The organism is Shewanella xiamenensis (genome assembly GCF_024971755.1).
GTDB classification, from domain to species: Bacteria; Pseudomonadota; Gammaproteobacteria; order Enterobacterales; family Shewanellaceae; genus Shewanella; species Shewanella xiamenensis.
This window is the reverse complement of the sequence record NZ_CP079718.1, coordinates 2595217-2652887: the sequence shown is the minus strand read 5'-3', so window position 1 is coordinate 2652887 and position 57671 is coordinate 2595217. Positions and strand designations below refer to the sequence as shown.

General features: G+C 46.0%; 42 protein-coding genes, 2 pseudogenes and 1 riboswitch (2 of these 45 only partly in view). Of the genes and pseudogenes, 23 read left to right on the top strand and 21 right to left on the bottom strand.

The window, feature by feature from the left end; genetic code table 11:
* From cmoA to KXJ80_RS12880, 4 genes are all read left to right on the top strand, one after another.
* Positions 1-345 carry the 3' portion of a carboxy-S-adenosyl-L-methionine synthase CmoA gene (gene cmoA, locus KXJ80_RS12895; protein ID WP_037418836.1) on the top strand. Its footprint begins 387 nt before the window's first position, so 345 of the gene's 732 nt are visible here — the last part of the coding sequence; its start codon lies off the left edge, out of view; its stop codon occupies positions 343-345.
* The gene (cmoB, locus tag KXJ80_RS12890; RefSeq protein ID WP_037418833.1) at positions 342-1334 is read left to right on the top strand and encodes a tRNA 5-methoxyuridine(34)/uridine 5-oxyacetic acid(34) synthase CmoB; all 993 of its coding nucleotides are present in this window, start codon (positions 342-344) and stop codon (positions 1332-1334) included. Before cmoA ends, cmoB begins: the two co-directional genes overlap by 4 nt.
* A 68-nt stretch (positions 1335-1402) precedes the next feature.
* Positions 1403-3262: a gluzincin family metallopeptidase gene (locus KXJ80_RS12885; RefSeq protein ID WP_375164137.1), complete on the top strand. Its 1860-nt coding sequence runs from the start codon at positions 1403-1405 to the stop codon at positions 3260-3262.
* A 214-nt stretch (positions 3263-3476) separates the two neighbouring features.
* Positions 3477-4379 carry a LysR family transcriptional regulator gene (locus KXJ80_RS12880; protein WP_037431654.1) on the top strand — a complete coding sequence of 301 codons (903 nt, stop codon included), beginning with the start codon at positions 3477-3479 and terminating at the stop codon, positions 4377-4379.
* Positions 4380-4549: 170 nt separating this feature from the next.
* On the opposite strand, the gene KXJ80_RS12875 is transcribed toward KXJ80_RS12880, so the two are convergent.
* From KXJ80_RS12875 to KXJ80_RS12835, 9 genes are all read right to left on the bottom strand, one after another.
* The gene (locus KXJ80_RS12875; protein WP_218738507.1) at positions 4550-6727 is read right to left on the bottom strand and encodes a putative metalloprotease CJM1_0395 family protein; all 2178 of its coding nucleotides are present in this window, start codon (positions 6725-6727) and stop codon (positions 4550-4552) included.
* Positions 6728-6729: 2 nt separating this feature from the next.
* Complete coding sequence (locus KXJ80_RS12870; protein WP_037418823.1) at positions 6730-6993, bottom strand: hypothetical protein; 264 nt, start codon at positions 6991-6993, stop codon at positions 6730-6732.
* A 111-nt stretch (positions 6994-7104) separates the two neighbouring features.
* Positions 7105-8220 carry a 2-iminoacetate synthase ThiH gene (thiH, locus tag KXJ80_RS12865; protein ID WP_218738508.1) on the bottom strand — a complete coding sequence of 372 codons (1116 nt, stop codon included), beginning with the start codon at positions 8218-8220 and terminating at the stop codon, positions 7105-7107.
* A complete protein-coding gene (locus tag KXJ80_RS12860) occupies positions 8217-8981 on the bottom strand; it encodes a thiazole synthase (RefSeq protein WP_218738509.1) in 765 nt (254 codons plus the stop codon). Before KXJ80_RS12860 ends, thiH begins: the two co-directional genes overlap by 4 nt.
* 1 nt (position 8982) lies before the next feature.
* On the bottom strand, positions 8983-9186 hold the full coding sequence (gene thiS, locus KXJ80_RS12855; RefSeq protein ID WP_037418815.1) for a sulfur carrier protein ThiS: 204 nt from the start codon (positions 9184-9186) through the stop codon (positions 8983-8985).
* On the bottom strand, positions 9183-10199 hold the full coding sequence (locus KXJ80_RS12850; RefSeq protein WP_218738510.1) for a HesA/MoeB/ThiF family protein: 1017 nt from the start codon (positions 10197-10199) through the stop codon (positions 9183-9185). The genes thiS and KXJ80_RS12850 overlap by 4 nt, the downstream gene beginning before the upstream one ends.
* Positions 10196-11893, bottom strand: a complete 1698-nt coding sequence (thiE, locus tag KXJ80_RS12845; protein WP_218738511.1) for a thiamine phosphate synthase — start codon at positions 11891-11893, stop codon at positions 10196-10198. Before thiE ends, KXJ80_RS12850 begins: the two co-directional genes overlap by 4 nt.
* 2 nt (positions 11894-11895) lie before the next feature.
* Positions 11896-14076, bottom strand: coding sequence for a phosphomethylpyrimidine synthase ThiC (gene thiC, locus KXJ80_RS12840; protein WP_218738512.1), 2181 nt, complete (start codon positions 14074-14076; stop codon positions 11896-11898).
* 158 nt (positions 14077-14234) lie between these two features.
* Positions 14235-14333: riboswitch (TPP riboswitch) on the bottom strand.
* 174 nt (positions 14334-14507) lie between these two features.
* Entirely contained in the window at positions 14508-15620 is a 1113-nt protein-coding gene (locus tag KXJ80_RS12835; RefSeq protein WP_259474437.1) for a hypothetical protein, read from the bottom strand.
* On the opposite strand from KXJ80_RS12835, the gene KXJ80_RS12830 reads away from it, so the two are divergent.
* A complete protein-coding gene (locus KXJ80_RS12830; RefSeq protein WP_229777739.1) occupies positions 15613-15792 on the top strand; it encodes a hypothetical protein in 180 nt (59 codons plus the stop codon). The genes KXJ80_RS12835 and KXJ80_RS12830 overlap by 8 nt on opposite strands.
* A 250-nt stretch (positions 15793-16042) precedes the next feature.
* Positions 16043-16726, top strand: a complete 684-nt coding sequence (gene trhA, locus KXJ80_RS12825; protein ID WP_037418802.1) for a PAQR family membrane homeostasis protein TrhA — start codon at positions 16043-16045, stop codon at positions 16724-16726.
* Positions 16727-16816: 90 nt separating this feature from the next.
* Here the strand turns inward: trhA and KXJ80_RS12820 are convergent, their stop codons facing one another.
* On the bottom strand, positions 16817-17347 hold the full coding sequence (locus KXJ80_RS12820) for an NUDIX hydrolase (RefSeq protein WP_218738514.1): 531 nt from the start codon (positions 17345-17347) through the stop codon (positions 16817-16819).
* 113 nt (positions 17348-17460) lie between these two features.
* Positions 17461-18333, bottom strand: a complete 873-nt coding sequence (locus KXJ80_RS12815; protein WP_218738515.1) for a tRNA (adenine(22)-N(1))-methyltransferase — start codon at positions 18331-18333, stop codon at positions 17461-17463.
* Between the two features lie 254 nt (positions 18334-18587).
* Here KXJ80_RS12815 and KXJ80_RS12810 point away from each other — a divergent pair, with 254 nt between their 5' ends.
* Positions 18588-20699: a glycoside hydrolase family 97 protein gene (locus tag KXJ80_RS12810; RefSeq protein WP_218738516.1), complete on the top strand. Its 2112-nt coding sequence runs from the start codon at positions 18588-18590 to the stop codon at positions 20697-20699.
* Positions 20700-20991: 292 nt separating this feature from the next.
* Here KXJ80_RS12810 and KXJ80_RS12805 read toward each other — a convergent pair whose 3' ends face one another.
* From KXJ80_RS12805 to KXJ80_RS12785, 5 genes are all read right to left on the bottom strand, one after another.
* The gene (locus KXJ80_RS12805; RefSeq protein WP_259474436.1) at positions 20992-21999 is read right to left on the bottom strand and encodes a class I SAM-dependent rRNA methyltransferase; all 1008 of its coding nucleotides are present in this window, start codon (positions 21997-21999) and stop codon (positions 20992-20994) included.
* Positions 22000-22256: 257 nt separating this feature from the next.
* Positions 22257-23366: an alkene reductase gene (locus KXJ80_RS12800; protein ID WP_218738517.1), complete on the bottom strand. Its 1110-nt coding sequence runs from the start codon at positions 23364-23366 to the stop codon at positions 22257-22259.
* A gap of 8 nt (positions 23367-23374) precedes the next feature.
* A complete protein-coding gene (locus KXJ80_RS12795; RefSeq protein ID WP_218738518.1) occupies positions 23375-24472 on the bottom strand; it encodes an alkene reductase in 1098 nt (365 codons plus the stop codon).
* Between the two features lie 138 nt (positions 24473-24610).
* A complete protein-coding gene (locus tag KXJ80_RS12790) occupies positions 24611-25492 on the bottom strand; it encodes a LysR family transcriptional regulator (protein ID WP_218738519.1) in 882 nt (293 codons plus the stop codon).
* Between the two features lie 88 nt (positions 25493-25580).
* Positions 25581-25874 carry a YciI family protein gene (locus KXJ80_RS12785; protein ID WP_218738520.1) on the bottom strand — a complete coding sequence of 98 codons (294 nt, stop codon included), beginning with the start codon at positions 25872-25874 and terminating at the stop codon, positions 25581-25583.
* A gap of 610 nt (positions 25875-26484) precedes the next feature.
* On the opposite strand from KXJ80_RS12785, the gene KXJ80_RS12780 reads away from it, so the two are divergent.
* The 9 genes and pseudogenes from KXJ80_RS12780 (at position 26485) to KXJ80_RS12740 (ending at position 40679) form a co-directional block, all read left to right on the top strand.
* Complete coding sequence (locus tag KXJ80_RS12780; RefSeq protein WP_218738521.1) at positions 26485-28080, top strand: MFS transporter; 1596 nt, start codon at positions 26485-26487, stop codon at positions 28078-28080.
* Positions 28081-28209: 129 nt separating this feature from the next.
* Positions 28210-30726: a glucan 1,4-alpha-glucosidase gene (locus KXJ80_RS12775; RefSeq protein ID WP_218738522.1), complete on the top strand. Its 2517-nt coding sequence runs from the start codon at positions 28210-28212 to the stop codon at positions 30724-30726.
* Positions 30727-30973: 247 nt separating this feature from the next.
* The gene (locus KXJ80_RS12770; protein ID WP_218738523.1) at positions 30974-32116 is read left to right on the top strand and encodes a hypothetical protein; all 1143 of its coding nucleotides are present in this window, start codon (positions 30974-30976) and stop codon (positions 32114-32116) included.
* 101 nt (positions 32117-32217) lie between these two features.
* Positions 32218-32625 (top strand): translesion error-prone DNA polymerase V autoproteolytic subunit, encoded by a 408-nt coding sequence (gene umuD / locus KXJ80_RS12765; RefSeq protein ID WP_229777742.1) that lies wholly within the window; start codon positions 32218-32220, stop codon positions 32623-32625.
* An 894-nt stretch (positions 32626-33519) separates the two neighbouring features.
* Positions 33520-34569, top strand: coding sequence for a hypothetical protein (locus KXJ80_RS12760; protein WP_259474435.1), 1050 nt, complete (start codon positions 33520-33522; stop codon positions 34567-34569).
* A 402-nt stretch (positions 34570-34971) separates the two neighbouring features.
* A complete protein-coding gene (locus KXJ80_RS12755; protein ID WP_259474434.1) occupies positions 34972-38382 on the top strand; it encodes an RHS repeat domain-containing protein in 3411 nt (1136 codons plus the stop codon).
* A 41-nt stretch (positions 38383-38423) separates the two neighbouring features.
* Entirely contained in the window at positions 38424-39215 is a 792-nt protein-coding gene (locus tag KXJ80_RS12750) for an RHS repeat domain-containing protein (RefSeq protein WP_256929867.1), read from the top strand.
* On the top strand, positions 39215-39439 hold the full coding sequence (locus KXJ80_RS12745; RefSeq protein WP_218678452.1) for a hypothetical protein: 225 nt from the start codon (positions 39215-39217) through the stop codon (positions 39437-39439). Before KXJ80_RS12750 ends, KXJ80_RS12745 begins: the two co-directional genes overlap by 1 nt.
* Before the next feature lie 207 nt (positions 39440-39646).
* A pseudogene (locus KXJ80_RS12740) lies at positions 39647-40679 on the top strand (transposase).
* Positions 40680-40870: 191 nt separating this feature from the next.
* Here the strand turns inward: KXJ80_RS12740 and ltrA are convergent.
* The 5 genes from ltrA to KXJ80_RS12715 all read right to left on the bottom strand — a co-directional run bounded on the left by ltrA (position 40871) and on the right by KXJ80_RS12715 (position 48568).
* Positions 40871-42343: a group II intron reverse transcriptase/maturase gene (ltrA, locus tag KXJ80_RS12735; protein ID WP_173243081.1), complete on the bottom strand. Its 1473-nt coding sequence runs from the start codon at positions 42341-42343 to the stop codon at positions 40871-40873.
* A 656-nt stretch (positions 42344-42999) separates the two neighbouring features.
* The gene (locus tag KXJ80_RS12730; RefSeq protein WP_144374600.1) at positions 43000-43458 is read right to left on the bottom strand and encodes a hypothetical protein; all 459 of its coding nucleotides are present in this window, start codon (positions 43456-43458) and stop codon (positions 43000-43002) included.
* On the bottom strand, positions 43451-45508 hold the full coding sequence (locus KXJ80_RS12725; RefSeq protein WP_218738524.1) for a site-specific integrase: 2058 nt from the start codon (positions 45506-45508) through the stop codon (positions 43451-43453). Before KXJ80_RS12725 ends, KXJ80_RS12730 begins: the two co-directional genes overlap by 8 nt.
* Positions 45508-47253 carry a hypothetical protein gene (locus tag KXJ80_RS12720; protein ID WP_259474433.1) on the bottom strand — a complete coding sequence of 582 codons (1746 nt, stop codon included), beginning with the start codon at positions 47251-47253 and terminating at the stop codon, positions 45508-45510. Before KXJ80_RS12720 ends, KXJ80_RS12725 begins: the two co-directional genes overlap by 1 nt.
* Positions 47246-48568 carry a tyrosine-type recombinase/integrase gene (locus tag KXJ80_RS12715; RefSeq protein ID WP_218738526.1) on the bottom strand — a complete coding sequence of 441 codons (1323 nt, stop codon included), beginning with the start codon at positions 48566-48568 and terminating at the stop codon, positions 47246-47248. Before KXJ80_RS12715 ends, KXJ80_RS12720 begins: the two co-directional genes overlap by 8 nt.
* A gap of 109 nt (positions 48569-48677) precedes the next feature.
* On the opposite strand from KXJ80_RS12715, the pseudogene umuC reads away from it, so the two are divergent.
* The 7 genes and pseudogenes from umuC to KXJ80_RS12680 all read left to right on the top strand — a co-directional run.
* A pseudogene (gene umuC / locus KXJ80_RS12710) lies at positions 48678-49919 on the top strand (translesion error-prone DNA polymerase V subunit UmuC); the annotation flags it as partial.
* A gap of 454 nt (positions 49920-50373) precedes the next feature.
* The gene (locus tag KXJ80_RS12705; protein WP_037430297.1) at positions 50374-53043 is read left to right on the top strand and encodes a TonB-dependent receptor plug domain-containing protein; all 2670 of its coding nucleotides are present in this window, start codon (positions 50374-50376) and stop codon (positions 53041-53043) included.
* A 244-nt stretch (positions 53044-53287) separates the two neighbouring features.
* A complete protein-coding gene (locus KXJ80_RS12700; protein WP_037418768.1) occupies positions 53288-53632 on the top strand; it encodes an ArsC family reductase in 345 nt (114 codons plus the stop codon).
* Positions 53629-54774 carry a succinyl-diaminopimelate desuccinylase gene (gene dapE / locus KXJ80_RS12695; protein WP_037430294.1) on the top strand — a complete coding sequence of 382 codons (1146 nt, stop codon included), beginning with the start codon at positions 53629-53631 and terminating at the stop codon, positions 54772-54774. The genes KXJ80_RS12700 and dapE overlap by 4 nt, the downstream gene beginning before the upstream one ends.
* A gap of 5 nt (positions 54775-54779) precedes the next feature.
* Positions 54780-55532 (top strand): M15 family metallopeptidase, encoded by a 753-nt coding sequence (locus KXJ80_RS12690; protein WP_144374676.1) that lies wholly within the window; start codon positions 54780-54782, stop codon positions 55530-55532.
* A gap of 67 nt (positions 55533-55599) precedes the next feature.
* Positions 55600-56430 (top strand): alpha/beta fold hydrolase, encoded by an 831-nt coding sequence (locus KXJ80_RS12685; protein WP_172587921.1) that lies wholly within the window; start codon positions 55600-55602, stop codon positions 56428-56430.
* A 243-nt stretch (positions 56431-56673) separates the two neighbouring features.
* Positions 56674-57671 carry the 5' portion of a porin gene (locus KXJ80_RS12680; RefSeq protein WP_172587920.1) on the top strand. The gene runs 181 nt beyond the window's last position, so 998 of the gene's 1179 nt are visible here — the first part of the coding sequence; the start codon lies at positions 56674-56676; its stop codon lies off the right edge, out of view.

Here is a 57671-nt window from a genome sequence, read left to right as displayed (position 1 = left end):
GTGGTGCTCAACTTTACGCTACAATTTTTACCTCCCGAGGACAGAGAGTCACTTATCGCCAAGATTTATCAAGGCTTAAATCCAGGAGGGATCTTAGTACTCTCGGAAAAAATCCGCTTTGATGATGCGCCAATTCAAAGTGTACTTGAAGAACTGCATCTCGACTTTAAACGAGCCAATGGCTATAGCGAGCTGGAAATCAGTCAAAAACGTAGTGCGCTGGAAAATGTCATGAAACCAGATACCTTAAGTACGCATCAACAGCGCTTAACTCGCCAAGGGTTTAGTCACTTTAGTACATGGTTCCAATGTTTTAACTTTGCTTCTATGGTGGCCATCAAGTGATTAATTTTAGTTCCTTTTATCAGCAAATTGCCGACTCAAATTTACAACATTGGCTTGAAACCTTGCCAGCAATCCTCGGTAAATGGCAAAGAGAACACAAACACGGCAACCTCCCGAAATGGGAAAAAGTGCTTAATAAACTGCACTATCCAAGCCCAGATAAAGTCGATTTTGTTGATAGTGTCACGATAGGCACGGGTGAGCAGCTCACGCCAGGCGAAAAGGAAAAACTCGAGAATTTACTGCGGCTCTTTATGCCTTGGCGTAAAGGTCCATTCCATATTCACGGCATTCATATCGACACCGAATGGCGCAGCGATTGGAAATGGGATCGAGTTAAACCGCATATTTCGCCCCTGCAAAACCGTACAGTACTCGATGTAGGTTGCGGTAGCGGCTATCACATGTGGCGTATGTTAGGAGCCGGCGCTAAGCGTGTCGTAGGTATCGATCCTTCCCCGCTGTTTTTATGCCAATTTGAAGCGGTTAAACGCTTGAGCGGTGAGAATCACCCTGTGCACCTGTTACCACTTGGTATTGAAGAACTTCCGCCATTGGATGCCTTCGATACGGTATTCTCCATGGGCGTCTTGTATCACAGACGCTCACCCATTGATCACTTGTTGCAATTACGCGATCAGTTACGTATGGGGGGAGAATTAGTATTAGAGACGTTAGTGATTGATGGTGATGAAAACGCCGTACTCGTCCCGCAAGATAGGTATGGCAAAATGAATAACGTTTGGTTTATTCCATCCGTTGCGGCGCTAATGCTCTGGCTTAAAAAGTGTGATTTCACCGACATACGTTGTGTCGATACCGATATTACTGCCCTTGCCGAGCAGCGCCGAACCGATTGGATGCCAAATGAATCTCTGGTTGAATATCTTGATCCTAACGATATCACTAAAACAATCGAGGGTTACCCTGCGCCAAAACGCGCAACGATTATTGCTGTGAAAAATCAACCGAATCAAGATTTGAACTAGAGCATGATACACTTAGGCATGTTAAAGCCATGTCATCCCATACCATGAGGGTCACAGCCCCGTTGCCTATGCCAAAAACATTGTTTACGGCTAGCCTGTTTGGCTGGTGTTTATTATCCTCTATTGGTGCAGCCTCTGCTGCACCAAGCCCTGTACCTCTGCTGGTGGAACAGTGTTTACGTCATCCTAATATTGACTTGACTAGCGCCTTTAGCCGCTATGCCAATACACATAATTTGCCCACTTTAATGCTCTCAGATAAAGCCTTGGTATTAGAGCAACACACCATAGGGCTTAATAACATTAATGATAGACTCAACTACTACCGAGGTTTATCTCTCTCGGGCGAAGAACGCCAAGGACTACTGCAATGTCAGTTGCGCCTTGCCGATATCCTAAACGACCTGCTGAGCCAAGCAACATTCAACCAACTTGTCGATGAGCTCACTGATGCGGCTGATAAACATAGCAATGATGAGCATCTCACCCAAGATCAACTCTTATTCGGTGAACAATTAGTCGCATTACTACGTCAGCATCAATCCCCCCTTGATAAGGCCAAACTGCACACAGCACAAGCCACTATTCGACAAGGATTAGGCAGTCAACAATTTCATTTAGCGGTTCAAGCAACCCAATGCCAACTGCCAACTGAGGTTACTACTGCCAACACAGAAAATGTCGCCGTTGATGCAGCCGACAACGCCACAGAAACATCAAATACAACGTTTTCCGGCACGATTGTCGGTTATCTCTTAAAACAACCCGATCGCCACTGTCGGCAAATTCTGTGGCAGGCCTATCAAGGTCGTGCCCGCGAGCATAACCAACTCGCATTGCATCGTATTGCAGAATTGCGTCAACAAATGGCAAATGACGCAAACTTTATCGATTTTGCCAGTTACAGCTTGGCTGAACAGCAACTCAATTCTCCTGCGTTAGTAAAACAGTTTCTCGACAGCCAAACTGAATCAATTGGAGTCGCACCTTGGGATGTCGGCCGCAAATTATCCCAGCTAAGTAATGCCAAACAGATTTCCTTACACACTGGCGAAGTGCTCGATAATGCTTTTGCTATTCTCGGTGAGTATGGATTGAGTTTTGAAGTGATAGATGGGCATATTGCATCAACCGCGGCTCAATGGCAGCAACAAATCATTCGGGTTTACCACCAACATCGTTTGCTTGGTGAAGTGTATCTTGACGTAAATAGTCGGCATGCCAGTGCCAGTCAACATACCCTCAGACAAAGTGTGATTGGCCAACAGTTTGGCCAACAGGCACTCGAGCTTAATCCCACACTCAACAGTGGCAAAGATATTGAACGTTTTTGCAATGCGTTAGCCCAAGCTGTTGTAGCACTTGCACGGGGAAGCCATTTTTATCTAAACAATACCTTAGGCCCGAGTCTCGATTCAAATCAGTTACCAAGCCTTTGGCTAGCCAATGTATTACACGAAACACTCTTTCCAAAATATGATATTCAACATATAGCGCCAAGGGAGATACTCGCCAAGGCCTATACCAAACAACTTAATGTGTTTCGCGCTAAAGTGGCGCTTAATTTTTATCAGTCTTTAAAACAGCAAAGCTATCCCGATCTACAAGCAGAGTTTAGTAAGAGTTTTGGCGCAAATTGGGAACAACCAATTGACTATGCATATAGTTTCAATGCAATCGCTAATGAAGGTCCACGCTATTATCAATCCCTGTGGCAAACGCAATTAGCAAAATTTGTCTATTTATCCACACAAGACTGCCAAGATAAACTTGGGCTTTTTAATCTGTTGATAGTCAATGAGGCTGCATTCACCTTAAATGAGCAACTACGCGCTACTATTGGCGATCCCGTTGATGCGGCATCGCTTATCCAGAGGATTATCGTTGTCTTAGGATCGCACGCTAACGCTAGCCATTGTGCTTTTTAGCAGCTTAACACAATGGGAACGGTGATTTGCACACACCAGCAAACAATATCCATGCGTAATCTTACCGTCAGTAATAATCATACCGCTGCACATCGCCGCGATTATCGTCTTCCAATTAAATCACCGATACTATTGAAAAAACGATCATGACTCGCCACTATAGGGCTAAACCTATCGTTTTTTTAGAAAACTGTCGTTAGACATTAGGATCTCCATGACTCGCGCTAAATCCACCCTTGAGCAATGGCGTATTTTACAGGCTGTCGTCGATTATGGCGGCTATGCGCAGGCGGCAGAAAAACTCAACAAGAGCCAATCGTCTCTCAACCATGCTGTCGCCAAGTTGCAACATCAATTGGGAATTGAGCTACTCGAAGTTCGAGGCCGCAAAGCTTACCTGACACCACAGGGCGAAGTATTATTGCGCCGTTCACGCCATGTCACTCAATCTGTGAATGAATTAGAGCAATTGGCCAGTAATCTTGAGCAAGGTTGGGAGCCAACGCTGACCATTGCCCGTGAAATTGTCTATCCGATGGAAAGCCTTGTATGTGCGCTAAGTGACTTTCTACCCCATAGCCGTGGTACTCGCATTATTATGCTTGATTCAGTGATCACTGGGACGCAGGAGCTGATCCTGCAGAATAAAGTCGATATCGCCATTTGTGCAGGCATCCCACCCAAAGGCTATTTATCCGAGCCTCTATGTGAACAAGAGCTGCATCTGGTTTGCCACCCGAGCCACCCCTTAGCCGACATTGGCACCTTAGATGATGACAAACTGTTGGCACAGCATCTGCAATTAGTGATCAAAGACACGGGCGTGCAATCTAACATTGATATCGGCTGGCTCAAAGCCGAGCAGCGCTGGACAGTATCTAACTTCCATGAGGCGAAAGTTATTTTAAACCAGGGAATTGGTTTTTGTTGGATCCCATCCTTCCTTATCCAAGAAGAATTAGCCGCGGGTAAACTGGTGCGTTTACACCTGCAAGGCAGCCAGAAACGACGGATAATGCTTAGCCTTGTGATACCCAACCGCGATCACCAAGGCCCCGCCTCGAAACTGCTGGCCTCTTATATCCTAAAGCATCATGGTGTGAGCACTACCGATTGATAGCGCTAAGGTTGTTTCCTCTAGCACGGCAAAATGAGTGCTTGGGTAATAGGGAGTCACTGTTATTTGATTTATAGCTACAAACTTGCAAACAGAGCACGCTTAAGCGATAGGCCTTAATGGGCAAACGCTACTCGGTTAATATTTGCGAGAATATCGAGAATTAGAGGCTAGACATTCACATCTAAGAAACGCGGACGATGCAGTGCTAAAGTTTGAGGGTTGAACAGGCCGCGAGTGTCTTGGCGGTTTGATGACTCAAGTGTTAATCCATTGGAAATAAGACTATTCTCCCCATAAACAGTCGAGCTAGACGCCAATGCAGAATCGTCTATTGGTTCTGCTATCTCCCCACGATGTGCATCAACACTCGACTCATTGTGCACTAGTGTTGAGTTTTGATTACTGGCTAGCGCTGCTACGGCTACCGCATCATAGAAACGAACCGCATTGCTGTCCCTTTGGTTAAGATTCAATGCACCCTTGTTGAATAAGCGAGCGGATGATTCGAGTCGCTGTGAGGAAATCTGCGGATTTTCAGCTTGGTTTGATTGCACAGAACCAACGGCCAAGGTTGCTGTTGGAGGTTCAATTGTATCGCTATTTTCAACCTCTATGGCATTTACGGCATCAGAGGTATCACTCGATGCAACCTGCGCCGCAATGGCTTGCTTAATCTTATCAATCACTTCGGTAACAGGAGCCGATGGCTCGTCTTGGGGGACCGTGATATTACCATCGGCATCAACCTTACCCGTGACTTGAATTTGACGTTCTTTGAGCGGTGGCAAGTTTTCAAGTTGCGCCTCGGCGCCTATTAAGGTTTCCGTTGTGGACTGGTCAACAATCTGCTGTTGACGTTCCTCAGCAAGTTTAGCCTTGGCCTCATTCATTTTCTGCAGTGCTTGCGCCGCCACGCGAATATCGGCGGAAGATGGGTCAACTGGCGCCATCGCGGCCGCATAAACTTGCTTCATTTTATTGATGGTCGCCAGAGGATCGCCTGGTACTATCGACACATCGATTTGTACTTCACCGTCGGTGGCATAGCGTTGGCCATCAGCTCCTTTTTCATACTTGAAACTGGGGCTTTGGGCATATTGACCACCCACGCTGGCATGAGCGTGCTCGTGAGCTTTGACTTCTGTGTCCCTTGCTTTTAATTCATCAATTTGGGCTTTTTGTTGCTCTATCGCCTTTTCTTGTGTCTGTTTGACTTGCTCTTTCGCTAAGTCTTGCTGGCGAGTTTGTTCGCCCTGTGTCTGCTGAGCTTGTTGGCTATTATCGGCTTTAGCAAAGGCTTCGGCTAATGCTTGTTGTTTTTGCTCCTGCTCTTGTATAGCCTTTTCCCTTGCTTGCTTAGCTTGCTCATCACGAACTTGTTCAGCTTGATTTTGCTGAATGTGAGAAAGTTCGCCTGCTACCGATTCACTCCCAACTGGTTCCTTGGTCGCATCAGGTTGGCCAAAGATATGACTAAACTGCTCACTCAAACTGTTTGCCTGAGGCGAGGTTCTATCACCAACGTTGGCCACCACCGAATCGCGGGTCCCCGAAGTAGTACCCACGACATCAGCCCCTGCAAACTCAGTAGCAAAAGGATTAATTGCAGTACTAGTGGCCTTTTGTTGTCCCAATGGTGCGACACTTGTTGTGATCGGATCTGAAGTCGGGAATATATTGGTGATATCCGAATTTGACGAAGTAATACTACCGATATCGCTTTCAGTTGAGTAAGCGGTTGTGCTTGGCGCCAAAGACACCAGAGGATTAACGGCACCATTCAAGGCTGAAAGCCCCATATCCGGAGCACTCAACACTGACACGGCTGTCTGAGAGGCAGCAATTTGCCCACCTCTCATTCCACCTATGGAACGAGGTCCTGTGAGTAAACTAAAACTTTTATTAGTTGAAGACTGTGAAGTCGAATCTATCAGTTTTGGAGCGGAGGGGTTTGCATATAGCTGGGCAGAAGCGTTTACACCTAAATCTACAATAGCTTTCTGTATCGCACTCGCATCAACATTATTCGCGCTAGAAGAAAGGCTCGCATAACTCGATTTAGCGCCTGCCAATAACTCAGGCTGAGTCCCAGTGAAAGGCAAAGTTTGGTTGGACGCAGCAGTAAAGCTACTTAAAGACGGTTCAAGTGCCCCACTCACTTCGGATTTTGGTGCATGCAGGCTAGCCGTTGAAGCGCTATGGTTAGCAACCGTCTGACTATTGTCACCTTGATAAACCAGTCCACTTTGAGGTCTTGCTCCTTTTAGCGGCTCAATCGGCTTATCAGCACTCAAAAACGAATTGGATGGCGCGCCAACCTGGGATGACAGCGCCATGACCGACATAGTTACACCTTGATGTTAATAATCGAACCTATGGTTTCAGATTCTCTCTCTAGTACCTCAGTCGATGCTTCACCTTGTCGCAATGATGAATTGGCAGCAACTAATGCGGAGGTTTTATCGGTTTCATCTACCGCCTTAGCGGTTTCTGTGGGTGCAGCGCTTTGCGAAGGACTCGGTTTAGCCACATCAATCGTAGCCTGTGTTAGTCCTGATTGAGCCGTTTGCAAGCCTTGCAGACCGGAAGCATAAGCAGATTGGATTTGCATAAAGGGATTCCTGCATCTGGTGAACACTAGGTTAATTATTGACCAAACCTACCTTGATGTACAGATTTATCCCTCTTATGGAGAGCTTTTTTGCTCATTTTCAGCTCCTTTTTAACAGGCTATCCAAGCCGATTCCCAATCCTTAAAGACGGGGTTAAATCCCTTGAGCCGCATTTGACTGATGACCTGCTCAACAGTTCGCTCATCGCTGATCTCAAACTGATCGAGCTGACTATCAGGTGCTTGGTAACCGCCGGGCTGAGTTGAACTGCCCGCACTCATTTGCGTTATCCCAAGAGGCAGTAAATTGTCCCGAAGCGATGGTGCCTCGCGGGTCGATAAACTGATATCAAGTTGTTGATTAAAAAGTCTAAAGGCAAAGATCATTTGCACCAGTCCAAGATCGGTTAAATGCACTTTTGGTGTTATGCCACCAGTACAAGGCCGCAAACGTGGTAGAGAAATACTAAAACGAGTACGCCAATAATGCCGTTCTAAATAGTCCAAATGATGACCCATCAACAAGGCATCGAGCCGCCAGTCATCTAATCCTAGTAACACACCTAGGCCTATCTTATCGATACCTGCACGGGCAACGCGATCGGGCGTGGCAAGCCGATAGGCGAAGTCCTGTTTTTTGCCTCGGGTGTGATGTTTAGCATAAGTCGCGGCTTGGTAGGTTTCTTGATACACCATCACAGCATCGAGTCCTCGCTCAACGAGCTGGCGATAATCAATCTCCTCAAGCGGCTGCACCTCCATAGCCACATAACTAAACTGCTGTTTTACCAACGGTAAAACCCGCTGAAAGTAATCCATTCCAACCTTAGTTTCATGCTCACCCGACACCAGCAAGATAGAATCAAAGCCGCGGGATTTAATAATCGCTATTTCGGCAGCGAGTTCCTGCTCATTGAGCACTTTGCGCTTGAGCTTATTGCTCATGCTAAAACCACAGTAATCACATTCGTTAGCGCAAAGATTGGACAAGTACAGTGGTAAGTACAATCCGATATTGGCCCCAAAGCGTTGCCGAGTGAGCGCTGCCGAGCGCTGTGCCATCTCTTCGATATAGGGCTCGGCCGCAGGAGACAGCAAAGCGAGCAGACTCTGTAAGTTGCCTTCTGGTTGAACTAGGGCACGTTCAACATCAGCAGCAGTGCATGAATACAACGCCAGCAATAACTTATCCCGTTCAATGCGGGCAAAATGGTCGACAAAACTCATTGCTGTAGGAATCCGGTTAGTGGGCTGGTATGCACCGCCTGAGTTTGCACCCGGCCAAGCCCCGCTTCAAAGGCGCGTCGACCGCAATCTACCGCATCCTTAAAGCACAACGCCATTTCAATCGGAGATGCGCTGCTGGCAATGGCGGTATTAACCAGCACGGCATCGGCACCTAACTCCATCGCGTGCGCTGCATGGGATGGCGCGCCAATTCCTGCATCAATCACCACCGGCACCCTTGCTTGCTCGATAATCATCTTGATGAAAGGCTCCGTCACCAGCCCCTGGTTGGTGCCAATTGGGCTTGCCAGTGGCATCACAGCGGCGCAGCCGACATCCTCTAAACGTCGACACAGCACAGGGTCGGCATGCACGTAGGGCAGCACGATAAACCCGCGTTCACAGAGGATTTTGGCTGCGGCTAATGTCTCGACTGCATCGGGCATCAGGTATTTGGGATCGGGATGAATTTCAAGTTTAACCCATTGTGTTCCCAGCATTTCCTGCGCTAATTCCGCGGCGAATATCGCTTCCTTAGCATTACGCGCGCCCGAGGTATTAGGTAAGAGCCGCACGCCCGCTTGCCGAAGTGGCGAGAGCAGATCATCGGCCTTTGTTTTTAAATCAATTCTTTTCATCGCAACTGTCACCAACTGCGACTGAGACGCCTTAATTGACTCCAGCATCAGCTGACTTGAGCTGAATTTTCCCGTGCCCGTAAATAATCGTGACTCAAATTCCACACCTGCAATCGTTAACATCTTAACCTCCCGCGACCACGGCAAATACATCAATCTTATCCTCATGGTGGCAGAGGATAGATGACCATCTATGCCTTGGCACTACGGCCTCATTTAGCACTAATGCGACTGATTGTTGATTAATATTTTGTGCTTCTAACAAGGCTTGTAAGCTCAACGGTTGTTGCAGTGTTTGGGGCACATTATTGAGATGAATTAAAATCATAACAAACCTCGATTAGTGACAGATTTGAATGAAACGGTTGCGGTCGAATGCTGAGTGTTAGCATTCGCCTTTTCGACGCGCTCGCTTGATTGGCGTTGCATGAATTCACTCGGCGTTAATGAATTAGGCTTTAATGAACTCGGTTTTAATCCGCACACTTCGCACTCGGGATCACGGGTTAATGCGGCCGAATGCCATTGCAGCAACTTGGCATCGAAGCGCCAGAATCGCCCAAGTAACGCTCTCGTGGGGGCGATTAAATAACTTTCCTCTTCAAAAGTCTGATTGGCTGTTTGCTTTGTTGCAGAGGTTGGCGGCGTGGCTAGGAGCAACAATTGCATGGCTAGAAGCGCCTGCATCGATGCCATCACGCCGACACTGGGCCCAAGCACACCTTGGCTGCTACAATTTTGTGGCGCGCGAGTATTCGAGGGGAAAATACAGTGATAACAACCGCCCATTGGGAAACGCTGTTGATCAACCGCAAACAGTTGACCGTTGAAAGCGGCAATGGAGGCACTCACCAGAGGTAAGGCATGCTCAATACACAGTCGATTGATACAGTGGCGCGCCGCAAGATTATCGGTACAATCAAGCACTAACCTCGTCCCTTCACCATGGGCTAACAGACGAGCAAATACCGCGCTCGCAGATTCTAGAGTCAAATGCTCGGCAAAGGCATCAATCTCACAACCTTGCGCCAACACGGCCAATTTTTGTTTAGCAATGAGGGCTTTGTGATGGCCAATATCGTCGTCACTAAAGAGTAATTGCCTTGGCAGATTGGATAATTCCACCCTATCGCCGTCGACAAGCGTTAAGCGCCCAACACCGGCGCAGGCTAAATACTGGGCCGCCAGTTGCCCAAGACCGCCGAGGCCTACGATAAGGACATGAGCCTGCTTAAGCTGCAACTGGCCAGCCTCGCCGACTTCAGGTAAAAATATTTGCCGCGAATAACGAATAAAGTCTTTATCGGCAAGGGATTGCGCCTGCTCTTGTGTCATGCTCATAGGCTTGACTCCCAAGCCCGAGTCAATTCGGCATAGGCCATTACTGGATCGCTTGATTCGGTAATCGCCCGCACTACGGCAATATTACTCACTCCAGTCGCTTTGACTTGGGCAAGATTCGAAGGTCCTATGCCGCCAATTGCCACTAAGGGATAGTGCGTATTTAACAGCTCAACATAATGAGTGAGTTTGAATAATCCCTGCGGCGCCGATGGCATTTGCTTGGTGGTCGTCGGGAAGATATGCCCAAGGGCGATGTAAGATGGCGCATGTTGATGGGCTCGCAGCAACTCGAAATAACCGTGGCTCGAAATGCCAAGAGCCAGTCCCGCTGCATGAATGGCGTTAAGATCCGTCACAGCCAGATCTTCTTGCCCAAGATGGACCCCAAATGCGCCATGCTTTATCGCTAACTGCCAATGATCATTGATAAAAAGCTGCGCATCATAATGCTTACCTAAGGCAATCGCGGTTTGGATTTGTGCCTCAAGTTCGTCCGACGCCAGCACATTAGACTTTAGTGCATTAGACTTTATCCTGAGCTGTACCGTCTTCACGCCCGCCGCCAATAACTGTTCGAGTAACTGTAAGTTATCGACAACTGGATAAATCCCTAAGTCAGGATTAAGGCGCTTAAACGCGCCGCATTGCAAATCACTGGATTCACTCAAGCTGTTTTGAGAATAAGCAGTGACGTGAGGATATGCTGTTAAGCTGTGCGGCCAAGCGGTACGCGCGAGTGGCCCAGGGCCTTGGCCAATCCCCTGTGCATAAGTTAAGCCTTGATTGACATAGGCTTTTGCTACCACAACTGCATCCTGCAATACAAAGCCAAAGGCTAACACCGAGGCGATGGCTGTAGACAGAGTACAACCACTGCCGTGGTTATGGCGAGTGTTTATCCGCACACTGCTCAGCCAAAAACCACCATTAGCGTCAAGCGGTGAGCAGCCAGTAACCTGATGACAAATCAACAAATCTTCCGCCAAACGCTGATTATCTGCGGCGATGCGATGACTTGTGATATCGCTTTTGTGATCGCTTAAGAGATCACTGGTGTTAATGCCTGCACTTTCCTGAGCCGCAAAATCAATATCGCCGCCCTTAGCTAATACGCTGCACGCTAATTGCGCTGAGAGTTGTATTGCCGCAGCGGCGAACTCTGCTTTTGTGTGAATTGCTGACGCTTGTTTATCTGTGGCGGCAGTTAGCCTTGCCAACTCCTGCACATTCGGCGTTATCAGGTTAATCAAGCCCTTAAAGGGGGCAAAATCCAGAGGTTTACTCTCTGTGCTCTTATCGCCAAGTTCATCCCCACAGCTTGCAACCATCACAGGGTCGAGAATAACGGAGACGAGTGGAAATTGGGTTTTAAAACCAGCCAACCAATCGGCAACTAAGTGCACTTGCTGCTGATTTGCGAGTAATCCAATCTTAATCGCCTGAGGCGGTAGATCGGCTAACAGGGTCGAGAGCTGTGTGAGTAACATTGCCTCACTCACGGGCTCAACTAACGCCACCGCCACCGAACTTTGGGCCGTTAACGTGGTGATCACGCTGCATCCATGGCCGCCCAAATCCTTGATGGTAGCTAAGTCGGCTTGGATCCCCGCGCCGCCACCGCTGTCTGAACCGGCAATGGTCCAGACGATAGGTTTAGGCGCCACCTGGCTAATATGTTTAGCTGGGGTCATTATCAAACCTCCGCAACCTGTGCTGTTGGTTTGAGCTCTGTCCCATCCTGCTGCTTGGCCGATTCTTTGGCTGTATTGGCTGTATTGGCTGTATTGGCTGTATTAGCATCGCCCAGCGGCAGATACAGTTTGGCGCCCGAGGCCGCAAACTCAGCCGATTTTTGCGCCATGGCCGCCGCTAATTCATCTTGAGTTTTGACTCTGATCTGCTGGATTGCTTCTGTGTTTGATTGCCCTTGTTGAGCAGGGTTTATCGATGCAAGCGCTTCAGCGCTCTCAACATTCTGGCTTGACGAAGCCCCTGCTAACGTACCCGCCGCTAAGCTTGCCGCATAGTCGCGCACATCTTGGGTTATCTTCATCGAGCAAAACTTAGGGCCACACATAGAGCAAAAATGCGCAACCTTGGCCGACTCCTGTGGCAGGGATTCATCGTGATAGGCTCGGGCAGTATCTGGGTCGAGTCCCAGGTTATATTGATCTTCCCAACGGAATTCAAAACGCGCCTTGGATAATGCATTGTCGCGGATCTGCGCACCCGGGTGGCCCTTTGCAATATCGGCCGCATGGGCGGCAATCTTGTAGGCAATCAGCCCTTGTTTGACGTCCTGCTTATTGGGTAGACCTAAGTGCTCTTTCGGCGTCACATAGCAGAGCATGGCGCAGCCATACCATGCGATCATCGCCGCACCTATCCCAGAGGTGAAATGATCGTAACCCGGCGCAATATCGGTAATTTGCGGCCCTAGGGTATAAAACGGCGCCTCGGCGCAGTGGATAAGCTGCTTATCCATATTCTCTTTGATAAGTTGCATCGGGATATGTCCAGGCCCTTCGATAATGGTCTGCACATCGTATTCCCAAGCGATTTTGACCAGCTCGCCTAAGGTCTCAAGCTCGGCAAACTGCGCCTCATCATTGGCATCGGCAATCGAGCCTGGACGCATACCATCGCCTAATGACAGCGACACATCGTAGGCCACGCACAGCTCGCAAATCTCACGGAAATGGGTATAGAGGAAGTTTTCTTGATGGTGGCTCAAGCACCATTTAGCCATAATCGAGCCGCCGCGGGACACAATCCCAGTCACCCGTTTAGCTGTCATGGGCACATAGCGCAATAACACGCCCGCGTGGATGGTAAAGTAATCGACGCCCTGCTCCGCTTGCTCAATCAAGGTATCGCGAAACACTTCCCAGGTCAGGTGTTCTGCAACCCCATTCACTTTTTCCAATGCTTGATATATCGGCACTGTGCCAATCGGCACTGGCGAGTTACGGATAATCCATTCGCGGGTTTCATGGATATAGCGCCCAGTGGACAAGTCCATCACAGTGTCTGCGCCCCAACGGGTTGACCAGACTAGCTTTTCGACTTCCTCCTCGATGGAGGACGTGACCGCCGAGTTACCGATATTGGCATTCACTTTCACTAAGAAGTTACGGCCAATAATCATAGGCTCGGCTTCTGGATGATTGATATTTAAAGGAATAATGGCGCGCCCACGGGCAATTTCATCGCGGACAAATTCAGGGGTTATCGGTTTACCTATTACGGCGCCAAAGGATTCACCTTGGCCGCGGCGATTTAAGATTTCATCCTGCACCTCGGCGAGCGCCATATTTTCCCGAATCGCCACATACTCCATTTCAGGGGTAATAATCCCTTGGCGGGCATAGTGTAATTGGCTCACGCGTTTACCCGGTAAGGCACGGCGAGGACGAACAATCGCACTTGAGCCGGCTTCGAAACGCAAATGATCGAGCCCATCATCCTTTAGTCGTTGCTGGGTAAAATCTGAGGTCGCACAATCGAGCACCTCGGTATCTTGGCGCTCGATAATCCAAGGTAATCTGAGTTTGGCTAACCCTTGGCGCACGTTAATTTGCGCAGCCGGATCGGAATAAGGACCGGCGCAGTCATACACAGGAATGGGAGGATTTTTCTCGACTATGGGCGCGGTCGCAGTGCCGCCAATCCGTGTATCGGTTTGCAGAATTTGCCGCATCCCTACACGGAGATCCTCACGGCTTCCCTGCAAATATAACTTTTGCGAATTAGGGTGTTGTAATGGTTTAAGGGTATCGATAAAGACTTGCGCCTGGGCGCGCGCCGCACGGCGGATCGTTTGCCCTTGGGTGTTCACGGCAATCGATTCTGAGGACGATTCTAAACTGGACATAAGCAATCTCACTTTAACAAATAAAAATGGGGTTGCTTGTCTGGAGACTTGAGTGTTGAAGCTGAGCCTTGCAAACCCTAAGCGGATTTGCGGACTCAATAACGACTAAATCGATGGGTTAATACAGGGCAAAAGGTGGCCGCTGATACGATTTAATGGATGTTATTATGCTTGTTTCCTTCGCAGGTTTTAACCTGATCAGGTTCAACGGATCCCGAATAAACGGTCTCAGCCAAGAGGCACTCCGACAAGATGGGCAAAAGTATAGGCAGAAGCGCAGCGAACAAACAAGCGTAATTTTAGGATAAAAATTAAATTATCAATCAAAAACAAAGAACGCATAACATAATGTATTTAAACGCTTTTAATTTACATTCGTTTTATCTGTCATAGTTTAAACTATTTTTAGTGAAAATTTATCATCACTGTTTTTAACTTTTTGGCCGCTTTACCATCATTTTATCGAGCTGCGCCTTAATGGCATCGTCAATTTCTTGGTTCATTTTCTTGCCACTGCAATCGAAGGGGAAACCTAAGTTCTCAGCATAGGGATTAATTGGGGTGCCTACTTTGACGACCCGATAACAGGTATTACCTTGACGAACGATACGATTCGGATCCAGCTCTAAATCCAAACTGGTGGGGCCGCTAAAATCGTCGGCATTGGGCACAATCAGTACCTCCATCTCGGGGCTCATTTCAGACAAATTCGACCGTTTGCTGTAATGATTTGCTTGCTCTAACACTAAATCATCTAAAGCTTGCTCACGCTGTCGTTCAAAATAACGCTGAGTAAACAATCCCACACTGCCCGCCGCCCCACCGCTTTGCCCACTTACCGCAGATTGCTCTGTACTTACCGCTTGTGCCGAGCGTGATTGGGTTTCTGCCTTTTTCGGTTTAACAGCCTCTTTTGCACTCTGCTGGGTTTGGCCCAGAGTTGAGGTGTTCGGCGTTGAGGTGTTAGGCACAGATGTGTTTGGTACTGATGCTTTTGATTCTGTTACTTTTGATTCTTGGGCGCTGACTTCTGGAGGTTTGGCTATCTGCTCCATGGGTTTTGGCGTCAGCTTTACTGCGACTTTTGGTGACACTTTCGCTGACTGCTCAATATCAGCTGCCGGCTTTACGGTATTAGGCGGTGAGGTTATCGGCTCGCTAGTGTTAATAAACTCTTCCACTGAGATATCTTGAGCAGAATCCGCTGGAGCAGTTTGCGTTGGCGGCGCATAAATAAAATATGCCTTTAACGCTTTGGTTGTAGTCCGTGCGTTAGCAGATGATTCAGTAAAATGCAGCCCTAAGTGTTCCGACTGGGTTCGCCATAAAAAAATTAATAAAAACAGCAGTAAGCCATGGCCAAACATGACCCAAAGCAATAGCTTAAGATTGAAATAATGTGGCCGCTCTAGCCCGCTTAGATTTGAAGATGTTTTAAATGCGCTATCGATTGATCTTTGGTCTGCTTTACTTAAATTGAGGTGTAGATTGTTATCGCAAGACTCGGCATGAACACTTAAAGCGCTAAAAGGCTTAGTGTTCAAATCTGTAGCGCCTTGGGTTGTAGCACTTAAAAACGTTGCACAAAAAGGCAAAGCGGAAAATGGTAAAGCCTCGTCCTTTGTGGCACTGCTGTGCGCATCAAATCTGATGCTATCTTCTGGGGCTATATTCGATCGAACAGGCAAAATCCATCCCTTAGTACTTAATGAATAAAGTACTTAACAAATCCATGACATCTTACGGAGAATTAGAGAAAGTGAGTCGAACAAAGTTCCAAAGCAGTGACATTATTCAGTTGTCAACCAGTACCATAATCTTGTACAAGGACAACAGAACTCATCAGTGTTATAGCCGATGACAAGAACACGTAAAATAAATCAGCTTACACGTGTAAGCCAATTATAGCTTTCCCTTTTATCTACTGATAGACTCAATCATTATCGTCATCGAGTGGATCAACAGCATGCCAAGTCAGAGTTTGATAGAGCCGCAAATGAGTCATGAAAAACCTTTAAATATCAGCGGGTATAGCTTAAGTGAAGAGATAGCCAATAGCATTAGCCATGGCCTAGGGGTGATTGCAGGTGTAGTGGGCTTAATCTTTATGCTACTTAAGGGCGCAGATCATCTCACCAATATTCAACTTACAGGCGTTATTATTTATGGCGTAAGTCTTATCCTGTTATTTTTAAGCTCAACCCTGTACCACAGCGTAACGCATGTTGGCTGGAAACATAAACTTAAGATTGCCGACCATTGTGCTATCTACTGCTTAATTGCGGGCACCTACACCCCACTGATGTTAATCAGCCTGCAAGGACAGCTTTCAACCATTATCCTGACGGCGATTTGGTCTTTGGCTATTGGTGGGATTTTATTTAAGACCTTATTTATTCACCGATTTAAAAAACTCAGTCTTGTGTTATATCTGGCGATGGGTTGGCTTTGTATGACGGTGATTGGCGATTTGACAGCAGCAATGTCACCGCTTGGATTTAATCTACTGCTATTGGGCGGGTTGTTTTACACCCTTGGAGTGATCTTTTATGTCGGCAAACGTATTCCGTACAATCACGCGATTTGGCATCTGTTTGTGCTAGCTGGCGCGATGAGTCATTTCTTCTGTATTTATTTAACCGTGATCTAGCCGCTAACACTGCCTTTATTCAAGCCATCCTCAGGATGGCTTTTTTATGCCTGCGCTTTTTGAACCAATATGACCATCGAGCATGGCTTTCTACAGCAATTCTTCAACGATTCGTTTAAGCAGAAAGGTTTCCCTATCGATGGATTGCCCTTTATTGGCAAACGTCCGTAGGATCGCTTCATTATGGGCAATCGCTTGATGGATATTGATCCACTCTGGGCGCATCCCGTTTTTTATCTCATGAGCTTCGAGTCTTGGTTGACCCAAGCCGCGTTCGCCAAGGCTCATATCGATTTCGCAAAGATAGCAATAAGAGTCCATATGCATCACGTTTGCCCCCTCACGAAACCAGGAACGATATTCCTCATAACGGCCAAAGGGTGCTAACACTCTGGCGGCAATGGCGCCAGTTTCTTCCTGCAATTCGCGGATAAGTCCAACTTCGATACTCTCGCCCTTATCCACCCCACCGCCAGGCAAACCATAATCGCGATATTTCTGGGTATAGAGCAGCAAAATATCTTCCCCCGACAGCACTATGGCACGGGCGGCTTGGCGATAAAAAATCTTCGCCTGTTTAAGATTGAGATTGGCAGCTTGGGTGGACTTCAATAAACGCATAATAAAACTCAAGATTAATGGCCTATTAGCATAAACCAACTCGGTGGATTTACAGAGCAAAACCGTTTTAACGCCAAGACATAACGCTCAATGGCGCATGTTGGCCTATGAGGTTAACAATTCAGTTGCTGCAAAATGTGCTGATAGGCCGCCACAATTTGGGGTTTGTTGGGCATGCGATGCTCAGGAATACGCTGATAATGACCGATAGTTTGGTCAAGATAACGCTTGGCCTGACGGGTTTTATCCGCATCTAAGCCTTGCCACATGATTGAGCCTGTCGCACTTAAGGGCACAGCTTCAGTTGTTTTTGAGCTGGTATTCGTCTTTGAACTAGCATTTGCCTGCGTTAAATGCAGTATCTCGTAGAAACGTTGGTTTTCTTCGAGTAAATATTCCTCTTTAAGGGATAAGCCCAATTCCGCCAACGCGCTGCGCACATGGTAATTATGATGCACGGGACACAAAATAAATTCGAGCTGGCAGGCGCCTTGACTAAGGTCATGATTGGTCGAATTATTTCCACTGTGAGCATCACTTTGACTTTGCTGATTCGCCACAATACTGCGAACCAATTCAACCAATAACTCACCACCGACACCCGCAATAATTACTAAGTGTTTGGCTTGCTTGCCGTATTGCGCCAGTGGCAAGGCCGCCACATCGAGGCAATGCACTTGCCATTCACTTTGAGTATTGGCGGTTTGCTCAGTTGTGGTTTGCTCAGTTGTGGTTTGCTCAGTTATGGTTTGCTCAGTTGCGTTTTGAGGGTTTGAGATAGGCTGCGGAGGGAAAAACCTTGCTAACTCAAGACTGAGTTGCTGCATCAAGGGCGCGACACAATCGACAAAATGCACCTTAGGTGCGGCATTTCTTTGCAGTAACAGCATGCCGAGTAAACCATGATCGCAGCAGCAGTCCCAGATATGATCGTACCCAGGCCCCACCATTCGATTGATCTGCTGTAATCGCTGACTGATTTTCACCGCTCACTCCCAAACTCGTTGATATCGCTGCCCATATCGGCTTAAGTCTTAAGCGCCTTAAACAAAATAAGAAAGCCAAGAAAGCCGCGCATTCTACCCGAGTCAGCAGTTAAAACCCATCTCTTTACGCCTTACGTTCGGCCTGCCGCCAACCCGCTCGCTATGGTGAATACGTATGCAAAGCATTGCGAGCAAAAACCCATCGCCACTAGTATGCATTGACCCATATTCACTATAAAAACAAGGATCAGGGAATGTTCAGCAATCCTCTTACCCACGCACGCCACATCAACTCACCAACGCAAAATAGCCGCCATTGGGCCGCCAGCCTATTCACGCCCAGCTTGCTCGCACTCAGCATTGGCAGCCTGCTCAGCACCAGTGCCACAGCACAGACCCTCAACCTAAGCTCCCCCGATAAGCAAATCGTCTTGAGTCTGAGCGATGATACGGGCCGCCCCGAATACCAAGTCCATTTTCATGGCAAATCGATTATCGAACCGAGCCGCTTAGGGTTAGTCTTTGCCTCATTGGGCGAATTAGGCCAAGGTCTTCGCATCAAATCGAGCCACACCGCCAGCGCCGATGGAAAGTGGCAGCAACCTTGGGGTGAACAAGAGTGGATAAAGGATCAACACAATCAACTGAGCGTGGTATTAACCGACGGTAAAATCGACTTAAACCTCGAGTTTAAAGCCTTTGACGATGGCATAGGCTTTCGTTATCACTTAGCGACCCAAAACGCACTACCGACCAATACGCCGCTTGCCATTACCGATGAACTTACCGAATTTAATATTGGCCAGAGTGATAAGGCCACCGCCTGGTGGATCCCTTCTCGGGGATGGAACCGCTACGAATATTTGTATCGCACCAGCGCGCTCAATCAGGTCGACCGAGCCCACACTCCTTTTACCTTTAAACTGGTCGATGGCACCCATTTGAGTATTCACGAGGCGGCGTTAGTTGATTTTGCCTCGATGACCCTCGATCAACAGCGCGATGGCAAGTTCAAGGCCGATCTCACCCCTTGGTCAGATGGTATTCGGGTTAAAACCCAAGCGGGCTTTTATACCCCATGGCGCACGATTCAAATCGCCGACAAGGCCACGGGGCTGCTTAATTCTCACCTTATCCTCAACCTGAATGAACCCAATAAACTGGGGGATGTCTCTTGGGTTAAACCGGGCAAATATGTCGGTATTTGGTGGGGGATGCACCTCAATGAAAACACTTGGGGCTCGGGCCCAACACACGGCGCAACCACCAGCGAAACAGAGCGCTATATGGATTTCGCCGCCAAGTACCAGTTTGATGGTGTCTTGGTCGAGGGCTGGAACCAAGGTTGGGATGGCGATTGGTTCCATAATGGCGATCAATTCAGTTTTACTAAGGCCTATGATGATTTCGATTTACCCGCCATTACCGCCTACGGCGCGAAAAAAGGCGTACGTCTGATCGGCCATCATGAAACCGCAGGTTCAGTAACCCATTACCGTAATCAAATGGATGATGCCTTCGCCCTGTATGAAAAACATGGCGTGACCCAAGTCAAAACTGGTTATGTGGCTGACGGTGGACAAATCAAACGTATCGATGAAAATGGCATCACCCGTCACGAATGGCACGATGGTCAGTTTATGGTTGGCGAATATCTGCACAGTGTTACCGAAGCCGCCAAGCACCATATCAGCATCAACAGCCATGAGCCGATTAAAGATACTGGGCTGCGCCGCACTTATCCTAACTGGATCTCCCGCGAAGGTGCCCGCGGCCAAGAGTACAATGCCTGGGGCAGCCCACCAAATAGCCCAGAACATACCGCCATGCTGCCCTTTACCCGCATGCTGGCTGGACCAATGGACTTCACCCCGGGGATTTTTGATTTGGCACCTAAGGGGTTAGATGCCGAAAATCGCGTGCAAACCACCTTAATGAAGCAACTCGCCCTGTATGTGGTGCTCTACAGCCCAATCCAAATGGCCGCCGATTTGCCACGCAATTATCAAAAACATCTTGATGCCTTCCAGTTTATCCGCGATGTACCAACAGACTGGTATCAAAGTATCGCACTGGCTGGCGAAGTGGGTGATTATGTGGTGTTTGCCCGTCAGGCCAAGGATCAACAGGATTGGTACTTAGGCGCGCTGACCGATGAAAATGCCCGTCAGATCAAGGTTAAACTGGATTTCCTCGATCCAAACAAACACTATCAAGCCCAGATCTACCGTGATGGCGCTAAAGCCGACTGGAAAACCAATCCCTATGATTATGTGATTGAAACCACAGAGGTCAGCGCCAAAGACAGCCTAACCTTAGCCCTCGCCAGCAGTGGCGGCACAGCGATCCGCTTTAAGGCCCTTTAAATTAAGCAAAGTAATAGGGCGACCAAGATGGTCGCCCTATTAGGTTTGCAATGCGATTAATTTAACCTGAACTCGGGATAACGAGTGTCGAAAAAGTCTAAATTTAACAAACAAAATCAATGTTATAGATGATTATTTTGAAAAGAAAAATCTTTTTCCTGACTGAATGTGCAGATTTTTGCGCATATCAAGGCGCTCTGTCGTACGCCATAGCGAGCTATGGTGAGACAGAGCAACGCAGAGAGGCTCGAAAAGATGCCTATTCAGCGGCGCTACTTATCCCGAGCTCAGGTTAATTTAAGGTCAACGCCACAATTTTAAGGGGATGATTATCATCGAACGACGGAAAATCCTCATGGGGATCGAGCCAAGTGTGATCAATCACACCTCTGCCTTGTTTTTCAACGCAGCGAGCTAGACTATCAAACCAATCTTGACGGTCTACTTTGGCGACATTATTGCAACACACTATGGTGCCACCAGCCTTGGTTGATAATAATGCGGGTTTAAATAAACCTTGGTAATCATTAACTAAATCGACAATCCCGAAGGCACTCTTGGCATAACGAGGCGGGTCAAGAAATACCAGATCAAATTGGGTTTGCGGCAATTTGGGGTAACTGGGTAATTTTTGGTTGCGGCGCCCTCCCACACTTAAACCAGCTAATTGGCGCAAGGCCGGAAACGCATCACTCTGCACAAACTCACACACCTCTGACACTTGGTTTAATTCGGCATTAGTTCGCCCTGCGGCGAGTGCAAAGGAGGAAAAGTCGACATTCACAACCCGTTCTGCGCCGCCCATAGCCGCAGCAGTGCCGATACCACAGGTGTAAGAAAACAAATTCAGCACGGTTTTATCTTGGCTATGTGCCCGCACATATTCTCGGCCAATACGCATATCAAGAAATAGCAGCGGATCTTGTCCTTCGTGGCGTAGCTTAGTGGTGAATTTAATCCCATTTTCCTGCATCACCAACTCGGCACTGGCAATATCATCCAGTTCAGGGCTTAGCGCATTGAGCACCCGCGAATGGCCAGCGGAGCGGTCGTTATACACTACCGGCAGGGCTACTTCTTGGGTGAGCACGTCCACTACTTCAGCCAATTCCTCAGCGGTTAAGGTGTGGTGAAAACTCTGCACTAACCAATTATCGCCGTAGCGATCGACATTCAAGCCACTGACACCTTCGACCGTGCCATGGAACACCCGAAAACAATCGGTATGATCTTGTTCTGCTTGTAGTAAAAAATCATGGCGTTTAGCTAAAGCCGTCGATAACAGCGTTTGAATAGACATAAAAAGCGGGACTCATACAGCGGAAACCTGCGTAAGGTTTCAAGGGGAAAACGGCATGATAGCAAACTCAGCGACAAAATATCGGATAAATACCCCTAGTATCCAATCACAGACTATGCAAGCAGAGCCGTTTTAGCTTAAGGCACTAAGTGAGGCAACCCCTTTGGCTCACCCCTTCCCTTAGCGCCTACACCATTAGTAGCTAATAGCCGCAAACTACACCACTAGATTATGTCACTAAAACGATGCCGCTCAGACTATGCCTTTCTCTCTGCAAACGATGCCTGATAAACGGGATAATCGATATAGCCAGCTTCACCGCCGCCATACAAGGTAAGCCTTGCATCCGCATCAAACTCGGTTAATGGCCAGTCATGGGCAAAGCGCGCGACTAAATCCGGATTGGTCACAAACGGCGTGCCAAAGGCCACAAAATCAGCATAGTGTTGGTCGAGTAAACGCTGAGCAGATTGCTTGGTTAATTTACCCGCCACCATTATAGGGTGTTGATACACACGGCGCACTTGCTGACGAAACGCGTCAGACACTTCCACATAGCGCGAGATGTTTTCAGAAAAATGCACATAGGCAAGATTCATCGGTTGCAGCTTTTGTAGCAAGGCGAGTGTTAATTGGATGATGTCAGGGTTGTCACCGGTAAATCCCTCACCAATATGGGGAGATATCCGCACAGCGACTCTCCCAGATCCAATGGTCTGTGTAAGGGCTTGTAAGGTGTCGACTAAAAAACGCAACCGATTTTCTTGGCTGCCACCGTAGCGATCTTGCCGTTGATTGCTTTCTAAGCGCATAAAAGTATCAAATAAATAGCCATGGGCTGCATGCACTTCAACCCCATCAAAACCGGCTAACATCGCATTTTGTGCTGCTTGCACAAAATCGCTGATAGTCGCTTGGATATCTTGTTCGCTCATCGCCTTTGGCTGCTGGGTTTCAATCATGCCAAAGCCACCTTCAGGCAATGGACCAAATACCTGATCGGGTATTTTTATTGCCGATGGCGCAAGAGGCTCAGCGCCAGACACGCTCGAATGGCTACGACGACCAACATGCCAGAGTTGGATAAATATTTTCCCACCTTCTTGGTGTACCGCTTCAGTGACTTTTTTCCAGCCTTCAATCTGTGCTGGAGTATAAATCCCAGGGGTCATTGAATACCCTCGCGCCACCGCTGACACGGGTGCACCTTCGGTAATAATCAATCCTGCGCTTGCTCGCTGGCGATAATAGGTGGCCATCATCTCGTTCGGAATATCCCCCGGCTGAGTACTACGTGAGCGAGTCATTGGAGCCATCACAATACGGTTTTTGGTCTCTAACACATGACCTTTGAATGCCTTGAACATACTTTCCCCTAGGCTTGATAAGTTGGATAGTCAGTTAACCCTTTTTCGCCACCACCAAACAGCGTTGTTGGGTCATGCTCAGCCAACGGATAGCCGTGTTTTAGCCGCTCGGGTAAATCCGGATTGGCAATAAAAGGTCGTCCAAAACCAATCATATCAGCCAGACCATCGTTAATAGCTTGCTCCGCTGTGTGTGCGTTGTATCGTCCGGCATAAATCAGCACGCCCTGATAAGCCTCACGCAATGCTTGTTTGAATGAGCGTGGCGTATCAGGTGCATCATCCCAATCCACCTCGGCAATATGCAGATAAACAATGCGATGTTTGTTAAGTAACGCAGCGGCCGCGGTATAGGTCACAATCGGGTCCGCATCCACAGTGCCATTGAGGGTCGTAAGGGGCGCTAAACGCACACCCACACGCTCAGCACCAATGGCATCGACCAATGCCGCAACCACTTCGTCTAAAAAACGTAGACGATTTTCAAGGCTACCGCCGTACTCATCACTACGGTTGTTGGCTTCGGAATCAATAAATTGGTTGATCAAATAGCCATTAGCTGCGTGGAGTTCAATGCCATCAAAGCCAGCCGCCATAGCATTGAGCGCTGCTTGACGATAATCAGCGATCACTTGCGCAATATCAGCCTTTGTCATGGCCCGAGGCGCAACGACATCAACAAAACCAGGTTCATCAGTGCCGTTATCGACAAACACTTTTACGTTTTCCGCTTTTAATGCGGATGAAGAAATCGGTTGTTGCCCACCAATATTGTCAGGATGGGTGACTCGGCCTACATGCCATAACTGAGCAAAAATTACTCCTTTCTTGGCATGAACTGCCTCAGTGACGATACGCCAGCCCGCGATCTGTTCGGGAGTATAAATACCAGGAGTCCAAGCATACCCTTTTGCAGTTGGAGAAATCTGTGTGCCTTCAGAGACAATGAGCCCCGCACTCGCACGCTGAGCATAATAGGTTGCCATCATATGATTGGCCACATCGCCTGGCTGACTGGCTCTTGAACGAGTCATTGGCGGCATAACGATGCGGTTTTTGAGTGTTAATGCACCCAAGGTGATCGGTTGAAACAGTGATTGCGTCATAATATAACCCTCTCATTTCGTTGCAAACATACTAGCAAACTCAACAAGAGACATTGAGCGCAATAAAGACAAATGATTTTTGTTGTAAATGCAAAAATGTTCACTAACACGTCAATACGACAAGTGTTGCCCTACCGCTTACAGGGTTAGCTTAGGCTGAATAAAATCAATAAAGGCCGAGATACGTTTCGCGACAGTAGAAGATTTATAGTACACCGCATTGATCTGCTCTCGGCCGGTATTAGTGATTTTTTCACTCTCCAATAAGGGGATTAAACGCCCCTCAGCGATATCCTTTTTCACCATAAATCCCGATAAGCAGGCAATACCATTACCCGTTAATGCAAGCTGCCTTAACGTTTCACCGTTACTCGAGGTTAATGTAGGTGTAAACCGAGTAAATCCTTTCAGTGGCCAATCATTGAGGGTTTTAGGGGTAGAAAATCCCAGCAAATCGTGGTGAATAAGATCGCTGCTTCTATTGGGAAAACCGCGCCTTGATAGGTAATCTGGTGAGGCTACAATGTACAGCAAGCTTTTCCCAAGTGGCCTAGCATGCAAAGTCGAATCCGTTAAGTTGCCAATGCGGATCGCGAGATCGGTTTTCTTTTCAAGCAAATCGACAAAACCTTCGTTGGAGGTGAGTTCCAATTCAATATCGGGATAGGTTTGCTTAAATGGCTGGATAAGCGGCACTAATTGATGAAACACAAAGGGACTTGCGGCATCGACACGTAAACGGCCTCTCGGTAGCTCTCCACGAGTAATGATCTCCTCTTCAGCTTGCTGGATCTGTAATAAGCCAATTCGGATGGCTTCAACAAACTGGCGACCTTCCTCGGTTAATTCGATTCGGCGAGTCGTGCGATTTAAAATAGAAACGCCAACTTGGCTTTCAACCTTGCTCACCGCCCGAGACACGCGGGCAACTTGAATATCTAACAGTTCAGCTGCCGCCGAAAAACCACCACTGTCGACGACAGCAAGCAGTATTTCTAAATCATCGGACCGTGTTTTCATTTTATTTCTCGCACCACACCCGCAATTATTGCATTTATAGCAAATATCATTGGTATAAATATCTGTATTTTACAATTTGCAAAAATCACTAAAGTGTCTCAATGAGTTGCTCCAATCCTGCGGCGGCTTTGGTTGGTACAAATTCCACCACATCAAATTCAGCCACGTCTTCGGTATAGAAAGGATCTTGCTGCAAAATAGCCTCGAGTACTGCACGCGACTCCGCCTTAGCGAAGATCACACCGCCCGTGCGTGGCACCTTACGGCCCGAGGCGATAAAAACGCCCTTGGCGTAATACGCATCAAGATAATCAATATGAGCAGCTAAATGTAGCTCAACATCTGCCAGCGGCTTTTTGTAGGTTAAGGTGATAACAAACATAGATATCCTTTATTCAAAACATAATCGATTTTGACAGGTGCTAACCATGATTACATGAGAGCATCTGCTGACATACTGTTCCATTATTTTTGCAGTATCAATCGCATAATGCGTCTATTGCTCACTGCTGCTGACACTTTAGCCACTGACTGGATACCCACACAACCCCATAGGAGTGTAAAATAGGCTGCCATTAGGTTACACGGCTGTTTAACTTGAGTTATCAAGGAATGATGAATACGTATGTAAGCGGTTGTGCGTCAATTGGCGCTGCGGCTACTATAAATTCGCTAGTTTCACCCTCTGCTTGTGGGGTTGAACACTGTGAGGTCGTTTCTGGTGGTTGCCTTTGAGGATAGCTGTCAGGCTTAGGTTCTTTTCTGCTATTGAGCATTTGCATCATTGAGTATGAAAATGAATTTATTGGCGAATATGCTTCTGAGGGAGAGGTATATTCGCCATTTTTTCACCCACATTGCCAAGCGGTGATGCACATAGGGGAAGCTAGCACAACACGCGTAAAACTGAGCAAAGGCCATTGAACAGGCCACACATTATAACGATAAATGACTCAAGGCAGCACTGCTGTCCGCTACTGAAGGGAAGTTGCATGTCCACGGATCAACAAACGATTACCCCATTAGAAAGTGTCTCACCCAAGGTGGTGCATCGCGCCGTTCATAAGCTACAACCCGAGCTAAATTTCTGGCAAATTTTTAATATGTGCTTTGGTTTTTTGGGGATCCAATTCGGTTTTGCCCTGCAAAATGCCAACGTCAGCCGCATTTTCCAAACCCTTGGCGCCTCTATCGATGACATTCCCATCCTGTGGATTGCCGCACCGTTAACGGGACTGCTGGTTCAACCTATTATTGGTTATCTGAGCGATAACACTTGGGGACGCTTAGGTCGCCGTCGGCCGTATTTTTTAATCGGCGCTATTTGTACGACTCTTGCGATATTTGTGATGCCGCATTCCCCTACGTTATGGATTGCCGCGGGCATGCTGTGGATTATGGACGCCTCAATCAATATCGCCATGGAACCCTTCCGTGCCTTTGTGGGGGATAATTTGCCTCCCAAGCAGCGCACCCAAGGTTATGCCATGCAAAGCTTTTTTATTGGCATCGGTGCAGTTGTGGCCTCGGCCCTACCCTATATTCTCAGTAACTTCTTTAATGTCGCCAATACCGCGCCCGCGGGCGAAATAGCCGATTCGGTGCGTTATGCCTTCTATTTTGGTGGCGCCGTGCTGTTTCTCAGTGTGGCTTGGACTGTTGTGTCCACCAAAGAATATTCCCCCGATGAACTTGCCGCCTTCCATAGCAATGCTGACGCTGGCATAGATGAGCAACAACATCGCACTCGCACCCACAAGAATTATCAATTTGCCGCTATTGTTTGGATGGCTGTAGGCGCGCTACTGACGCTTGCGGTGTGGACGCAGGATTTAGATAAGCAGCTGTATATTTTAACCTTAGGGATTTTTGCCTTTGGCCCATTGCAACTTTACTGCGCCCTACGCTTAGGTAAATCAACACCCTCACAACGTTCGCAACTGGGTATTGTCTTTAATGTGGTCGATGATTTATTCCATATGCCAAAGGCCATGCATCAGTTAGCGATAGTGCAGTTTTTCTCTTGGTTCGCGCTCTTTGCGATGTGGATTTACACTACCTCGGCGGTGACGTCCTACCATTTTGGCAGCAGCGATGTGTTATCCCCAGCCTACAATAATGGTGCCGATTGGGTGGGCGTACTGTTCGCCTCCTACAATGGATTTTCGGCCATTGCGGCGCTGTTTATTCCACTACTTGCCAAACGGATCGGGATCAAACTCACCCATACCTTCAATATGTTCTGCGGTGGTTTTGGCTTAATCAGTTTCTATTTTATCAAAGATCCCAGCCTGCTATGGCTGCCGATGATAGGGGTGGGTATTGCCTGGGCCTCAATTCTATCTATCCCCTACGCCATGTTATCCGGCACCTTACCGCCGAAAAAAATGGGCGTGTATATGGGAATTTTTAACTTCTTTATCGTGATCCCACAGCTCCTTGCAGCCAGCGTCTTAGGCGTAATCCTCAATGGATTATTTGATGGTCAACCCATCTATGCCCTGATCACCGGCGGCGTCCTCATGCTCTGCGCCGGGATTGCCGTGCTCTTTGTTGAGCAACCGAATACTCAGCACACTCAAGCGTAAATCGCAGATCCTACAACTCGGCACCCTTGGCGTTTGGGCAACTAAACGCCAAGAAGCATGGCCAGATAGCTTACAACAAGAATAAATCGCAATTAGCACCATCTATTGATTGGGGAGATTTTGATAAATATGGCATTGACAACAGTACCTTCGCAGCAGGCCCGCAGCTTAACTCACCGCCGCAACTTAACTCGTAAGCCGATTGCGCTCGCAATTGCCGCAAGCCTTATCGGCATTGCCAGCTTAACGGGCTGCTCACCCTCGGCCCCCAATACAGATACATCAACACAAACAGTCACCAAAGCTACAGACGCACAGATTGCCCCCGGCGCCCCCGGCAACGCCCCAACCTGGGCGTTCTCCGGCAAAACCGGTATCGGTACTTCCTATGAGCCTTATACTCAGGGGCAATACCAAGACAGCGCGCAAAATCGAATTAGCCGAGTGTGGTTCTCCATCGCGCAGGGGATTTTAACCGAAACTATGTATGGCCTTATTCACAACGCTCAGCTCAAAGAGTTGCAATTTGTGATCACCGGCAATGGCTTTGTCGATACCGAGAAAGACAACACTATCAGCAGCATTGAATACTTAGATACCGACGCTAATGGCCGCCCGCAATCCTTGGCCTATAAGATTATCAATCGCGACGTTGAAGGTAAGTATCAGATAGAAAAACATATCTTTACCGATCCCGACCGCGATACCCTGATGATGCGTGTGACGTTTACCGCCTTTGAATCAGGCATCACACCGCATTTATACGTTAACCCCCATATCGATAATGCGGGCGCGAATGATATTGGCAGAATCGATCATCAAGCCCTTATCGCTCGCACGGCCGATCCCCGCAGTAGCGTAATGACAGTGAAATCGGATATCGATTTTGCGCAGGCGACCACGGGTTTTGTCGGTGTATCCGACGGTTTGGCCGATTTAGCCGATAACGGCAAGCTTGATACGCTGTATCAGGCCACCAGCAACGCTGAAAAGCCTATTCAAGGCAACATTGCCTTTACCGCCAGTTATCCCGCACTCCAAGCGAATCAACCTCTTAATGTGAATTTGGCGATTGGTTTTGGCCAGGATGAAGCCAGCAGTTTAGCCAATGCCAACGCCAGCTTAACGGCGGGGTATGACAAAGTGCTGAGTCAATACAACGCTGGTTGGCACAGTTATTTACAATCACTGCCTGCGATGCCTGATATGGCGCAAAGCACCACGGATAATGGCAAGCTGCTGTATACCAGTGCCATGGTACTCAAGGCGCAGGAAGATAAAACCTACGCGGGCGCCCTTATTGCGTCGCTTTCTAACCCTTGGGGCGATACCGTCCCTGCTGTTACCCCCAGCACGGGCTACAAGGCCGTTTGGCCGCGAGACTTTTACCAATGTGCCATGGCATTTCTCGCCATGGGCGATACGCAAACGCCTAAAGTCGCCTTTGAGTACCTTAAAAAGGTGCAAGTGAGTGACAAAACTCCAGGCTATAGCGGCACGCCCGGTTGGTTCTTACAAAAGACCCATGTGGATGGCCAAATCGAATGGGTGGGCGTACAGCTCGACCAAACGGCTATGCCGATCATGCTCGGCTGGAAACTCTGGCAGGCAGGCGTGCTGAGTCAAGCGGAACTGAGCCATTGGTATCAAGAGATGCTAAAAGCCGCGGCGGACTTTTTAGTCAGCGGCGGTGAGGTGAATCTTGACTGGAATCACACCCAAATTACGCCACCGAAAACCCAACAAGAACGTTGGGAAGAACAAGCTGGTTATTCGCCTTCCACCACGGCCGCAGTGATCGCAGGCTTAGTGGCCGCGAGTGATATTGCCAAGGCAGTAAACGATAGCGATGCCAGTCAGCGTTATCTCGCAACCGCCAAAACGCTTAATCAACAACTTGAAAAACACTTAGTGACGACCCAAGGTTTGCTTACCGATAGCCAAGGCATTAAGGCGCCGTATTATCTGCGATTAAGCCCCAATGGCGAACCAAATACCGCCGAACAACTCGCCGCTAATAATGGTCGTGCGGGATTAGATCAACGTCAGATCCTCGATGGCGGCTTTTTAGAGTTGGTGCGTTACGGCGTGCGTGGCGCCACCGATAAGCTGATTAATCAAAGCCTAGCGCTGGTGGATAACACTGAGCTTGAGGACAATTTACGCCTCAAATACAACTTTACTGCAAAAGATGGCGGCAGTGTGCCGGGCTTTAGACGTTACGGTAACGATGGCTACGGTGAAGATACCCTCACTGGCGCAAACTACGCCGAATCGGGCAGTAATAGCGACAACCAACGCGGCCGCGTCTGGCCCTTCTTCACCGGTGAGCGTGGCCATTTTGAGCTGGCCCTCGCCAGCGCTAAGGGAGAGCTAAGCGGTGTTCACGCGCAGCAAACCAAACAGCAGCTTATCAATACCTATGTGCAAGGTATGGAAACCTTTGCCAACGCGGGGCTAATGCTCCCCGAGCAAGCGTGGGACGGTGTGGGTAACGCCACACGTTACCAATATCAACTCGGCCAAGGCACTAACTCCGCCACCCCGCTCGCTTGGACCCACGCTGAATATATCAAACTGGTGCGTTCAATGAGCGATGGTCGAGTCTGGGATAACTACCCTATCGTCCCTGAGGCGTTGAAATAGTGTTTAAATACTGATACGAGTCAATAAAGCCCGCACAAGATTAGTTGTGTGGGCTTTATGATGAAAAACAGCATACTCCTTTAATTCGCCCCACATCATCCATTCTGCGCACCGTAAAAGCATTCTCTGTTTTTATGTGAATACTTGTTTTTATTGCCGTTACTTCAATAAAAAATTGACTTACATAAGTCCGCCAAGATGTTAGGCTATTTGGGCTTTTGTTAATTTATTGATAAATGGAGTTTTGATGAAGCCTTTAAAAACCGTAATCAAATGGATTTTGCTCACGTTATTCTTGGTGCCAGTGAGTCTTTATCTGATCCTTGCCGCCATCAACATAAAAGATAGCCCAGCTTCAGAGCAAGCCAAAGCCTACCTCGACGAAATTCAAAAGAGTGATAAGGCGTTAGCCGACAACCAAGCTCAGAATGCCTATCTCTATGCGCTGGGCTTTGATGTGAATAGTGGCGCCTCACCGATGGATGCGGGGATTTCTCGACTTAAAAGCATACAACAGCTTGGCATTTGGGAACGCTCCCCAACGCTAAACACAACTCCTATAGACAAACCGCAAACCCCTTTCAACGAATGCCTTAACCGTGATGATTTTCTGTCCAGTTGTCTCCCTGTACTGACAGAACAAACGTCTTTTGACGAACTCATCGCAACAAACTCCGAATTAATCACGCGATATAAAACATTAATTCAGTTAGATATCTGGCAAGAAGGCAGCCAATTTAATGTCTTTTTGTCTTCTCCGTCACTTTCACATCTGCTCACGGCACAAAAACTCTACTTCATCGATTTACTGGCTCACGCTCAAACCATGTCTGCGCAGCAAGTCGCCGATGTGATTAATCAAGATATGTTGTTTTGGCAACGCGTAGCAGCTAACACCCATGTGCTACTGATAAAAACCGTTAGTCAAAACGGCATCACAACAAATATGAAATTTGGCGAATTGATACTAGGCCAACTGCACCCCTCTCAATTAAGCAACGTCATCCCCACTAGCTGGCAAACGCCGTTCCCTGCTGAGGTGACTACATTTGAAAAAATAAAAATGGGTGAATGGTATTACTTTACAGCCATGGCCAAAGCATTGCTGACAATTGATGATGAAGATATCACCACAAACGTGACGCAATGGTTGCTGACACCGTTAATGAAAGATCAAGACACAGCGAATCGTTACGCGGAAATTTTAAATGGCACGACTCCTCCGCAGACTTGCCCTGCTCCTTGGTCAATCGCTGACATGAGCCAATTTATATATAACCCACTTGGTAAATTTGTACTCTGCTCTGGCATTACATCATTAGACCGTTACCAACAAGATTTTGATGAGCTCGAGCCACAAAGAGCACGCTTGATCACGATACTCCAATAGGGTGATTGTTTACTTAAGCAAATACATGACATAAACGCCTTCGACATGTGCTAAAGTTAGCTTATACTGTGTATATGTACAGTATATAGATGCATATGATCATGGTTACTCCTGAACAATCAAAAATCCAATATCCTTTCTTTAGCACATCGGTGGCGGCGGGATTTCCTTCTCCCGCCAATGATTATATTGAGCAATCGCTTGATCTAAATGAGCTTTGTATCAAACACCCCACCGCAACCTTTTTTGTCAAAGTTCAAGGCGATTCGATGGTCGATGCCGGAATTTCCTCTGGTGATATATTAGTGGTTGACCGAGCCTTACAAGCCACCCATGGAGATATTGTAGTGGCGGCCATCAATGGGGAATTTACGGTAAAGCAATTGCAATTACGTCCTGTGGTGCAATTATTGCCATGTAACCCGGCCTACAGTGCAATTCCACTCAGCCACGAGTCAGAGTTAGACCTGTTCGGTGTCGTGACTTGTGTGGTGAAAAAACTCAAATGACCGCCAACTTATTCGCCCTCGTAGACTGTAATAACTTACCTACACAGGTGGTATCAGCAATAAATCTGGAAAGGTTTGTGTGATAAGGCTTACTAGCCTTTTCCAGAAAAATAGTAATTTTTAGCTATTTTTCCTAAAACTTGAGTTTTGATGTTATCAGTTTCCAGAAAATTAGTCACTTCTTTAAGGCGTGCTTTCAATGGAAGGAGTGCAGATGTCTTTCAGCATCAAACTGCCCCAAAGCAATTCAGCGCTTCATTTTTTAACATCGCCTTACATTCAAATATGCATGAGATTTTGTAATCCATTCTGTTAAATTAAGAATGGCATATCCAACATGCTCCTAGCGTTTATGCATCAATCAATGAGGTATAGCTATTTCCATTTTTAGACTAAAAAATAAACAATGAAGGGGCGTAACAAATTGGGTCACATTGGTTAACCTCCCAAACCAAATTGACATTATCCATCTATTCAACATGTTGGGGATGAATCTCCCTCACAATGAGGTTTGTGTTAAGACTAAATACCGTGTTTTGTTCGATAAATGTTAGCGAAAAATCCTATAGATGGGCAACTATGATTAAAAAATAAAACTGTTAACAATTATTTTTGCAGTGATTAATTTTATTATATATTGACTCCTTGGTTAATTCCCAGTGTCAATTGAGCAATAAATAGGTTTTTGTCTTTAAAATTAACTTGTATGAATTCACCAAGCTTCTTATAACCACTTGTTTAAATAATGTTTGCAATGTTATTTTATGTGGGTAAATGTTATTGCTCCGATGTTGGCAACATTAACTTTAGCTGAGATCGATTTAATTTCAAATTTAAAGAATAACATTAAATACATTAGTAATTCATGTTGAATAAAAATAAGGACAACGTGATATGGATATCGGTTACAAAAAACTGTCTTCCGCATTATTTTTGACATTTTTATCGCCCCTTACAAGTGCAGCGTATGCTGCCGACATAAATCCTGTGATTGCTGAAGCATTGGAGGAGCCTGGCTTTGGTCTTATTAAACAGCCTCAGAGTGTTTCAAAATTTGCTGTTGTATCAGCGGCAAATACCGGAGGTTCGGACACATCCCTCACAAATACCGCTGAACTAGCCTTAGCAAGGATGAATATAAAAACAGAGGTGACCCCTGAAACAACTGAGCTTTTCGGTGAAAAGGTTGATTTAAATTCAGGGGCTATCAGTATGACGAATACTGATTTAGTAATTCCTGGTAATTTTCCTATCGAAATGGGTATTACTCGAGTTTATAAAGGAGTCCAATATTCACAGGGGCAATTATTACACTTTGCGGATTGGCAGTTAGATATACCGTCAATTTCTACCACCATAGTAGATGGTGGTGCTACAGTTAATACTTGGACAAATGGCAAACCTTGCTCAGGCTCCCTCAATCCAGGTTCAAGTTACCTTGGCGATGGTATGGGCTATATTGTCGCGAAACAATATTGGAACGGTGACTTTATTAACGTCCCAAGCGTAGGCTCAGAGCGATTACTTGAACCTAATACGGTAACCCCAGGTGTCACGCGGGTTGCTAAAAACTGGCGTATCACCTGTCAGGCTAATGGCAACTCAGAGGCGTTTATTGCCACATCTCCACAGGGGATTACCTATACGTTTAGCATGTTACGCACTTTTCCTGCAGAGATATTAGAAATCCCTTTCGTCGATAAAGAAACGAGTGCTACATGGACAACTACAACCCCCGTATTTAAAGCATATATGCAGGTTACCGAGGTAAAAGATAGGTTTAATAATAAAGTAACCTATCACTACAGCGCGCCAGACCAATTGGATTCGATTACCTCTTCCGATGGCAGGTCTATTCATTTTACTTATGAACCTGGTGTAGAACGAAAGCGTATTAAGTCTATTACAAGTCAGGGTGAGATTATGCTTTGTAAATTCTGTTAACATTTAGCTATTTTGTTCTTAAGTCGACTTAATGCGAGATTATTGATTGATATAAATCATCCATAATCGAATGAAATTCGTTCGACTGGATAGGTTTGTTAACCAATTTAACAATGTATAATCCGGCCCTGTATTACAAGTGATGGAAAAACCTGGTCGTACTATTATCGAATCGCAACTGAGAAAAAGGTTATTGGAGGTATTAGTATTTATCCAGACCAACTTTATCGTGTTGTTTTACCTGATGGACGTGAATGGGTATATGATATTGACTTTGCACCGACTAATGCCTTAGAGCAGCGCCATATTCAATACAGTCTAGGCGACTCCCAACAAGATGACATGCAGTGCACATTTTCTGAGATGAATCCTAATTATGTGCCTCGATCTTATGTTAGTCGAGTGACTCATCCTAATGGATTGAAAGCTGAGTTTGAGGTTCGGTCAACACTGTTTGGACGCTCACAAGTACCTAAGCAATTTGAACGGCTACCTAATATTAGGATCAACGTTCACAATAGATGTTTTTCAAACTTTGCGCTGATTAGAAAAACGTTATCAGGGAAAGGCGTTTCTCCACTGCATTGGTATTACAGTTACTCACAAAACCCAGGGCAATACGTAGATGGAAGTGGCGATTATGGACCTGCACCACAGGCATTATCGGGTCTACCAGAACTACCAAGTGGCATGTCAGCAATGGATTTACGTTCAACCACTGTGGTTGCTCCTGATGGTAGTAAAGCAATCCATGTGTTTGACCGTCGTTATAACTATTCGCAAGATAAGGAGGTTGCGACCTACTTGTACGATACTGACGGTACGACATTATTGCAGCGCAACGAGATGACCTATGGCCAAGGGAGTTCGATAGGTAAATCGCAGTTATTTAGCGGTAAATGGGACGGAAAAATTTTTTTAGGCAGTGCCGCTACATTTGAAAATGAGTCGCAGTACAATAGCTTTGTCAATAATATAAAAAGTACTATCTATCAACATACGCAAGACTCAAGAGTTGATACTTATACTAAAGAGTTTTTAAACTTCAATAACTACGGCTCACCCGAGTTAACGGTAGAGTCCAATGGTTTTAATGCTAATAGGAAATACCTAAAAAATACGTATTATCATGATTTGAATAATTGGTTAATTAATCTTGAGGATAGCAACGCCATTTCATTTGATGGGGTTAACTATATTACCGCCAAGAAGAATACCTATTATCCTGATAATTCCGCCGAAAAGTCTTCTCTTTACCAAGAGTATCAAAATGGCAGATTGCTCAGCACGCACAGTTACTATGGTGATGGCAACATAAAGCAAACTACGTTCAATGCAAATAATCGTTGGATAGCATTTGCCAATTATATGCGTGGCAAGCCGCAGTTAATCAAAATCCCTCAACGCGACACTGCTAATTGTGCAAACCCAGATACCTGTTTTTTGTCGGCATCAATGGTGGTCGATGGCAGTGGCAATATCACCAAAGTAACCGACTTTAATGGTGTTGAAACTCACTATCGTTATGACAGTAATAACCGCGTTATCAATGTAAAGAATGCGGATACGCGATGGGCTGATACAACTATTAGCTACGACTTAGACAGTAGTGATAATGCGGCATTGTTCCAAAATATTACACGTGGCAACTACAAAAAGACGGTCACGCTCGATGGCTTAATGAGGCCTATTTTAGTGAAAGAGTGGGACTTAAATAACGAGTCTGCAACCGCTAAATATATTAGCCAAGCATTTAACGTTTACGGTAAGCCTACCTTTACTTCATTTCCATCGACCTCACCTGATGAGACGCTGGGAACCACTATCACTTACGATGGGCTCATTCGCACCACATCCACAACTCGCACAAGTGATAATAGCCAGACAACGACGCAATATCTATCAGGCAATCAAACTGCAGTAACAGATGGTCGTGGCAATACAACGCTAACAAATTATTTGGCTTATGGCTCGCCATCGAGTGAGAAAGCGACGCAGATAGCTGCGCCTGATACTGATGTCATTAGTATCAACTACAATGAATTAGACCAAATTGTTGCCATTACTCAGGGCTCGATTACGGAAAACCGTTTGTACAATGGCTATCGCGACCTGTGTAAGGTGGTGCGTCCTGATACGGGGATGGCAGCATTTGGCTATAATAATGTTGGTGAAATGATATGGCGAGCAGAGGGGACATCTGGTAGCGCGACGTCTTGTGATGAAGCCTCCGTACCTTCGGTACATAGAGTGGTGCTTACTTATGACAACGTCGGTGCACTCAAGACTGAAGACTTCCCAGATTCAACACCTGACAGACAGTATACCTATGACAATAACGGCAATTTGAAGTCGCTAACAACGGGAACGGCTTCGTGGCAATATCAATATAACAGTCTCAACTTGCCTCAGAGTGAAACTCTCAGCATTGATGGTCGCAATTTTGCGTTGACATCGGGCTACGATAGCTTAGGTAGTGTTGCCTCTCTCCAATATCCCTCTGGTGCCGTGGTGGACTTTGCGCCTAATGCATTAGGTCAAGCCACAAAAGCGGGCACCTATGCTTCAGGAGTCAGTTATTATCCAAATGGACAACTTAAACAATTCACCTATGGTAATGGCATTGTACGTAACGTCGCATTGGACACCACTGGGCGAATTGATGCGCTAACGGATATCAAAGCTAGCTCGCTGAAGAACAGCCTCGACCCTAGTTATGACAGTAACGACAATTTAACCCGCTTGATTGATGGTGTTGACTCAAGCAACAGCATATCTAACCTGAGTTACGATGGCGTCGATAGGCTGAGGTCTGCCGATGGCAAATGGGGAACAGGACGTTACGTCTATGACGGTCTGGGTAACATCCTTAGTCGCAGTTTGAACAATTCCACTATCAACTACCATTACAACACGCTTAATCGTTTAAATAACTTAAGTGGTGCCTATGCCTACAGCTATCAATATGATACCGCAGGCAATATTACTCATAATGGACGTTATTCACTGAGTTTTAATCGTGCTCAGCAAATGGTAGCAGCTAAAGACATGGCTTATGTCTATGATGGCTTTAATCGCAAAATCAAACAGAACAAGCCATCAGGTACTGCTTATACCGTATATAACAAAGCCGGACAGCTACTGTACCGTGAAGATGATAATGGTAAAAAGACAGACAGCGTTTACCTTGGTAAGCAGATAGTGGCTGAAGTGGATATTTGCCCGCCATCAGGATGCGCAGTCACTCAACCAGCAACGAAGACTTGCCCTGTGGGCTACAGCCTAAACGCGGCAGGAACGCTTTGTGAAAAAGCAGAAACACAAGCGGCCAGTATTAGCAGCTATACCTACAGCTGTCCGGTAGGTTACTCGCTCTCAGGTTCAATCTGTCGCAAGACTGAATCTAAAACAGCCAATACCACGACTCAGTTGAGTTGCCCTAAAGGTGGGACACTCAATACTGCTACCTCAATGTGCACTCTATCTTTTACTCAAACATCAAGTACACGTCCTACGGGAACGGGCATCTCTTGTACTGGAGGTGAACCAATGGGTGGGGGAATGCGTTTATGGGAGTGTACTGAGACCTATGCGGCGACACCAAAATCGGTATATTCCTGTGATGCTGGCTGGACGCTAAGTGGTACTAGCTGTACACGCACGTTATCGCAAAATGCGACCAGTACCCCTGTGTACGCCTGTCCCTCTGGCTGGGCACTCAGCGGCTCTCAATGTAGCCGATTGGCAACCACCGCTATCGTTTACACTTGCCCATCTGACTGGACGCTGAGTGGTAGCCAATGTACTCAATAATTGCTCAGGGACAAACATCAGTGTTAAGGAAGGCTAATTTTATGAAATGGATAAATGTGATATGTGCATTAATACTCTTTGCGCTCCCAGCCCAAGCAGCAAACGTGCGTTACCAGCACACAGATATGTTGGGGTCGGTGGTATCCGAATCGGATGAGTCGGGTAATATTATCAGTCGCAGCCAGTACGAACCTTTTGGTAAGCGCATGGGCGGCGATAAAGAAGGCATTGGGTATACAGGTCATCTGCAGGATAAAGACTTAGGCCTGACCTATATGCAGGCACGCTACTATGATCCGCTGATTGGGCGTTTTTACTCGAATGATCCGGTTGGGTTTACAGGGGAATCTGATACATTCAACCGATATTCATATGTAGCAAACAACCCTTATAGGTATACCGATCCCACAGGGAACAATAAAGAAGGGAGGCTTGCTAAGCTCGCAAAACTATGGCGGGGTTCAGGTCCTTCTGGGGAGGATATCGCTGATGCTATTGAGCGCGGAGATATGCAAAGTGCTCAAAAAATACTAAATGAATACGCGAAAACAATTCAGGGGCCTCCTCATATGAAAAAAGGCCCTGATACAGAAAAAGCAAATAGGCATGGAGATAAACCTGGTCAAACGAGAGTTAAGGTCAGAAATGCTGACGGTACCACAAAGGATATGACTGATCGCAGGGTTAAAGAAACTGAACATACAGTGCATCAAGAACCTGGAAAAACACAACCTAAAATGCAAGATAAGCCTCAAGGTAATGAAAGGGATAAACGCAATCCTACACCAGAAGAAAAAGAAATTATTAGGGACTTTGAAAAGAGGGAAAATTGATGAAAATTAATGAATTATTTTTTGAAGGTGATGAGCCAGTTATGTATGTTAATCATTTATTTGATGCAAATGACTTGGATGATTATATGCGCGGATTTCACAACATATCGATATCTATGAGAGATGAAACTTTAAACGGTCAAGAAGTAGTAAAGGTTTACTTTGGTGATCTCGTAGATGCTAATAAATTGAGGTTGGCATTAGATGAATACTTTAGTAGCTGAAAAGAAAAGGTAGAGAAAAATAGAGGACTAAATGCAGCGGATAAATGAGGACAAAACATGGACACCCAACCTTAATAGCGGAGAGTGTAAAAAGATCTGTGTAAGTGGAAAAAAGCGCAAATAGCGGGGACAGGCATATTTTTTGTGTTTTTTAACGTCTTTGACTAGGCTCTAAATTATCCTGATTTTGTCTGTGTGGAGTTTGCTATGACTTCGGCCAGAAGACAACTAATTGATGCCAATGCAACGCCCTTCTATCATGTGATAAATCGCAGTGTTAGAAGGGCTTTTTTGTGTGGTGAGGATAAGCTATCTGGGCGTAGTTACGAGAATCGACGCGGTTGGATTGTTGATAAAATCAAAGCCTTGTCTGCGATATTTTGTATGATATTTGCGCCTACGCGGTGATGAACAATCACTATCATTTAGTGCTTAAAATAGATGCCGATAAGGCCAAATCGTTAACGCAAAAAGATATTATCAGCCGTTGGAGCCAAATCATGAAAGGCCATGCAATTGCTACTAAGTATATGAATGGTGTGCTTTAATCGACGCTGAACGCATATTACTCGAAGGGGTAATTACCGAGTGGCATCAGCGATTGAGTAGTATCTCCTGGTTTATGCGCTGTTTAAACGAAGAAATTGCCCGCAAGGCAAATCGTGAAGATGAGTGCAAAGGTGCCTTTTGGGAAGGCCGATTTAAATCGCAAGCACTGTTAGATGAGCAAACCCTGCTCGCGTGCATGATGTATGTCGATTTAAATCCAATCAGAGCGGGCATTGCCGATTCTTTGCAATCCTCTGATTTTACATCGATTCAGGAGCGAATTAACTCGCTAGATTCACCCAATAGCCCATTAGCTATCCCAACGCCACAAACTGACTCCGCAACCAATCAAGCTTATATTCCCCACAAGTCAATCGTCCAATTCGATGGCGCAGCTCACCTGAATGCGCAAGCGGGCATTCCATTTCATGTTGCCGATTATCTCGAACTGATTGATTGGACAGGCCGCGCCATCCGCCTTGATAAGAAAGGCTATATCGATAATAAGCGGCCGAAACTACTCAATGAATTAGGTATTGCACCCGCTGCGTGGCTCACGTCAGCCAAAGAGTTTCGTCGTCAATACAGTGGCATAAGTGGTCGATGGGATAGCATGTGCGCCTTTAAAAAGCAGCATAACAGCGGCAAATGGTGTAAAGGTAACGCCTCAAGCCAAGCGTTACATCCTTAAGTTGCTCACGACTCAGCGTTTAGGATTATTTTTGTTTATCCGAAATGGAGATAATTTCGCGCAAAACATAACACGCTTTTGTCGGGTGGACGACACTTGTTACCAAGTGCCGTCTCCCTAAGAACCGTACGTGCAACTTTCACTGCATACGGCTCAAGCCTCCACAAAAGCATCGTTTGATACCCAGCAACTTATAAAGCAGTCAGAGCAGGTTCGTTCCAAGAGCTGCGAGCTAGCCTTTTGGACTTTCTCTTCGCCAAGTATGCTTGGTATTGAGGGTCAAATGGTGTTGCTGAACTTCGGATTTTCACATGTCTCTCGATAGGCACTTTGGCTATTTGGAAGAGATTGAACTGGCAATCCATACCCAAGAGCTTCTGCCAACCGTGAAATTGCCACTGGCCTTTTCGATTGACGAAGTATTTAAGGGCGATCCAAGTTTTAGATTTGGTTGGATGACGCCTTTTAGCCCAGTGCCATAACGCAAGGAATAGCTTGTGGCCTACATATCCAAACACCTGTTTCGCGACGCAGTGTCGATAGTAATTCGACCATCCCCTAAGTTTCGGATTTATCAGTTTGATAAGATCGTTCACGGGTAGGGTTACGTGCTTTTTGATGAGTTCACGCAGATGACTTAAGAACATCAACGTATTGGATTTACTCGGTTTAATGAGCAGTTTTCCTTTGTACTTCCTATGGTTAAAACCTAAAAAGTCAAAGCCATCGTTGATGTGAGTGATATGCGTTTTCTCTTCGGATAGTGTTAAGCCTCTTTCTGCTAAGAAGTCAGTAATCAACGGTTTGATATCGTTCTCCAGCACTTCCTTTGAAGCACAAGTGACGACGAAATCGTCGGCGTACCCAATAAAGTTGGCTCTAGTCCCCTTTTTGAGGGCGGTGGATTTTATGTGCTGCTCAAGGCCTGCAAGAGTCATTAACATCAAGGTTGGTGAGATGATCCCGCCTTGCGGTGTACCCTCGTCGGTACGATAAAACAGCCCTTTATCCATAAAGCCAGACTTTAACCATTGTTCCAACATCCGCTTATCTACGGCGATGTTATCAAGAAGCCATTGATGACCGATCTTGTCAAAACAGGCTTTGATATCACCTTCGAGAACCCATTGGGCTGATGTCTTTAGAGCCAGACACTTAAAGCACTGATCGACAGCGTCAGCAGTACTGCGGTTTGGTCTAAACCCATAGCTGTTAGGGTCGGCAAGTGTTTCTGACACGGGCTCTAGTGCAAGAAGGTGGAGTGCTTGTTGCGCTCTGTCTATCATGCACGGGATACCGAGAGGTCTGAGCTTGCCGTTTTTCTTAGGGATGTAGATACGCTTGAGCGGCTTGGCTTGATAAGCTTTTCTGCTCAATTGATTGACTGCTTTCATGCGGCGTGCATCTGTGTTCCAGATAATGCCGTCTATTCCAGGCGTCTTACTGCCTTTGTTTTTCGACACTCGTTTAACAGCAAGGAGTTTTGCTGAGCGAGAGTGAGTCAGTATCCATTGCAGGGCTTTCACCTTGCCTTGTTTACCTTCTCTTGTTGCCTTTGCAATACGCATCTGAAGCTTTAATACAAGCGACTCAGCGGCCTTCCAGTCAATGGATTTCCACGGGTTGCTGTCAGGGGAGGCACTGATTTCATGCGAAATCATCATTTGCGTTTCACCTTGAATAAAGTTCTTCAAATTCTCTCGCAACGGGAGACCAGTCGGAAGTGGGCTCACTTTCGTGCCAGACAGTTGTCTGTATCTGCATCGTTACAATGCAGCCTTTGCTTTCTCCAACATCCTATACCTGCACCGCCATCGGCTATATTGGCTTTCCCAGAGGGAGCGATACAGGCTTACCGTGTTCCGTATGTCGCGCAATGTCAGGTTAGATGCCCGCTATGGTGCGGAGAGTACAATGATCACGAAAGAGCATGGGACAATCTCTTTCCGACTCTCGTGCCTTTTGGCTACAGCGTGTTAACCACTTCCGCTGTTTCATCGCATGACGCACCTTACGCGGATTCACTTACATTCATCATACTGACTACCTAGCACTCACCCGATTTGTGGTTATCAGGAGGATCATCCCCTCGCGGTTTATATCCCGATTGGTCAAAGACTAATCTTCGTTACATTGTCAGAGCCGCTACTTTATTCAGGCTCCTAGGTTCATCTGGTGATACAGAAGGTTCACTCGTTGAGCGGTGAACAGCGCTTCATACGACTTCACGTCGCACGTCCCAAAGTGAGCTAGGGAAAAAGTGGCAGTCGTGTGGAGTGTTTGGTAGCCCACATCAATATATCAGTGGGCTACTGGTGGATTACTTGATTGTCACGACCTGACTTCTTTTTAGCCTAGAAAGCTTCTCCCGAAGCTCTGCATTTTCATGCTCCAACTCATCCACACGAGTTAACGCCTGAACCAGCTTATCATTCAAGTGATGCTGCGCAGCCGCAAATAAGGCTAACTTCTCTCGCTCCGTCTCATACTTAGCCTTGTAGTTATCCTTGATACGCTTTTGCTCTTTGAGCTTAGTGCGCACGGTCTGGATCTCTGGCCGGATTATTTCACCGTTGCCTGCCGCGATTTCAGCTTTAGTCTGTTTAACCTTATCAACAAACTCGGGGTAGTAATAGCCACTGCCGTTGCCCAGGTTCGCTTCCTCCTCAACAGCGCGTACACTGAGCTTGCGATGGACAGGGATACGCTTAGGCTTACCCTGTTTAATGCGTTCTAGAGCCGCTTCAAGCGCTAGTAATGTGTTTTCGCTCTTACTCATGAGTCGCTACCTTTAAGTCAGGTTCGAAAGGGGTAAATGGCAGTTCAAAATCAGCCATGACTATCTCTGCGGCTCTTACTTGGGTGATGTAGTGGCTACGCTCACTCACCGAAATATCTTCGTCGGATTCCATGTAAGCAACCAAACTGTTGTGCTTTTTCTGCCACCACCGAGCTTGTTCCTCGTCAATGATGCTGCTGCCTGAGCCGCAATCGACACAGAATTGAGGCATGACAACACCATCCATATCGCAATTGTATCCATTTTTACAGTAGCTATGAGTCGTGCCATGAAGGGTGAGCTTACCATCCTTGACGGCCTTGTAGATGACATCCCACGAACTGTAGATGGTTGGGACATCTCCTCGCATTTGCATGATCGCTTTGCCATGTGAGCCTGATAATTTTTCACTAGAGTGCCACTGTTTGAAGATTTTATTTGCCGTGGTTTCAGCGTTAATGTCCTCAAGCATGGACTGGATTTTTTCATCCACAACAAGGCTTCGATAACTGGCTAGCTTGCCACCGTTGGTGTACCACTCGGTCATAGCAAGATACAGGTGCTTGAACTGCTGCTTGAGAGCGACCATTGTGCCAAAACGGTTCTTAATGCAATAGAATGCCAAAGAGCGTCTAAATTGGTGTGTAGCCATGTGCCAAGGCTTACCGACTAGGACATACTTTTTAACCCTCACATGTGATTGAGGGTTAGAATCTAGGCATTCTTGGTGGTCTTCCTCTGTCACAATAAAATTGAATTGCTTGCAGAACATCTGAAGACGTGCATTCCAGGATGAGATTAATGTGGGTGGTTTAGAGCGAACTGATTGGTTAACCCAAAGAGTGTTTGTGTACTTTTTATCTGGATAGGTCACTTCTTGTCGCCACCTTTCAGTTAGCGTTGTCATGAGTTCAATTGCGATCTTAGATGAACTGGCTGTTACCCATGTTTCTCGTTTTTCACCCAACTTAAAGGTGTGTGATTGGAGCATATGATACTCACGACCTTCAAAAGTATCCTTGTAATAGCTATTTGGCGTGAGCTTATCTAACTCTGAATCACGCATACCACTAAAACCGCCACACACGATGTAGCTTGCATTGATTAACTGCTCTCGATATCGCTGAAATTCCGAGCTATTGGCAAGTGGTATGTTAGGCAGTTTTTGTGCAAGAGGCGAAATAATATCACTTGGGTTTCGAGGTTTGTTGTCACGTATATAAGCGGCACGTATTTGTTTATCTATTTCGCCATTAGCCGACATAAAGGGGAAGCTTTCACCACTCGCCACCTTTTCATTGAGACGTCGATCACCTTCACGGTAGTTCTCTTGAAGTTCACTCTCGACTTGAGCAATTAGCTTCCTATTAGGGTGTGCTTCCTCAATCAGTTCAATCGCTTTGCCATAAATGGCATCGCACAAACGCTCTGGAATGGTCAGTGTTTGTTGTGCCTCTAACTGAATTAACCTTCTAGCAACAACGTCAGGCTTTAAAGGTCCAAGAAACTCATGCTTAACCTTATGCCATGCTGAATCTCTAATGATTGAATTGATAGAGACAACACATGTCCTTATTGAAGATTGAGAGTATTGTTTTTCAACCAAATCCCCTTCAAAGTTAGTCCAATTTGATGATTTCGAAAGAGCGCGTATAGAATCAAAGCCTTGCTCTACCAAATGACTGTAAGGCATGTTCGTATATTTGAGCCTTGAAAATATACTACTAAACTTCAAAGCCTTACGCTGTTTTGGACCTTTATTGAATAACCAACCGTAGGTAAAAAGTTTCAACTCTCGCTGTAAGTCTGTATTGTTATTGAATTGATTGAAATTAAGAGTGTTCTTATGCTCCCTTTTGTTTCGTGAAAACGCAAAGCAATACCAAGCGCTATCACCGAAGTAGGCTGTTACCTTGCCTGATTCATCCTTGCAGATCACAACCTTATCAAGCTCATCAAAACGTTCTTCATGATAGAGCGTGACCACATCGGCTTCTTCTACTTTATGCTGCTCAGGGAAGCTATCTAAATATAAGTGCTGAACTGGCATTACACGCTCTTCTGTTGACGATTAGGGATTAAGAAAAGAATGGATTCAGGCTCATTCCACACTGGGTGAAGCCCTTCATCATTCAGTTTTTCTTCAGCTTGTTTTAAGATTTTAGAATTGATATCGGGAAGAATTTTAGAATCTATAAACACTATGACTTGTTCAAAATTCTTGCGGTAATGGTGAGCATCCAAATGTAGGTACCGCGACTCTTCAATGCACGCCCTAAATGACAGCAAGCACCAAATATCCGCAACGGATTGAACGATGACTTGATAAGGACAACCAAAACACGCCAATAAATCCGCACAAGCCAATCGCTCTCCATCCTTGGCTAGCCCTTGCTTCAGCGCCTTTTGGGTGTGTTTTTCTGACTTACTACCAAAGGGGTCGCTACAACTACCACCATTAGATGTGCGGCTGAGATTTGGTATTTCAATCGCATTATCTTTTTCAATCACAAGCACATCAATACCAAGGTTTTCTTGTGCTTCCTTGGGTGATACACCTTGTTTTATTTGTTCTTCACGAATGGCGAAAGTGTCTTGCAGCATCCCATTGTTACTGTGTTTATTGCCTTCACTGTAACTCTTTTTTCGAGTATTGGATGTATTCCCAAGCATGATGTTATTTACTATTTCACTCTGATGATAAGCGGTTAATCGTGCGCCTGTTTCACGAAAACGACTTACCATAGGGCGTAATCGTCGCCCCGTTTGATCGTTGAAAGTGAAGTACCTTTCCACCCAATGTGCAAGGAAAGTATTTAAGGTATTCCTTTTGACAGGCTGTACTTTTTTCATGGCAATAGTTTGCAGTAGTAAGGCATCTTCCCCAGTAGAAATTAATCGTGAAGCCTCAAGTAACTTATCAAAAAAGTCCATCGAATATTTTGGGATTTCTAGTTCGTGTTCACCCATTTCAACGCTAATGGTTTTAAACGCTCTTCGTTTAAATGCTGGCATCGTATACCATACCTCACCAGCTGTGGTTGAAGCGTTCTCTGGTTGCTTTAACTTGAACAAATCACTTGTGTTTACGTAGGTGTAATACGCCATTAGATATGTAGCAGCGGACATCATCTTAGAGATAGCTGCACATAATTTGTATTCACATCCTTTCCAGTGAAAGGTCATGGTTGGTATCGATTTATACGCTTGAATATGTTTCTCAGGATTATCTATAAACTGTTGATGTGTTTGCTTAAATAATGCCCTCAAAAAAGGGAGTATTTGCTTTAAGTCGCTTCGAGTATAGGCTTCAAAGGGTTCGACATCATCACTATATCGCGTAACAATATTATCAAAGTTCGAGCGGGGTAAATCTAGATATTCAGTCAAGAGGGTCTGACATACTGCGTGGGTTTTATTATAGGTTGCGTTTTTGATTTGCCCTAGCATGACACGTTCATTTTGATAATTCATATAGCCTTCGATTGATGATTGAGTAAAGGCTTCAATATCACTCTCGTCACACCACCGAATATATTGAGTTAACGTTATGAAATAGGAGTATAGTTTTTCGTGACTACCATCTTCCTCGATAAATTCTTCATACCGAGTTTTCATTTGATAAATAAAGTCTTTCCTACCGGCATCTTCAAACTGTTTACCTTTCTTTAAATCTTCAGTAGATGGCAGGTTTTTTTTCAATAAACGATTAAAATCAAGTAGTTTTTTACCCTCCAACTTCACCTGAATACACAAGTCGGGTATCCAACCATGAAGGTGCGTGACATTACTCATTCTCAGTCTCCAAAACTTCATGCATGATGCTGTCTAATATGCCAAATTTCACCTTGAAGGCTTCTTTACGCTTGAGGTAGCGCAAATATTTCCAAGTAGTTGATTCGTTTTTATGTCCCATCCACCCCATGAGTAGATCCATGCATCCCGCGACAGGTAAGCCTGCTTCAAGAAGGTCATTAAGGCGATATGTGCCATACGTTGAACGAAAATCGTGAAAACGATGTTCAAAAGCTGGGTTCGTTTGTTTAATTGTCGTTCTTAGCTCCCCCCACCTAGCTTCAATGGACTTAGGTGATACAGGGTTGCCTTGCTCACTCACAAACAAGGGTTCATGATTTAAGCAAAACTCTAGTGCTTCAACGGTTTCGTAGCTTAATCCCTTTGCTGATTCTTCTAGGTTATTGAGCTTGGTATTTAGCTTGATAACTCGTTTCAAACGTCGTTCAGAAGTACGATAAACGTCTAGTTTATCAAGCAAAGTCTTCGATATTTCAATCGTCCTCTCTTTGCGGTATTTCGTTTGAACACCATTTCGTTGAGGTGAAACCGCTATCTCATAACGATGCTCAGATTCAGCAAGTGGTTTTGCAATATCGAGAGCATCAAGTGTTAGTGTGGCAACCTCTTGAATTCGAAGTCCAGTATCAATGGAGATTAAAATTTGAAGCCCTAGTTCTTCGGATGCTACAGGTAGATAGGTGGTCAGTGTCGATAACGCATCCTGACTTAATGGTGTTAAGGGGCGAATGTTTTTGCTGTCACTGTCTCGCGGCACTTTGATTCTTAAATCACTGGTTGCAATGATGAAGCTTGGAGCAATATGAGCCAGCATATCGGTTCGCTTAATAGATACGAACTCCATTCTAAAGGGCGCTTCTTTCTCATTTTTAATCTTTAGATAACCATCATGCATCAACCACTTATAGTAATTAACGACTTGGTTCATACGTACACTTGCTGTGGAATGAGCAAGCTCTCCCTTTTTTATTAACTGCAATAAATGGGATCGAAATAAGTAAGTTGGCTTTAAACGCTTAACTGGTGGGAACATATCCCATTGAAGGTTTTTATCCTCAAGAAACTGATAGTAGCCCTTTAAAGCTTGAGCGCAGGGTTGTAAGTCTATCGCTTGCTTGATTGCCTTTTGATAGAAGAAGTAGCTATTGGCTTGGTGATTAAATTCACCATGTTCAGAATAAAGCGTTGGCAGTGAACCAATGTTATCAGTGGTAGGTGTAACAGAACATTGCCCATTACTTATAGAGAGATTTGTTTCTTTAAAAACATCACTAGATCTGATTAAAAACGCCATAAAATTCTCATGAAAGCACTGGCTATACATACAGTATGGCCGGTAATGAATTGTTTTCCAGATTTATTTATGTGTGTAAGATGCTTTTCCTACATCAACCTGTCATGGTAATAATTTTTATGCGTCCTGTGAGCGTATGTTTCGGCCCGATCTACAGGGCAAACCTATCGTTGTGCTATCAAATAACGATGGTTGTGTCGTCGCGCGTTCATCGGAAGCAAAGCAATTAGGCATAAAAATGGCCGTGCCGGTTTATCAAGTGATGGAGATGATCCGCGCCCATAATGTGGCGGTATTTTCGTCCAACTATGCCCTTTACGCTGATATTTCAAATCGCGTCATGACCACACTTGAGCAGATGGTGCCTAGGGTTGAAGTCTACTCAATCGATGAGGCTTTTTTGGATTTGTCTCGGCTCGATAAATGTCAAGATATTAACCAGTTAGCCATGGATATTCGTCAGCGGATCCAGCAATGGATAGGGATCAGTGTCTGCGTAGGAATTGGGCCGAGCAAAACCTTAGCCAAGCTAGCTAACTATGCCGCAAAACAGTATCCCGCCACCCAAGGCGTTGTCGATTTACGCGATAAAGAACGCCAACGCCGGTTAATGGCGCTCACTCCCATTGATGAAGTTTGGGGCATTGGCCGAAAAATTGCGCAACGTTTAAAACTGATGGGCATCCATACCGCTCTACAGCTTGCAGATGCCCATCCTAAACTTATCCGAGACAATTTTTCCGTCATGGTTGAGCGAACGGTGTACGAGCTTAACGGTATTGCCTGTGATGATATTCAGCAGGTGGTAGCGACAAAGCAGCAAATCATCAGCTCGCGCTCCTTTGGCGCACGTATTACCACCTTTGAGGCAATGCAGCAGGCTATCAGCGACTATACCTTTAGGGCCTGCGAAAAATTGCGAGCGGAGGGGCAGCTTGCCCGCACCTTATCGGTGTTTATTCGCAGCAGTTATTTTACGCAACATCAGCCCCAATATAGCCAAGTACTCACTGGTCATCTTGTGTATCCCAGTGACGATACCCGTGATTTTATCGAATTAGCGCAGCGACTATTGCATCGGCTTTGGCGTGCAGGTCCCGCCTATGCTAAAGCTGGCGTCATGCTAGGAGATTTTTATGCGCCAGGCGTGTTTCAATTAGGCTTGTTTGACGAGGCCAAACCACAACCTAAAAGTAAAGAATTGATGAAACTGCTTGATGGTATCAATCACAGTGGTAAAGGAAATATTCAATTTGCAGGACAAGGACTGAATGCCGATTGGAGAATGAAGCGTGGTCAACTATCTCCCCGCTACACTACCCAATGGAGACATATTCCGATAATAAAATAAGCCATAAGCATGAATAACGAAATAATATGCTAGAGCTGTTCCATTTGTTAAATCCGCTAAAACACAGTCAATAATGGTCTATATTTCAACAGCTAATAAGATTCATGCTATTAACACCTTTAATCTTAAATTGATAGCGATCACATTATTCAAAACTGACCTAAACAAAAAATTCAGCCTAAAGATTGACATTGTAAAGATGATGTTACGTTACATTGCGATACAATCTAGCCTTTTTCACATGCAGCACCGCACCTTATTACTTCAAGCTAACCTTAATTAGCTTCTGCAAGTTCACATTGGCAACATGTTATTAACACAAAATAAACAATTAAGCTGTTGATATTAAAGTTGTTAATGATAGTTTTCCGACTATGGAGGGCAGTTGCACATAAAATATAAGCCTTGATGAAACCCTTCCTGATCATCACGGCATTGTTAAGGGAATGAAAATATGATTACGCAAACAACCGTTGCACGTGCGGTTCGTTTTAGTTTACTTGCTTTAGTATCAACATCTTTATCACCATTGGTTTTCGCAGCTGATGAAACCGCGGTTGCCGAGGATAAAGTTGAGCGTATCGAAGTAACTGGTTCACGTATTAAGCGTACCGATCTTGAGAATGCTTCACCTGTAGTGGTTGTCAGTGCCGCCGACATTGAAAAAGGTGGGTTTAACTCAGTCCAAGATGTTTTAGGTAACCTATCGCAAAACTCTGGCGGCTCCATGACTCAGCAAGAAGTGCATGGTTTCACCCCAGCTGCATCTGCTGTAAATCTTCGTGGTGTTGGCGCTGGACGCGTTCTCACCCTCATCAATGGTAAACGCGTACCTAAATATCCTTTTGGGGCCGGTGGTACAGATAGTTTTGTCGATACCGCAAACATTCCGTTAGGAGCGATTGAACGCATTGAGATCTTAACCACAGGTGCATCAGCCATTTACGGCTCGGATGCCATGGGCGGCGTTATCAACATTATCTTGAAAAAAGATGTTGAGCAAAGCACCTTGAAATATCGCTTCTCCGATACCGTTGATGGTGGCTTACAAAACAACCAATTCTCCTTTATGACGGGCGTAAGCAGCGATAAAGCGAACCTAACTTTCTTCGCCGAATACGAAGATCGTCAAGCCTTAAAAGGAACAGATCGCCCAGAATGGGGAACAGATATCGTTCCGGGCAACCCTTATGCGGCTTACAGTTCATATGGTGCGAACATTGTCACCAGCGATAATAAACTGTTTAAAACCTTATCTGCTGCAGAATGTGAGGCACGTGGTTATCAAGTGATGTCCAATGGTCGCTGCGGTTTTGATCGCTCGCCACAACGGGATTTCTCTCCAGAACAAAAACGCTATTCAACTATGGTGAACCTCACCAAAGAACTGAATGATGACCATCAGCTCTACTCCCGAATTGACTATACACATGCCTCAACTTTTACCGAAATTGAGTCAGCAACTGTCGGTGATGACTTTAAATATAAAGTAGTTGGCGATGATGTCACTATCTACAACAAGTCAAAAGGCCTCTCACAAACCTTCAAAAAATCATCAGCCTTTGGCGGTGATTTTGCCAGCGCAGCCGATGGAGAATATTTCTACACTCGTCGTATGTCAGAGTTAGGTCCACGAACTTCTGATTTTGAAACCAATAACTTCTCGTTCTTGATCGGTGGTAAAGGTTATCTGACTGAAGGCATCGAATATGACACATCTTGGTCTATTGCCCGCCAAACCGTAGAATCCACCACAACGGGCTCACCAACTTACCAAAGTATGTGGGATTATTTGACCGAAGGAACCAATGGTCATTCTCTATTGGATGTTATTTCCAATGAAGATGCCGCCATGCTGGATTATCAAGGTGGTAAAAAAGGTCAATCAACCCTATCAAGCTTTAACGCCGGTATTAGTGGCGAAGTCTTTGAATTACCAGCAGGCGCCGTAGCTTATGCTGCTGGTATCGAGTATGGCAAAGAATGGTTTTATGACAAATCCGATAGCTTTACCACTAACGGCGGTGTCATGGGTAAAGGCGGTAGCAGCGCTCAAGGTGAACGTGAACAATATGCTAGCTACGCTGAAGTGGCTGTTCCTGTGATTGAAAACCTCACAGTGACCTTAGCTGGCCGTTACGACTATTACGATGACGAATCAGATGTGGGTGGTCAATTCAGTCCTCAAGTGGCTGTAGAATACCGTCCTATCGACAGCTTACTGCTACGTGGTCTATATGCAGAGACTTTCCGTGCTCCAGATATGCAGCGTTTATTTGGAGAACCCACGTCAGCCTATAGTACTGTGATTGATACTCCTACTTGTGAAGCCTCTGGCCCTGGTCCTGCTTGCGATAAGATCGAATCCTTGCCAATTACCATTGGTGCTAACCCTGAGTTAGAAGCTGAAACAGGTAAAAACTATAACCTTGGTATGGTATGGGATTACAACGATCTCAATCTGACATTAGATTACTGGATTGTTGAAATCGATAACCTAGTGAATGATCCTAGCGCCCAATATATTCTGGATCATTCAGATGCATTTACAGACAAAATTATACGTGATGCGAATGGCAAGTTAATTCAGGTGAATACCCAAGCGATTAACATGTCATCACAAAAAACCTCTGGTATCGACTTCTCTATCGGTTATCGCTATGAAACTGCCAACTTAGGTGATTTAACCGCCCGCTTAGAAGGCACCTACTTACTGAAATGGGAAGAGCAATTAACCCCAGATTCAGAGGCATTAGATCTTATTGATGGTGAAGGTTCAGCGCCTAAAATCCGCGGTAACTTGAACTTAGGTTGGAGCTATAACGATTTTGCGACTAACTTATTGTTCAAATACACTGACAGCATGAATGGCGATCGCATGGATTACTTCGTCGAAAATGGTCTGGACGCAGATTACAGCGTAACGATCGACAGCCATGTTGAAGTGAACTGGTCAGCAAGTTATCTTGTCAACGATGCACTAAAAATCTCAACCGGCATCAACAACTTGTTTGATGCGGGCCCTGAGATTGATCAAACCCAGTCATCGTGGCCACATTACCCACGTTCTTACTACAACGTAGTAGGCCGTGAGTATTACCTCGCTCTGGAAATGAACTTTTAATTAAAAACATTTCCAAAAACAAAGCCGAGCATATTTGCTCGGCTTTTTATTTGCATACTGATACCCAAATTAACATCAAATATTTCACTTTTACCTACATCGACCGCCTATCAAATCTTTGCGACTATCTTACCTTATTCTCAACATGCCCTAGGCAATATCCCCTTGTAGCATCCAGCGCACAATGCCACAATGCGAGCAAAATCAATGCGTGCCAACGGCGCCCCTCGATAGGAGCATCATCTTGACCCTTTTTGGTATTAAAAATTGCGATACTGTGCGTAAAGCACGTAAATGGATTGAAACCCATCAACTTTCGGTCAACTTCCATGACTTTAGGGAAGATGGATTAGCGGAAAAGGATCTGCAGCATTGGTGTCAAATTGCCGGATGGGAAACCGTCTTTAATAAACGCAGTACCAGTTTTCGCGCCTTAAGTGATGCCGATAAAGCGGATATCGACCAAGCCAAAGCCATTCAACTAATGCTCACTCACCCGACACTGATCAAGCGGCCAGTGCTGGTTTTGGGTGAACAAGTGCTAGTGGGCTTTAACGAAGCCGAATATAAGAAGGTGTTTTCTCTATGACGTACGCTTCGAACACTCACCCGGTTACCGAACTGACTAAAGCGTTAATCGCCCGTCCTTCGGTCACACCGCTAGATGAAGGCTGTCAAAGCTTAATGGCCGAACGTCTTGCCGCCGTAGGCTTTAATATTGAGCCCATGGTCTTTGAAGACACCACCAATATGTGGGCGCGGCGCGGTAATACAGGCCCGGTATTTTGTTTTGCCGGCCATACCGATGTGGTGCCCGCAGGCGATTTAAGCCGCTGGCATACCCCGCCTTTTGAGCCAACCATTATTGACGGTTATCTGTATGGTCGCGGTGCTGCCGATATGAAAGGCTCACTGGCGGCGATGATCGTCGCGACCGAACGTTTTGTGGCTAAGCACCCAAATCATCCTGGCTCGATTGCGTTTTTAATCACTAGCGATGAAGAAGGCCCCTTTATCAATGGCACCACACGGGTTATCGATACCTTAGAAGCCCGTAATGAGAAAATCACTTGGGCGCTGGTGGGCGAACCCTCATCGACCTTAAAACTCGGTGATGTAGTTAAAAATGGCCGCCGTGGCAGTCTCACCGCCAACTTAACCGTTAAAGGTATTCAAGGCCATGTGGCCTATCCGCACCTTGCGGATAACCCTATCCACAAAGCCGCCCCCTTTTTAGCTGAGTTAAGCCAAACCCATTGGGATAATGGCAACGAATTCTTCCCGCCCACCAGCATGCAAATCGCCAACATTAACGGCGGAACGGGCGCATCAAACGTGATCCCAGGCGCCTTGGAGGTGATGTTTAACTTCCGCTATTCCACCGAAGTGACCGCCGAGATACTCATCGAGCGCGTGGAAGCCTTATTAACCGCCCACGAACTGGATTATGACATCAGTTGGACCTTCAACGGCCTGCCATTTTTAACCGGCGAAGGCCCACTGTTAGACGCGACCCGCCATGCCATTCGTCAAGTCACGGGCTATGATACCGATCCACAAACCACCGGCGGCACCTCCGATGGGCGCTTTATTGCGCCAACGGGCGCCAAAGTGTTGGAACTAGGCCCAGTGAACGCCACAATCCATAAAGTGAACGAGTGCGTGAAGGTAGACGATCTAGAGCAATTAGCGCTGTGTTATGAAGTGATTTTGGAACAGTTACTGTGTTAAATACCATGGCTATCACGGCAAAAAAAGCCCTGCTCTATGGTCTAGAGCCAAGGGGAGAGACAGGTTTAACAGCGTATGTAGACTCTGACTCAATGAGCGACTTAGTGCTCGTTGAGTTACTCAGCCCCTATCATCAGCGAGAAACGCGGTTTAAGTTAGAGTCACAAACCGCCCTTGCCTTTCAAGCAATGGCCGACAGTGCCGCCAAAGACGGTATTAAGCTGGCGATTTGCTCTGCCTATCGCCCCTTCGATCGGCAACTCGCCATTTGGAATGCCAAGGCCAGCGGTAAACGAGTGGTCTTGGATATCAATGAGCAGCCCGTGGATATCGCGCCGCTCAACGATGATGAATTAGTCGATTTGATCTTACTCTGGTCGGCATTGCCCGGTGCTTCGCGTCACCATTGGGGAACGGATATCGATGTGTTTGATGCCAAGCAAATTGAGGTCAAATCCCTGCGTCTGGTGGACGCCGAGTACCGTGACGGCGGCCCCTGCGCCCACTTGCACCAGTGGCTAGTGGCTAACGCCAAGGATTTTGGGTTTTATTTTCCGTTCCAGAAAGGCCAAAGCGCGGTAAGTGCTGAGCCTTGGCATATCAGCTATTTCCCCGTGTCTCAAACCCTGTTACCCCAATTTGAGGTGCAGGCCTTAGCGCAGGTTATCCAGCAGAGCGATATGTTGCTAAAAGACGCCGTGATCCGGCGTTTACCCGAGTTAGTAGCGGAATATGTGCATCGGATTGCGCAGCCTTAATAGCTTTTTCTGCACGTTTTAGCCGACGTCCCTTCCCGTTTTTGGTTTTATAGATTAAGTAGGTTTTATGGATTTATCATCATACAGGCAACAAATTAGCATCGCGGGTAGCCAACTTAGTTACCTTGATATCGGCACAGGCCCTGCCCTGTTATTTGGCCACAGCTACCTGTGGGACAGCGCCATGTGGGCACCACAAATTGCGCTCTTCAGCAAAAGCTACCGCTGTATCGTACCCGATCTCTGGGGACACGGCCAATCTGGCACCGTACCGGAAAACTGCCATAGCCTGTTAGACATTAGTGAGCATATGTTAGCCCTGATGGACGCCCTCGAACTTGAGACATTTTCCCTCATCGGTTTGTCCGTTGGCGCCATGTGGGGGGCAGAACTGGTACTTAAGGCGCCTGATCGCGTCAAGACGCTTGCCATGCTGGACAGTTTTATTGGTTTTGAGCCAGAAATCACCCGTGCCAAATATTTTGGGATGTTAGACATGATCCAAACCGCTGGCAGTATTCCACCAGCACTTATCAATGCAATTTCACCGCTGTTTTTTGCAGATAATGCCAAAGCGAATAATCCAGAATTAGTGCAACGTTTTGAAAACGACTTAGCTGCGCTAACGCCAGAACGCATTCCCGACATAGTAAAACTTGGACGGATTATTTTTGGTCGGCGCGATACCCTAGAATTTGCCGAACAATTTACCTTACCTTGCTTAATCATGGTGGGTGTAGAAGACAAGGCGCGCAGTGTTTTGGAAAGTTATTTGATGAGTGATGCCATTAATGGCAGCCAATTAGTGCATATTCCAAGTGCTGGCCATATTTCAAGTCTAGAACAAGCCGAATTTGTTAATCAGCAATTATTAGCATTTCTCAGCCAATACGCTTAATACGCACCATGATGGTTAGAGCATGTCACCCATGCTCTAACAGATTCATATTCTAGAACCGTGAATAAGAATGAGTCTTTTGCCTATAACTCGAAATCTTTTCCAATAATCTTGGAGTGCTATCCCACTTGAGGCTTAACAAACATCGATTTGTTAACTGCCCATCAAAAATGTTGCAAAATCGTGAAAACACCAAAAATTCAACTACCTTTAAACTGTATTCCCTCAAAAAGGTTTCCTAACATGAGAAAAAGTACAGTTGCATTAGGTGTGTTGACCGCACTCTATATTCCATCCCTTCACGCGAATGTTGAAATAAACGGCTTTGCCTCCATTGTTGCTGGCTCAAGTTTATCCGATGATAAAAGTTACTACGGTTATGATAAAGAAATCGACTTTAATAATGACTCCAAAGTCGCATTACAATTTGCTGCAGATTTAGGGAGCGGCTTACGCGCAACCGCACAAGTCCTCTCCCGTGGCAGTGACGATTATAGTGCAGAGTTTGAGTGGGCTTATATTTCCTATGACATTAGCGATAAGTTGATGCTAATGGCTGGAAGACAACGATTTAATCTTTACAAATATTCCGATTATATCGATGTTGGCTATGCCTACCATTGGATAACGCCACCAAGGGGAGTCTATTCGCTCCCCTTTAATTCTGGCGAAGGCGTTGGTTTAGTTTATTCAGATTTATGGGGCAATACTGAAGTTGGCTTAACCTATAAATATATTACGACATCGGTGTCTGACTATGCGCCTGTCGGTTCATCAACGCCCCCAGCGCCCTTTTCCGCCAAGGGCCATATTATGAACTTCAATTTTAGCACCGCTGGATTTGAGTACGGTTTAAATGTAGGGATAGTCACGGATTTCTCATATGAACTGCCAGCACTACTTGGTTTGGGTGAAGCCATTTCCCAAACAGGTTTATTCGATGATCAAGTTGTAAATGACTTATTAGCGATAGAGGATAGTGCCTTACTTATTGGCGCTAACGTCAAATATGACGCAGGAAAGTGGTTTATATTAGCGGAATACACCCGAATAGACGTCGACCCTAGCAGTTTTAATATTCAAGATTCTGCCTTTGTTTCAGCGGGTGTTCGTTACCATGATTTTACCTTCCATTTAACCTATGGCATTGATAAAGGTGACCCACAATATAATGCCTATGATGCAATGTTGCCTGTCTACAACGCCCTACCACCGGCCAATCAAGCAGCTCTCGCGCCATT

What these genes read in the sequence shown, in the direction of transcription:
- KXJ80_RS12885 (WP_375164137.1), top strand. Translation starts at nt 1,403, where the DNA reads ATGCCAAAAACATTGTTTACGGCTAGCCTGTTTGGCTGGTGTTTATTA.
- KXJ80_RS12880 (WP_037431654.1), top strand. Translation starts at nt 3,477, where the DNA reads ATGACTCGCGCTAAATCCACCCTTGAGCAATGGCGTATTTTACAGGCT.
- KXJ80_RS12875 (WP_218738507.1), bottom strand. Translation starts at nt 6,727, where the DNA reads ATGTCGGTCATGGCGCTGTCATCCCAGGTTGGCGCGCCATCCAATTCG.
- KXJ80_RS12870 (WP_037418823.1), bottom strand. Translation starts at nt 6,993, where the DNA reads ATGCAAATCCAATCTGCTTATGCTTCCGGTCTGCAAGGCTTGCAAACG.
- thiH (WP_218738508.1), bottom strand. Translation starts at nt 8,220, where the DNA reads ATGAGTTTTGTCGACCATTTTGCCCGCATTGAACGGGATAAGTTATTG.
- KXJ80_RS12860 (WP_218738509.1), bottom strand. Translation starts at nt 8,981, where the DNA reads ATGTTAACGATTGCAGGTGTGGAATTTGAGTCACGATTATTTACGGGC.
- thiS (WP_037418815.1), bottom strand. Translation starts at nt 9,186, where the DNA reads ATGATTTTAATTCATCTCAATAATGTGCCCCAAACACTGCAACAACCG.
- KXJ80_RS12850 (WP_218738510.1), bottom strand. Translation starts at nt 10,199, where the DNA reads ATGAGCATGACACAAGAGCAGGCGCAATCCCTTGCCGATAAAGACTTT.
- thiE (WP_218738511.1), bottom strand. Translation starts at nt 11,893, where the DNA reads ATGACCCCAGCTAAACATATTAGCCAGGTGGCGCCTAAACCTATCGTC.
- thiC (WP_218738512.1), bottom strand. Translation starts at nt 14,076, where the DNA reads ATGTCCAGTTTAGAATCGTCCTCAGAATCGATTGCCGTGAACACCCAA.
- trhA (WP_037418802.1), top strand. Translation starts at nt 16,043, where the DNA reads ATGCCAAGTCAGAGTTTGATAGAGCCGCAAATGAGTCATGAAAAACCT.
- KXJ80_RS12820 (WP_218738514.1), bottom strand. Translation starts at nt 17,347, where the DNA reads ATGCGTTTATTGAAGTCCACCCAAGCTGCCAATCTCAATCTTAAACAG.
- KXJ80_RS12810 (WP_218738516.1), top strand. Translation starts at nt 18,588, where the DNA reads ATGTTCAGCAATCCTCTTACCCACGCACGCCACATCAACTCACCAACG.
- KXJ80_RS12805 (WP_259474436.1), bottom strand. Translation starts at nt 21,999, where the DNA reads ATGTCTATTCAAACGCTGTTATCGACGGCTTTAGCTAAACGCCATGAT.
- KXJ80_RS12800 (WP_218738517.1), bottom strand. Translation starts at nt 23,366, where the DNA reads ATGTTCAAGGCATTCAAAGGTCATGTGTTAGAGACCAAAAACCGTATT.
- KXJ80_RS12795 (WP_218738518.1), bottom strand. Translation starts at nt 24,472, where the DNA reads ATGACGCAATCACTGTTTCAACCGATCACCTTGGGTGCATTAACACTC.
- KXJ80_RS12790 (WP_218738519.1), bottom strand. Translation starts at nt 25,492, where the DNA reads ATGAAAACACGGTCCGATGATTTAGAAATACTGCTTGCTGTCGTCGAC.
- KXJ80_RS12785 (WP_218738520.1), bottom strand. Translation starts at nt 25,874, where the DNA reads ATGTTTGTTATCACCTTAACCTACAAAAAGCCGCTGGCAGATGTTGAG.
- KXJ80_RS12780 (WP_218738521.1), top strand. Translation starts at nt 26,485, where the DNA reads ATGTCCACGGATCAACAAACGATTACCCCATTAGAAAGTGTCTCACCC.
- KXJ80_RS12775 (WP_218738522.1), top strand. Translation starts at nt 28,210, where the DNA reads ATGGCATTGACAACAGTACCTTCGCAGCAGGCCCGCAGCTTAACTCAC.
- KXJ80_RS12770 (WP_218738523.1), top strand. Translation starts at nt 30,974, where the DNA reads ATGAAGCCTTTAAAAACCGTAATCAAATGGATTTTGCTCACGTTATTC.
- umuD (WP_229777742.1), top strand. Translation starts at nt 32,218, where the DNA reads ATGGTTACTCCTGAACAATCAAAAATCCAATATCCTTTCTTTAGCACA.
- KXJ80_RS12760 (WP_259474435.1), top strand. Translation starts at nt 33,520, where the DNA reads ATGGATATCGGTTACAAAAAACTGTCTTCCGCATTATTTTTGACATTT.
- KXJ80_RS12750 (WP_256929867.1), top strand. Translation starts at nt 38,424, where the DNA reads ATGAAATGGATAAATGTGATATGTGCATTAATACTCTTTGCGCTCCCA.
- KXJ80_RS12745 (WP_218678452.1), top strand. Translation starts at nt 39,215, where the DNA reads ATGAAAATTAATGAATTATTTTTTGAAGGTGATGAGCCAGTTATGTAT.
- ltrA (WP_173243081.1), bottom strand. Translation starts at nt 42,343, where the DNA reads ATGATGATTTCGCATGAAATCAGTGCCTCCCCTGACAGCAACCCGTGG.
- KXJ80_RS12730 (WP_144374600.1), bottom strand. Translation starts at nt 43,458, where the DNA reads ATGAGTAAGAGCGAAAACACATTACTAGCGCTTGAAGCGGCTCTAGAA.
- KXJ80_RS12725 (WP_218738524.1), bottom strand. Translation starts at nt 45,508, where the DNA reads ATGCCAGTTCAGCACTTATATTTAGATAGCTTCCCTGAGCAGCATAAA.
- KXJ80_RS12720 (WP_259474433.1), bottom strand. Translation starts at nt 47,253, where the DNA reads ATGAGTAATGTCACGCACCTTCATGGTTGGATACCCGACTTGTGTATT.
- KXJ80_RS12715 (WP_218738526.1), bottom strand. Translation starts at nt 48,568, where the DNA reads ATGGCGTTTTTAATCAGATCTAGTGATGTTTTTAAAGAAACAAATCTC.
- KXJ80_RS12705 (WP_037430297.1), top strand. Translation starts at nt 50,374, where the DNA reads ATGATTACGCAAACAACCGTTGCACGTGCGGTTCGTTTTAGTTTACTT.
- dapE (WP_037430294.1), top strand. Translation starts at nt 53,629, where the DNA reads ATGACGTACGCTTCGAACACTCACCCGGTTACCGAACTGACTAAAGCG.
- KXJ80_RS12690 (WP_144374676.1), top strand. Translation starts at nt 54,780, where the DNA reads ATGGCTATCACGGCAAAAAAAGCCCTGCTCTATGGTCTAGAGCCAAGG.
- KXJ80_RS12685 (WP_172587921.1), top strand. Translation starts at nt 55,600, where the DNA reads ATGGATTTATCATCATACAGGCAACAAATTAGCATCGCGGGTAGCCAA.